The following is a 44,058-nucleotide window of genomic DNA, read 5'->3' as shown; positions in this document are numbered from 1 at the left end:
GGAGCGACGGGCGCCCGTCGGCCGGCTCGACGCCGGGCGTCGCGCACGCCGCCACAGCGGCGGTCGGGTCGCGCGGGTGGCGCGCCGGACACCGCGGCGTGCGCCGGTGGCGGCCTGGTCAGACATGTCGACCCCGTCGAGGAAGTGGGTGAGGCGGCGTCGGCCCGGGCCGCGCGGGGCAAAAATACCACCGGAGGGCGAAGATCCGGTGCCCCTGCGCGCCGTGCCGCTGGCATGCTCGCGTCATGAGCACTCCCCCGCCGCCCCTGGAGCCCCTCGACGAGTCCTGGGATCGGGCCTTGTGCGTCGTGGCCCACCCCGACGACCTGGAGTTCGGCAGCGCGGCCGCGGTCGCCCGCTGGACCGGCCAGGGCAAGACCGTCGCCTACTGCATGGTGACCAGTGGGGAGGCGGGGATCGACGGCATGGCACCCGAGGAGTCACGGCGGGTGCGCGAGGCCGAGCAGGTCGCCTCCGCCGCAGTGGTGGGGGTGCCGGAGGTGACCTTCCTGGGCCTGCCCGACGGCGTCCTCGAGTACGGCGTGCCCTTGCGGGCGGCCATCGCGCGCGAGGTCCGGCGCTTCCGCCCCGACATCGTCGTCACCGGCAACTTCCGCGAGACCTGGGGCGGGCGCAGCCTCAACCAGGCCGACCACGTGGCCGTGGGGCGCGCGGTCGTCGACGCGGTCCGCGACGCGGGCAACCGCTGGATCTTCGCCGACCAGCTCGTCGACGGCCTCGAGCCCTGGGGCGGCGTGCGGGAGGTCTGGGCGGCCGGCTCCCCCGAGAGCACGCACGGGGTGGACACCACCGCGACCTTCGACGCCGGCGTCGCCTCGCTCGAGGCGCACCGCGCCTACATCGACGGCCTCGGCTGGGAGCACTTCGACCCGCAGGAGTTCCTGGAGGGCTTCGCCCGGGAGTCCGGGCAGCGCCTGGGCGTCACCTTCGCCGCGGCCTTCGAGGTGTTCCCGATGGGGTTCGGGGACTACCCCCGGGGGGGGGGCCCCTGAAACGCCGAGCGGGCCCGGCCGCGAGCGGTGCTCGCGGCCGGGCCGTCTCTCTGCGCTCCCCCGGTTGGACTCGAACCAACGACATCCTGATTAACAGTCAAGCGCTCTGCCAGCTGAGCTACAGGGGATCGCGCTGACCATCTCTGGACAGCGCCGCAACTTTAGCAAGGGCGGCGACGCCGTCGAAATCGGGATCGGAAAGGCGCCTCAGCCGAGGTCGACCTCGCCCGACGCCGCGGCCAGCGCGGCCTGCGAGGCGGCGCGGATCTCGGGGTCGTCGGGGTCGATGCCCTCGTCGTACTCGAAGAGCCAGGCGATCTCGCCACGCGAGTGCGGGGCCCGCCGGGCGATCACGCGCACCCCCTGTCGACCACGCAGCGCGACGTGGCGCTGCAGCACGATGCTCGCGGTGACGCGCTCGCGGAGCAGCTCCAGCAGGCGGCCCACCTCGTCGAGGGTGACCCGGTGCTCGGGCCGCTCCTGGCCCCAGCTGCCGACCTCGCGGACGGTGAGCACCGAGGTGTCGGCGTCCCAGTCGGCGGCCTCCACCTGCTCCCACGGGATCCGGCGGTCGCGCAGGTAGAGCGCGTCGCGGGTGCCGCCGATCGCCAGGCCGTCGACGTCGGTGGCCCACGCCAGCAGCTGCTCGCCGCGCTGGACGTCGAGGTCGGGGCGGGTGCGTCGCAGCCTCATTCGCCGTTCGCCATCCGGTCGCGCAGGTGGCGGCGGTGCTGCTCCAGCGCCGCGAGCTCCCCGAACATCTTGTTGTAGTCGGCCGGGTGCTCCACCGGGTTGGTGCGCTGCAGCCGCGACTTCACCGCCGCGATGCGCCGCTGGGCGGTGAGCTCGAGCAGCTTGAAGACGTAGGAGCCGACGTAGGCGGCGTCCGGCTCGCGCATCAGCGGCTCGACGCCGAGCGCGCTGATCGCCGACGACACGGCCGGGTCCTCTGCGGAGTCGCGCAGCTTGGTCGACCAGCCGGGGTCCGAGGAGCCGGCCGCCAGGCCGCCGGCCGCCTCGACCAGCTCCCACACGCCACGGTAGGTCGGGTGCGTGAAGTCGTTGGGGCCGATGTCGGCGGTCGTGCGGCCGATCGCCATCGGGTGCTGGATCACGAGCTTGAGGGTCTCGCGCTCGATCGAGAAGCGCGGGTCGCGCAGGTCGGGCACGGCCGGCCGGGCCGGCGCGGTGGGGGCGGACTCGGGCTGGCGCGGTCCCACCTGCGCGGGCCGCTCGTCGCGGCGCGCGGGCCGGTTGGCGGCCCGACGTACCTCGGTGCGGGCCTCGTCGACGTCGATGCCGATCATGCCGGCGATCTCGCGGGCGAAGGCGTCGACCTTGGACTTGTCGCGGATCGCCGAGACCAGCTTGGCGCTCTCGCGCAGGGCGTCGACGCGGCCGTCGGCGCGGTCGAGGTCGTACTTGCTGACGACGTTGCTCAGCACGAAGCGGTACAGCGGCACCCGGCGCGCGACCAGCTCGCGCACGGCGGCGTCGCCCTTCTTGATGCGCACGTCGCACGGGTCGAGGCCGTCGGGCTCGACGGCGACGTAGGTCTGCGAGACGAAGTTCTGGTCGCCGGCGAACGTCTTCAGCGCGGCGTTCTGACCGGCCTGGTCGCCGTCGAAGGTGAAGATGACCTCGCCGCGGAACTCCTCGTGGTCGTGCAGGAAGCGGCGCAGGACGCGGGTGTGCTCCTCACCGAACGCCGTGCCGCAGGACGCGACCGCCGTGCCGACCCCGGCCAGGTGGCAGGCCATCACGTCGGTGTAGCCCTCGACGACCACCGCCTGCGAGGACCGGGCGATCTCGCGGCGCGCGAGGTCGATGCCGTAGAGCACCTGGCTCTTCTTGTAGAGCGGCGTCTCGGGGGTGTTGAGGTACTTGGCGTCGATCTTGTCCTCGTCGAGGATCCGCCGGGCGCCGAAGCCGATCGTGTCGCCGGTGGCGTCGCGGATCGGCCACAGCAGCCGGCCGCGGAAGCGGTCGTAGGCGGAGCGGCCGATGGCCACCAGCCCCACCAGGGTCATCTCCTCCTGGGTGAAGCCGCGCCCGCGCAGGTGCTTGAGCAGCGCGTCGCCGTCGTTGGGCGCGAACCCCATGCCGAAGTGCTCGGCCACCTGCTGGTCGAAGCCGCGGTCCAGCAGGAACTGCCGGCCCGGTGCTGCCCCGGGCAGCGCGAGCTGCTCGGCGTAGAACTCCTGGGCGACCTTGTTGGCCTCGACCAGCCGCGCGCGCGGCGGGCCCTTGGGCCGCTGGTCGCGCTCGTCGCCGTCCTCGCGGCGCAGCTGCACGCCGACCTTCTCCGCCAGCCGCTCGACGGCCTCGCCGAAGGAGAGCCCGTCGATCTTCATCAGGAAGGTGATGACGTCGCCGCCCTCCTGGCAGCCGAAGCAGTTGCCCGTGAGGATGTTGTCCTCGAGCGTGAAGGCGTGACCGTCCTCGACCTCGGCGCAGAAGACCTCCTCGACCCGGTCCGTCTCCTCCACCGACTGCACGACCCAGCCCAACCGAGCGAAATTCTTCTGGTTCGACTCGAAACGGTCGCGATGTGAGTCGAGTAGGAAGAAGTCGCTGGTCAGGTCGTCGTTGACGAAGTGGATGCGGTGGATCTCCGAGGGCTCGCGCCCCTCGAAACCAGCGCGCAACTGCGTGGTGATGCCGTACGTCGCGATGCCGAGGCGAGTACACAGGAGACGCACGAACTCCAGGTCGCTCTTGTCGGCCGAGTTCAGGATCACCGTCCCATCAGCAGCGACGCAGCCGTCGGCCGCGAAGTAGCCGGCGAGCCAGCCATAGAGATAGGAGACGGACTCGTCCCGCTCGGGCCGTTCCTTGAAGAAGCGCGGGAGGTGGTGCACGAGCAGGTTTCCGTCGTCCCGGACGCTCGTGTGGCTGTGCGGGAACCACTTGAGCATGGCCTCGTCCTTGGGCGGGCAGATCAGCGCCATGCTTCCGGTCCCGGACGGCGTGCCGTCGCCGTAGGTGAATCCGTGAGCGATGCCGAACGGCGAAGGAGTCGTCCTCTGGATGCGTGAGCGAGGGAACTTGGGGACGAGGCGGTCTCCCGCCTTCAAGTTCTTCGTCAGCACCTCGCGGGAGCCACGCTGATCCTTGCCTGAGCGCACGAACCACCGGTGCTCGTCGGTGGCGAACAGCTCCTTGACCTGCCGGTTGCGCGTGAGGGTGATCTTGAGGAGCGGCTGGACGCCGTACGACTTGAAGGGCGCCTCGATCCAGTCGCCGCGCGAGCCCAAGATCCGATGCGTGCCGCCGGCCAGCTCAGAGATCGGACGGGCGCCGTCCCAGGTCAGGACGCGGGTGTCACCGGCAAGGCAGTGGAAGAATCCGCGCGACGGGGTGACGTGGAAGGACGGGGACTTCTCGTCGTGGAAGGGACACAGGCCCTTCATCGAGCCGCCGCCGGCGTTGCGGAGCGTGACGTACGACGACACGATCTCGTCGATGCGAGCCTTCTCGCGCACCTCTGCGATGTCGTCCTCGCGGATCCGGCCTGCCACCCCCCGATCCTACGGGTGGATCAGTAGTCGCCGGACATGACGTTCCACAGGTCCTCGCCGGCGGCGAAGCGGTGGAGCTGGTCGCGGACCAGGCGGTGGGCGCGCGGCCACATGGCGCTGCTCGCGCCGCCGACGTGCGGGGACACCAGCAGACCGGGGGCGTCCCACAGCGGGCTGTCGGCGGGCAGGGGCTCGGTCTCCGCCACGTCGACGGCCGCCGTGACCCGGCCGGTGTGCAGGGCGGCCACCAGGTCGTCGGTGCGGACGACGGCGCCGCGGGCCATGTTGACCAGCAGCGCGCCGTCCTTCATCCGGCCCAGGAAGTCGGCGTCGACGAGCCCGCGGGTCTCGTCGGTCAGCGGGACGATCAGGATCACCACGTCCGCCTCCGGGAGCAGCTCCGGCAGGTCGGCCAGGGCGTGCACGCCCTCGCGCGCCGTGCGGGCGACGCGGCTGACGGTCACCTCGAACGGCGCCAGGCGCGCCTCGATCGCCTGGCCGATGGCGCCGTGGCCCACGAGCAGGACGTGACGGTCGGCGAGCGCCGGGCGCCACTGCGGCGTCCAGGCGTGCCGGTCCTGGCCGCGCACGAAGTCCGGGATGCCGCGCAGCGACGCGAGCACCAGCGCGAGGGTCAGCTCGGCGGTGGACGTGTCGTGGATGCCCCGGCCGTTGCAGAGGGTCACGCCCTCGGGCACCAGCGAGCGGACGTTGTCGACGCCCGCCGAGAGGGTCTGCACGACCTGCAGGGACGTCATCCGGGGCAGGACCTCCCCCACCGCCGGGCCCATCTGGTACGGCGGCACGTAGAACGCCACGTCGGTCACCGAGTCGGGCACGGACTCGGTCGGGTCGACGACCTCGTAGCGCAGGCCGGCGGGCGGGTCGCCCAGGCGCTCGGGGTCGAACGGCAGCCACACGAGGGGGTCGGTCATGATCGGCTCCTGAGTCGGGAGTGCCAGGCGACGGCGCTGGCGTCGGTGAGTGAGGCGACCTGGTCGACGACCACCCGCATCCGGGCGTCGTCGTCGGCCGCCTCGGCCCAGTCGTCGGCGAACGGACGGTCGAGGACGTCGGGGGCGCGGTGGGCCAGGATCGCCACGAGCTCCATCATCAGCTCGCGCTCGAGCGCCATCGCCTCCAGCCGGTCGGGGGCGGTCATCACGTAGTGGGCGGCGACGCCCTTGAGCACGGCCATCTCGAGCAGCGTCTCGTCGGGGACGACCAGCGAGCCCTCGTAGCGCGCGAACGGCCCACCGCCCGACGCCAGCGTCGCGTGCTGCACGGCGCCGCAGAAGCGCCCGATCAGGTCGCTGGTGAGGTTCTTGAGGGCGGCCAGGCTGCGCCGCGTGCCGTCGTACGGCGTGGTCGGCCAGCTGCCCTGGGTGCGCAGCCCGGCCAGCACCCGGTCGAGCTCGGCGTCGCTCGCGGTGGGGAGGTACCACTCGCGGACGGTGTCCCAGACCGCCGGCAGGTCCATCTCCGTGAGGTCGATCCGGCCGGCGACCGTGCCGTCCTCGACGTCGTGGACGGAGTAGGCCACGTCGTCGGCGAGGTCCATGACCTGCGCCTCGAGGCAGCGGCCCGCACCGGCGCCCTCGCGCAGCCAGGCGAACACCGGAAGGTCGTCGGCGTAGACGCCGAACTTGGCGGGATCGGGTCCACCGCCGCGGGTCCAGGGGTACTTCGTGCAGGCGTCGAGGGTGGCGCGGGTGAGGTTGAGACCGACCGAGCGCCCCTCGGCGTCGAAGGTCTTCGACTCCAGCCGGGTCAGGATGCGCAGCGTCTGTGCGTTGCCCTCGAAGCCGCCGCACTCGGCGCTGAGGTCGTCGAGCACCCGCTCGCCGTTGTGGCCGAACGGCGGGTGGCCCAGGTCGTGGGCGAGCGCCGCGGTCTCCGCCAGGTCCGGCGCGCTCCCGAGCGCCCGCGACAGGTCGCGGGCGACCTGCGCCACCTCGAGGCTGTGGGTCAGCCGGTTGCGGGTGAAGTCGTCGGTCTGGGGCCCGACCACCTGGGTCTTGGCCGCCAGCCGCCGCGACGCCGCGGCGTGCACCACCCGCGCGCGGTCGCGCTCGAACGCCGTGCGCACGGGCGCGTCCACCCGCTTGGGCGGCTCGTCGACGACGCGCTGGCGGGCGCTGTCGTCGTACAGGTCGAGGGGATCCATCGGCGCGAGACTAGTCCGCTCCCCCGACCGTCCGGACCGACGGGGCACAGGTCAGGCGGTGCTGCCCGGCTCGAGGCGGCTGCCGGCCGCGAGCGAGACCCCGTCGCCGACCGTGGACCCGCGGCCCACGAGCGTCACCACGTCGGAGTCGTCGGTGCCGGCCACGCCGGCCTCCCCCACGCGGGCGTCCGGGCGGATCTCGCAGTGCGTGTCGACGATCGACCAGTGCACCTGGGCGCCGCCCCGGACGACGGAGTCGCGGAACACCACGCTGTCGTGCACCTCGGCCCCCGCCTCGACGACCACGCCGGGCCCCAGCACGCTGCGGCGTACGACGCCGGCGACCGTGGCCCCCGGGCTGACCAGGCTGTCGACGACGTCGGCGCCGTCGAGCAGCCGCGCCGGTCCGCGCTGCGGCTGACGGGTCAGGATCGGCCAGTCCGCGTGTCCCAGGACGTCCTGGTCGTCGGTCAGGAACTCGTGGTGGGCGCGCAGGTAGAGGTGCGGCTGGCCGAGGTCGCGCCAGTAGCCGTCGAGGGCGTGGGCGTGGGTGCGGCCACGCTCGACCAGGCGCGGCAGCAGGTGGTCGCCGAAGTCCTCGAGCCCCGAGTCACCCGCGTCGCTGTCGGCGCCGAGCTCGCGGTGCAGCTCCTCGAGGACCTGGACGAGCACCACCGGGTCGTAGGCGAACACCTCGGTGGCGATGGTGCCGGTCGTCGGCTCCTCGGGCTTGTAGTCGAAGCCGGTGACCAGCCCGTCGCCGTCGGTCTCCACCGTGGCGTGGTTGGAGGCCTCCTCGACCGGCACCTCGGTCGTGACCACCGTGCACTCGGCGCCGGCGCGGCGGTGGGTCTCGACGACGTCGGCGTAGTCGAGCCGGTAGACGTGGTCGGCGCTCATCACCAGGACCACGTCCGGCGCGAACGTCGCGATCTGGTCGCGGATGCGGAAGAGCTCGTCGGCGTTGCCCTTGGCGAAGCCCTCCTCGTCCAGGCTTCCGGTGCCCTCCTCGGGCATCAGCAGGCGCAGCCCGCCCCGCGAGCGGTCGAGGTCCCAGGGGCGGCCGTTGGCCACCTGCTCCTCCAGCGTGCCCCCCTGGAACTGCACCGACAGCCAGACCTCGTTGACGCCGCTGTGGGTCAGGTTCGACAACGGCAGGTCGACCAGCTGGAAGACACCGAGGAACGGGAGCGCGGGCTTGGCGCGCTCCCGGGTGAGGACGTCCATCCGGCCGCCGGCGCCGCCGGCCTGGATGATGGCGAGGACGCGGTCACGAGGCATGCCGCAGTCTGGCACGGGCGGCCAACCGGGAGGTGCGTCGCCTCCGGAGGCTCAGTAGGCCGCGAAGTTCTGCGTGTAGTACGGCCGCCCTCGACGGTCCCAGGCCACGCCGATGCCGAGGTGGGTGTAGGCGCCGACCAGGTTGGCGCGGTGGCCGGGGCTGTCGATCCAGGCGTCGACGACCCGGTCCCGGGAGTACCCCATGGCGATGTTCTCCGCGGCCCGGCTCCAGCCGTCGGGGTACTGCGCGGCGTAGTCCGGGTTGTGCTCGAACCGACCGGTGTCGGCCATCCGGACCGACCACCGCTGGGCCACGCCGTTCAGCGCGGCCATCGGCTTCAGCGCTGCGAGGCCCTGCGAGTCGCGGTAGGCGTTGGTCTCGCGCAGGATGACCGCGCGGGCCTCGCGGAGGCGGGCGTCACCCGTGCGCCGTACGCCGCGGACGGTGACGACGCGCGACGTGCCGCCCCGCAGCCGCTGCGTGCGCGGCACCTTGACGCGGAACCGGTTGGCGCCGCGGCGCGCCTTCGTCCTGACGGCGTACGTCCGGTCGGCGCGGACCCGGGCCCGCTTGACCAGCACCCAGGAGTCGCCCCGCTTGCGTTGCAGCAGCACCACGGCACGCGCCGACCTCCCGCTCACGCGGCCGGCGACCCGCACCGGATTGCCGACGGCCACGCGGGCGGCCGCGGCGCGAGCGGTGACCTTGGTGGCGGCGGGCGCAACGGCGGCCTCGCTCGGAGAGCTCACGATCGCGGGCGCCACGCCCACTCCCAGGAGCAGGACGAGGGTCGCGAGGCGGCCGAGCACGACGTCAGTAGGTCGTGACGTGCACGTGGTCGTAGTGGTTGGCGGTCGTCGAGCCGCGGTCGGACATGCCGCGCCAGCCCTCTCCGCCGCGCTGCACGGACCAGATCCGCTGGGAGTAGATGAGGTAGCTGACGCCGAGCTCGGAGTAGTACTTCTTCACGAACTCCGCGACCTCGTAGCCCCGGTCGCCGGAGACCATGATGTCGACCGCGATGCCCTGGGCGTGCTCGCCGTCGCCGCGGAACGTGCCGTAGACGCTGATCTCGGGGAACGCCGCGCAGACGGCCGCGTGGACCTTCTTGATGTTCTCGCTGACGCCCGCCGGGACGGTCGTGCCGTTGGTGCAGGCGCCGCCGAGGGAGAACGGCTTCTCGTTCGTGAGGTAGCCGGTGCTGACCCAGCGCGCCTTGCCGTCGACCACGATCTCGTCGCGCCCGTCCATGGTGCGGCCGGTCACGAGGACCTTCTCGCCGGCCTCGATCTCGCCGACCTGCTCGGCCTTGGCGCCGGGGGCGGACCACAGGTCGAGGGTGCTCGCGATCCAGAGCCGCTCCTTGGCGGTGCGGATCGCCTTGAGCGTCGACTCGGTCGACATCGTGACCTTGCTCTTCGCCATCATGCTGGTCAGCTCGCCGCGTCCGGCCCCACGACCGGCTCCGCGGCTGACGTCCTCGCTGCGCTCCGCGGCGCCCGCGCCGATGGAGGAGGCTGCGGCGGTCATGTCCGTGGCGCCACTGCTGCTGGCGGGCTCACCGGCGGCGATCCCGAGGGTCACCGCGGAAGCGGTCGCCAGGACGGCGAGCGGGCCGGCGATGACGACGGCACGGGGCATGCGGCGGGCATTGGTCTCCCGCTTGTGGCGATGATCTGCCACAGCGCTGATCCTTTGCTGTTGCTGACAGGGACGGTGCCCCACCACACGAGGTGGTCGGGCACGAACGACGACTAAAGCACAGTGCGCGGATCGTGTCCCAATCCCCCACCAGAAACCTGTGCGTGTTCCGAGTCACCCACCGGTGGTCTCGGACGCGTCCTCGCGCAGCTCGACGTCGGTGCCGTCGGTGTCGTCCAGCCAGCCCTCGGGAAGGGCCACCCGGCTCTTCGGCGAGCCCTGGCGCCCGCGCGGGGTGCCGAGCTCCTGCACCGGGAACGCCTCGTCGCGGTCCAGGTCGGCGAGCAGCCGGTCCAGGTCGGCCAGCGTGTCGACCATGGCCAGCGAGCGCCGCATGTCGCCGCCGGCGGCGAACCCCTTGAGGTACCAGGACACGTGCTTGCGGAACTCCTTGCAGCCGCGCTCCTCGCCCATGTGGTCGCACAGCAGCTGCGCGTGGCGGCGCATCATGTCGGCGACCTCGCCGAGCGTGGGCAGCGTGGCGACCACCTCGCCCGCGAACGCCGCCGCCAGGTCGCGGAAGAGCCACGGCCGCCCCAGGCACCCGCGACCCACGACGACACCGGCGACCCCGGTCTCCTCGACCATGCGCACCGCGTCGGCGGCCTCCCAGATGTCTCCGTTGCCCAGGACGGGGATGTCGACGTGCTCGACCAGCCGCGCGATCGCGCTCCAGTCGGCCTGCCCGGAGTAGGACTGGGCGACCGTGCGCCCGTGCAGCGCGATGGCCGCACAGCCGGACTCCTGCGCGATGCGACCCGCGTCGAGGTAGGTGAGGTGGTCGTCGTCGATGCCCTTGCGGGTCTTCATCGTGACCGGGACGCCGTACGGCGTGGCGGCGGCGACCGCGTGCTCGAGGATCTCGCCGAGCAGCGCCCGCTTCCACGGCAGGGCTCCCCCACCGCCCTTGCGGGTCACCTTCGGCACGGGGCAGCCGAAGTTGAGGTCGATGTGGGCGACGCCGTACTCGCCGCAGAGGATCTCGGCCGCCTTGCCGACGTAGACGGGGTCTGTGCCGTAGAGCTGGACCGAGCGCGTGGTCTCGAGCTCGTCGAAGACGAGCATCTTCAGCGTCGTCTCGTCGCGCTCGACCAGCCCGCGCGAGGTGATCATCTCGCAGACGTAGAGGCCGGCCCCCTGCTCCGCACAGAGGCGGCGGTAGGCGGCGTTGGTGATGCCGGCCATCGGCGCGAGCACCACCGGCGTCTCGACGCGCAGCGACCCGAGCGTCAACGAGGAGGGCAGGGCGGTCACCCGCCCATTCTCGCGCCGGCGCGGCCGCCGCCCAAACCGCCGGATCCGCCGGGTCGGGCGGTGTGGCGGCGTGCAGCTACGGCCGGGGCTTGCGCTTGACGGGGCGCACCTTCGAGACAGGCCCGGTCCAGGTGATCGGGACGTACTCCTGCGTGGGGCGGAACGAGACCGCCGCCAGCGTGGTGCCGGCGGGCGCGAGGTAGACCAGGCAGGCCTCGTGCGTGGCGCCCGGGGCGAACGCCTTCGGGAACGGGCGGCTCGGGCACGGCTTGAAGCGACCCTTGAAGGTCGAGGCCTCGACGAGCATGTCCTTGGAGTCGACGCCGTACAGCGGGACCTGCCGGCCGCCGAGGTCGGTCTCGCCGGCGTTGGTCAGCGTGGCCCGGACGAAGTAGGGCGTCGTGCGCTTCGTGCTCGCGCCGAGCTGCCAGCCGGCGAACGACGCGCGGAACGTCGTCCGCTCGATCCGCGTGACGCTCACCTCCAGCACGCCGACGGTCTCCTGGCGCGGCTCGTAGGACACCACGGCCTCGTCACCGAGCACGAGGTCGGTGCCCTCGGGCGTCAGCTCGGTGCCCTCGGGGACCCCCTCCTGCTCGGGCTCCTGCGCCGCGGGCGACGCCGACGAGCTGGCGCCGTCCGTGGGCTCCGGGGTCTCCGGGTCGCCTCCGTCGTCCGAGCAGCCGGCGAGCAGAGCCCCGCACAGCAGCAGGCTGGCGAGGGTCCCGGCGCTCTTCACGGCGCCATTGTGCACCCGGCGGCCGCTCAGCAACCGAGGAACCGCTCCCCGAAGTAGGAGGAGATGCGGTCCAGGCCGATCCGCTCCTGCTCCATGGTGTCGCGCGAGCGCACGGTGACCGCGTCGTCCTCGAGGGTGTCGAAGTCGACGGTGACGCAGTACGGCGTCCCGATCTCGTCCTGGCGGCGGTAGCGCTTGCCGATCGCGCCGGCGTCGTCGAAGTCGACGTTCCAGTGCCGGCGCAGCTCGGCGGCGAGGTCGCGCGCCTTGGGCGAGAGGTCGGAGTTGCGGCTCAACGGGAGCACCGCGACCTTGACCGGCGCCAGGCGCGGGTCGAGCCGCAGCACCGTGCGGGTATCGACGCCGCCCTTGGTGTTGGGCGCCTCGTCGACGTCGTAGGCGTCGATGAGGAAGGCCATGAGCGAGCGGGTCAGGCCGGCGGCCGGCTCGATCACGTAGGGCATGTAGCGCTCGCCGCTGGCCTGGTCGAAGTACGACAGGTCCTTGCCGGAGAACGTGCTGTGCTGCGTGAGGTCGTAGTCGGTGCGGTTGGCGATGCCCTCGAGCTCCTCGAAGCCGCGCTGGGAGAAGCCGAAGTTGTACTCGATGTCCACGGTGCGCTTGGCGTAGTGGCTGAGCTTCTCCTGCGGGTGCTCGAAGTGGCGCAGGTTGGCCGGGTCGATGCCGAGGTCGGTGTACCAGGCGGTGCGCTGGTCGATCCAGTACTGGTGGATCTCCTCGTCCTCACCGGGCTTGACGAAGTACTCCATCTCCATCTGCTCGAACTCGCGCGTGCGGAAGATGAAGTTGCCGGGGGTGATCTCGTTGCGGAACGACTTGCCCATCTGGGCGATGCCGAACGGCGGCTTCTGCCGGCTCGTGGTCACGACGTTGGCGAAGTTCAGGAAGATGCCCTGCGCGGTCTCGGGCCGCAGATAGTGCAGCCCGGACTCGTCCTCGATCACGCCGAGGTAGGTCTTGAGCATCATGTTGAAGGGGCGCGGCTCGGTCCAGGCGCCGCGGGTGCCGCAGTTGGGGCACGCCAGCTCCTTGAGGTCGACATCGTCAGGATCGACCGGGTCGCCCTTGGTGCTCTTCTTGGCCGCGTAGTCCTCCTGCATGTGGTCCGCGCGGAAGCGCTTGTGGCAGGACTGGCACTCGGTGAGCGGGTCGCTGAACGTGCCGATGTGGCCGGAGGCCTCCCAGGTGCGGGTCGGCAGGATCACGCTGGAGTCGAGCCCGACGACGTCCTGGCGGGCGGTCACCATCGCCTTCCACCACTGGCGCTTGATGTTCTCCTTCAGCTCCACGCCGAGGGGGCCGTAGTCCCAGGCGGACTTGGTGCCGCCGTAGATCTCGCCGCACGGGTAGACGAACCCGCGGCGCTTGCAGAGGGAGACGACCTGGTCGAGGGTGGTTGCTGGCTTCTGTGCCACGTGGGAGCTCCTGCTCGTGGGCCGACTGGCTGCCGGTCCCGGAGCCGCTCAGCCTATCGACCTGCTCGACTCGATATTGAGCACGGTCCCCGGCTCGACCACCTCGTAGGCGCTGGGCTCGTCCACGGCCCGGCTCAGCAGCGGCACCGCCCCCAGCTTCACGTCGTACGACGACAGCGCCCGGCGGTAGGCCCCGACGTGCTCCCACCGCGTCGTGAGCACCCACAGGGTCGGCTCGTCGAGGTTGCGCCCGATCGTCCCGTCGACGTACCCGGGCCGCGCCGCGAGCAGCGCGTGCGCCCCCTCCAGCTCCCCCCGGAACACCTCGCGCTCGTCGTCGGCCACCCGGAACCTGCTCACCACCAACATCCCCGCAGGCTAGCCCCGGTGGTTGAGGTGCGAGCGCAGCGAGCCCCGAAATCACGCCGACTACGGTGGTTGAGGTGCGAGCGCCAGTGAGCCTCGAAACCACCGCACCGGTGGTCGAGCAGCGAGGAGCGCCAGCGACGAGCGTCCGTCGAGACCCCCGCACCTCTGGCTGCCTCCTCGGGGCCGGACTGGGGTGCCGCGCGCTTAGCCGGTCGCGTCTCCGCCTCAAGGAGCTTCGCCCGCTTCGCGGCGGCCTCCGGCCGTCCTTGACCCGGAGCCTCTCTCGACCGGCTTGACGGCGCACGGGGCGACACGGGCTTCGCCCGCGCCGCCCGCGCAAAGCGCGGCACCCCCCCTGGTGGGGCTGGTGTGACTGGTGGTGCGACAACCGACACTCAGCGTCGGCAGTTGGTCACCACACCGGGCCGGCCGAGCGTGGAGACGTCGGCGTCAGGCGCGAACTGCCGACATAGGCGACCGATAGGCAGGGCCCGCGCTTGTGCGGGCGGCGCGGCGAAGCCGCCGCCGCCCGTGCGCCGCCACAGCAGCCCGGGAGAGGCTCGGAGTCAAGGACGGCGAAGCCGCCGCGAAGCGGGCGAAGCTCCTTGACGCCGAGACCCGGGCTGCTAGCGCGCGGGCCAACACCAGCCCCCGCAAACAGTGTGGTTTCGAGGCTCGCTGGCGCTCGCACCTCAACCACCGTGGGATCAGCTCGGCGTTCGGGTGCAGGGGTCTCGACGGGCGCTCGTCGCTGACGCTCCTCGCTGCTCGACCACCGGTGGCGTGGTTTCAACCACTGGTCCGCCGAGTTGACAATGATTCTCATGTGCTTGAGAATCGTTCTCATGAACCTGCCTCGCCGCCTTGCCTTCCGCTCGTCCGCCCTCCTGGCCGCAGGAGCGCTGGCGCTGAGCGGGTGCGGCGCGCTCAGCGACGACTCGGCGAGCGCCGACGACGGGATCCAGGTGGTCGCCGCCTTCTACCCCCTCCAGTACGTCGCGGAGCGGGTCGCCGGCGACCTGGCCGACGTCGAGAACCTCACCCAGCCCGGTGGCGAGCCGCACGACCTCGAGCTGACGCCGCGCGAGACGGGCGCGATCGTCGACGCCGACCTCGTGGTGTTCGAGACCGGCTTCCAGCCGACCGTCGACGACTCCGTCGAGGCCAACGCGACCGGTGAGGTCGTGGACGTGGCCGACGTGGTGGAGCTGCTCAAGACCGAGGAGCACGAGGACGAGCACGCCGAGGAGGAGGCCGGCCACGAGGGCGAGGAGGAGGGCCACGCCGACGAGGAGGGTCACGATCACGGCGACGTGGACCCGCACTTCTGGCAGGACCCGCTGCGCATGGCCGACCTCGGTGACGCCGTGGCCGCGAAGCTCGGCGAGCTCGATGCCGACAACGCCGACCAGTACACCGCCAACGCTGCTGACCTCCGCAGCGACCTGGAGAAGCTCGACGAGTCCTACCGCTCGACCCTGACGAGCTGCGAGCGCAGCACGGTCGTGGTCAGCCACGACGCGTTCAGCTACCTGACGAAGTACGGTCTCGACATGGAGCCGATCAACGGACTCTCCCCCGACGCGGAGCCGACCCCCGCCGACCGCGCCCGCCTCGAGGACCTGATCCGCGAGGACGGCATCACCACGGTGTTCTCCGAGCGCCTGGCCACCAAGCGCCTGGCGAACGCCGTGGCCGAGGACGCCGGGGTGACGACCGCGGTGCTGGACCCGATCGAGGGCCTCAGCGACGAGACGTCCGACGACGACTACCTGTCCCTGATGAACGCCAACCTCGAGGCGCTGGTGAAGGCCAACGGGTGCCAGTGACACCTCTGCACCTCACGGACGGGGCGGTCGCCATCGGCGGCCGCCCGGTCCTGCGTGGCATCGACCTGCGCGTCGAGTCCGGCGAGTTCGTGGCACTCATGGGCGCCAACGGGTCGGGCAAGACCACCCTGGTCCGCGCCCTGACCGGGCTGCGCCCGCTGACCTCCGGCACGCTCGAGCTCTTCGGCACCGACCTCCGCCACTTCCACGACTGGCAACGGGTCGGCTACGTGCCCCAGCGCCTCGGCGCGGCCACCGGCGTCCCGGCCTCCGTCTGGGAGGTCGTCGCCTCGGGCCGGCTCACCCGCCGACGGCTCCTGCGCCCGCTCTCGCGTGCCGACCGTACGGCGATCAAGGACGCCCTCGAGGTGGTCGACCTCGCAGACCGGGCACGTGACGGCGTCTCGCAGCTCTCCGGAGGCCAGCAGCAGCGGGTGCTGATCGCGCGCGCGCTCGCCGGTGAGCCGGAGCTGCTGTTCCTCGACGAGCCGACCGCCGGCGTCGACCTGCCCAACCAGCTCGCGCTCACCGCCGCGCTCGGCGAGCTCGCCTCCCGGGGCGCCACCATCGTGCTGGTCGCCCACGAGCTGGGCCCGCTCGCCGGGCTCGTCGGGCGCGCCGTGGTCATGCGCGACGGCCGGGTCGCCTACGACGGCGCCCCACTGGCCGACCACCAGGTGCACGACCCGCGCTTCGCCGAGCCGCACCTGCACCACCACCACACCGACGGCCACGCGCTGCGCCACGACCACTCCCCCCACGTCTCCAGCCCGCTGGAGGGAGGCCGCTGATGCTCGACATCTTCTCCTACCCCTTCATGCAGCGAGCCCTGCTCGCCGCCTTCTTCACCGGCCTCGCGGCTCCCGCCGTCGGCACCTACATCGTCCAGCGGCGCCTGGCGCTGCTCGGTGACGGGATCGGTCACGTCGCCGTCACCGGCGTCGCGCTCGGGCTGCTGACCGGCATCGCGCCCACGTGGACGGCGGTCACCGTCGCGGTGCTGGGCGCGGTCCTGATCGAGATCATCCGCGAGCGCGGCCACACCAACGGCGACGTCGCCCTCGCCCTGCTCTTCTACGGCGGACTGGCCGGCGGCGTGCTGCTGACCGGGCTGGGCGGACAGAGCGCCGCGCGCCTGCAGGAGTACCTCTTCGGCTCCATCACCACGATCTCCGTGGGTGACGTGTGGATCACGATGGCTTTCGCCGCGGTGGTCATCCTCGTCGGCGTGGGCCTGGCCCCGCAGCTGTTCGCGGTGGCTCAGGACGAGGAGTTCGCACGGGTCGCCGGGCTCAACGTCCGGGCCTACAACCTGCTGGTCGCCGTGCTCGCCGCCGTCAGCGTCACGATCGCGATGCGCACGGTCGGGCTGCTCCTCGTGTCGGCGCTGATGGTCGTGCCGGTGGCGACCTCCCAGCAGCTCACCCGCTCCTTCCGGACGACCCTAGGCGCGGCGATGGTGCTGGGCATGGTCGCCTCCGTGGGCGGCCTGTCGCTGTCGGCCCTCGCTCCGGCCGGGACCCGCGTGGCTCCCGGCTCCACCATCGTCCTGCTCTCGCTCGCCGGCTTCGTGATCACCTGGCCGCTGGGCGCCTGGCTGCGCCGACGCCACCTGCGGAGCACGCCGTTCCCGGCGCTGCCCCCGGACGGGACCACCACCCCGCACGACGCGGCCGAGCACCCCCACGACCACGGCCCCGACTGCGGGCACGCCGCGATCCCCCACGGCGACCACGTCGACTACGTGCACGACGGCCACCGGCACGCCCCTCACGAGCAGCACTATGACGAGCACTGACCCGGCGCCCTCGGGGCTGCGCCCCACGCGTCAGCGGATCGCGGTGGCCGAGGCGATGGCCTCCTTCGACGACTTCCGCTCCGCCCAGGACATCCACGAGCTGCTCTCGCGACGGGGCGAGCCCGTAGGCCTGGCCACCGTCTACCGCACGCTCCAGCGGATGGTGGAGTCCGGCGAGGTCGACCTGCTGCGCACCGAGGACGGCGAGGCGAGCTACCGCCGCTGCTCCGACACGCACCACCACCACCTCGTCTGCCGCACCTGCGGAGCGACGATCGAGGTCGAGGGTCCTGGCGTGGAGCGCTGGACGCGCGCGATCGCCGAGGAGCACGGTTACGCGCAGGTCAGCCACACCCTCGAGATCTTCGGCACCTGCGCGGCCTGCCGCTAGCGCAGGCCGGAGCGGCCACCGCTCAGGCCGGCTCGGTGTCGTCGACGATCCGGCCGTCCTGGAGGCGCACCACGCGCGCTGCTCGGGCGATGACGTCGTCGTCGTGACTCACGCACACGACCGTGACGCCCCGAGCCACCTCGGCCTCGATGGCGGCACCGATATGCGCGGCGCTCTCCCCGTCGAGGCCCGTCGTGGGCTCGTCGATGAGCAGCAGCTCCGCGCCGCGGGCCAGACCCTGCGCCAGCAGCGCACGCTGCTGCTCGCCGCCGGACAGCGTGCCGAACGAGCGGTGCGCGAGGCCGGTGAGCCCCAGCACCTCCATCGCGGTCGCGACGCGGACCCGGCCGGCAGACCCGACCCGACGCCACAGACCGGCCTCACCCCAGGCCCCGATCGTGACCACCTCCCGCACGGTGACGGGCAGCCGGTCGGGCACGGCGGTGCGCTGCGGCACGAACGCCAGCGCCCCAGTCGCCCTCGTCACCTGCCCGGTCGTCACCGGCCGGACCCCGGCCAGCACCTCGATGAGGGTCGACTTGCCGGCGCCGTTGGCTCCCGTCAGCGCGGTGAGGCGCCCTCGCGAGATCCGCAGGTCCACGTGGCGCAGGGCCTGGTGCTCGCCGTAGGAGACCCCGACGCCCACGAGCCGGGCCATGGAGGACAGGTGCTGGGGGGACGAGGAGAGGTGCACGGAGGCCGTCATGGCACGAGAGTAACTTATTGATTTTGAGAATCACTCTCACTTGTCCTACGTTCGTCGCCATGTCCTGGATGACCGAGCCGTTCGCCCTCGAGTTCTTCCGGCGCGCGCTCCTCGGAGGCGCGTTGGTCGCCGTGCTATGTGGCGTCGTGGGCACCTGGGTGGTGGTGCGGGGCATGGCCTTCCTCGGGGAGGCGCTCGCGCACGGCATGCTCCCGGGCGTCGCGCTGGCGACGGTGGCGGGCTTCCCGGTGCTGCTCGGCGCCGCGGCCAGCGCCGCGGCCATGAGCGTGGCGGTCGGCCTCCTCCAGCGGAGCGGACGGCTCGCGTACGACACCAGCATCGGGCTGCTGTTCGTCGCGATGCTCGCGCTCGGCGTCATCGTGGTCTCCCACTCCGGCAGCTTCGCCACCGATGCCTCCGCGATCCTCTTCGGCGACATCTTGGCCATCTCCTCGACCGACGTGGTGGTGCTCGCCATCGCGACGGGCACCGGCCTCGTCCTCACGGCGCTCTCGCACCGCGCACTCGTAGCCCTCGCCCTCGACGCACGCGTGGCCGGCACCCTCGGACTGCGACCGGCCCTCGCCCAGGCGCTGCTGGTGGGACTGGTGACGCTCACCGTGGTGGTGTCCTACCAAGCGGTCGGGTCGCTCCTGGTCGTCGGCCTCCTGATCGCTCCCGCCGTCGCCGCGTCCGCCTGGACCCGCCGCCTGCCCACGACGATGGCGCTGGCCGCGCTGCTCGGCGTGCTGGCGGTCCTCGTCGGCCTGCTCGTGTCGTGGTTCGCCGAGACCGCCGCCGGGTCCTCCATCGCCATGGCCGCAATCTGCCTGGCGGCCCTCTCCCACGTCCTTCACGGCCTCGGCGGCGCCCTGCGCGGCGCCGGCCGAGGCCCGGCTCCCCGCCTCGCCTGACCTGTTCCTCGAGACCCCAGGAGAACGTCGATGCCCTCCCGCGCCCCCGCGCTCGCCCTCATGGGCCTGATCGTCCCGATCGGGCTCGCCTGCTCCGCACCCGGCCAGGACACCGCCGCCCCACGCGACGAGCCCGCCACCGAGGAGGACCACGGGAAGGTAGCCGGGGCGGCGGAGCTGAGCGAGCCCGCCTACGGACTGACGACCGTCGACCCGTCCGGGGTCGTGCGTCACCTCGACCTGGTCGAGGGGGCGGAGACGGGGATCGCGGACCTCGGGCCCGCCACGAAGGTGCAGACCGACGGCCGCTTCCTCTTCGTCGACGTCGCCGGCGGCGTCGACGTGGTCGACAGCGGCGTGTGGACCTGGGACCACGTCGACCACTTCCACTACTACCGAGCCGAGCCACGCGGGGTCGGCCGCCTCACGGGCGCGGGTCCGTCGAACGTCGCGACCACGACCTCCTCCACGAGCGGGGGCACGGGAGTCTTCTTCACCGAGACCGGTGAGGCGGTCCTCCTCGACACCGCGGCGCTGGCGGACGGTGGGCTCACGGAGCGGTACCGCCTCGAGGTGCCACCGCACGAGGGCCTGCTGGTGCCGGTGGGCGAGCACGCCCTCCTGACCGAGCCGGGTCCGGACGGAACCCCGGACCGTGTGGTGGCCCTCGACCCGGAGGGCGAGCGGCTGCCCGGTGCCGCCCACCGCTGCGAGCGCGCGTCCGGGACGATCACCACCCGCGTCGGCACCGTCGTGGGCTGCGCCGACGGCGCCCTGCTCGCCACCAGCGACGGGGACCGGCTGAAGGTGGAGCGCATCCCCTATCCGGCGGGCCGGCCCGCACCGCGCGCCACGTCGTTCGCCGGGCGCGACGGGCGCCCCACGGTGGCCGCGCTCGCGGGCCGCGACCGCATCTGGCTGCTCGACAACCGGCAACGGGCCTGGCGACTCCTCGACGCTCCGGTGGCCCTCCGACAGGTCACCGCGGTCGACGACGACGACGAGCACGTCCTCGGACTGACCGTCGACGGCAGGGTCGCCGTGATCGACGGCGTCACCGGGGACCTGCTCTCCACGACCCCGCCGCTCGCGGCCGCCTCGCTCGGGTCGGGTGTCGGCGAGCCGGTCCTCGTCGTGGACCAGCAGCGCGCCTACCTCAGCGCCCCCGCGGAGCGGCGTCTCCACGAGATCGACTTCAGGGACGGGGCCCGGGTCGCGCGCACCTTCCCGACGCCGACCTCGCCGCTCTTCACGGCCGGGACCGGACGATGAACGGCATGCGGCGGACTCTCGCCGTCCGCGTCGGCGGCCTGCTGTCCGCGCTCCTCGTCGGCGCCACGCTGGTCGGATGCGACGAGGCCTCCGACGGCCGCCCCGTCATCGTGGTCTCCACCAACATCCTCGGCGACGTCGTGGAGGAGGTCGTGGGGTCCGAGGCCCAGGTCGTCACCCTGATGCGGCCCGACGCCGACCCGCACTCGTTCGAGATCTCGGCCCGCGACGCGGCCCGCCTGCGGTCGGCCGACCTGGTCGTCTCCAACGGCCTCGGGCTGGAGGAGGGGCTCCAGCAGCACCTCGACGCCGCGGACGACGACGGGGTGCCCGGCTTCGTGGCGGGCCAGGCGGTCGACGTGATCGACTACGCCGACGGTGACGCCGCCGGGACGCCCGACCCGCACTTCTGGACCGACCCGGCGCGCATGGTGGACGTGGTCGACGGCCTCGTCGAGGCGCTCGCCGGGCTCGACGGCGTCGACGCCGCGACGGTCCGGGAGCAGGCGACGGCCTACACCGAGCAGCTGCGTGCCGTCGACGCGGCCATGACGAGCGAGTTCGCCGCCGTCCCGGCAGCACGCCGGGCCCTGGTCACCAACCACCACGTCTTCGGCTACCTCGCGGACCGCTACGACTTCCGGATCGTCGGCTCGGTCATCCCCGGCGGCACCACGCTGGCCGCCCCGAGCGCCTCCGACCTGGCCGACCTCGTGTCCGCGGTCGAGGAGACCGGGGTCCGCACCGTCTTCGCGGAGTCCTCCTCCCCCGACCGGCTGGTCCGCGCGCTCGCCGAGGAGGCCGGGATCGAGGTCGACGTGGTCGAGCTCTACACCGAGTCCCTGACCGCCGAGGGCGGCGGCGCCGAGGACTACCTGACCATGATGCGCGTCAACGCCGAGCGCATCGCCGGGGGTCTCCGATGACGGTCTCCCCCACCAGCCGACCGGCTGGACCACCCCCCATGGAAGGACGATCCACGATGCGCACATCCCCGATCCGACGAGGAGGTCTGGCGGCGATCCCGGCGGCCACCCTCCTGCTGCTGGCCGCCTGCTCCTCCGGCGGTGACGACGACACCTCCGCCGACGAGGCCCAGGCGGGCCGTGCGGGCAGCGGCGAGCCCTCGGCCCGCGTCGCGGTCTCCTACGAGGGCGGCGTCGCGGTCCTGGACGGCGAGACCCTCGAGGTCCTCGGCGACCTCGACTCCGAGGAGTTCACCCGGCTCAACCCCGCAGGGGACGGCCGGCACGTCATGGTGACCGTCGCCGACGGGTTCCAGCTCCTCGACACGGGAGCCGGCGAGGACGGCACGGAGCCGCGGATGACGGACACCGTCTACGAGGCAGACACCCCCGGCCACGTCGTTCCGCACGCCGGTCGCACCGTGCTCTACGCCGACGGCACCAGCGACAGCACGATCCTGGAGACCGACGACCTCACGGGCGAGGCCCGGACGGTCCCCGGCACCGAGGCGCACCACGGCGTCTCCCTCGTGCTCGAGGACGGCACCTTCCTGACGACGGTCGGCGACGCCGAGACGCGCTCGGGCGCCGTGGCGCAGGACGCGTCCGGCACGACCGTCGCGGAGTCCGACCAGTGCCCCGGCATCCACGGCGAGGGCACGGCGGCCGGCGAGGTCGTCGTCTTCGGCTGCGAGGACGGCGCCCTGCTCTACGCCGACGGCGGCTTCCAGAAGCTCGCGGCACCCGACCAGCCCTACGGCCGCATGGGCAACGCCTACGTCAGCGAGACCAGCCCGCTCGTCGTCGGCGACTACAAGACCGACCCCGACGCCGAGGGCTACCTGCTCGGAGCGGTGACGGTCATCGACACGACCGACGGGACGCTCGAGGTGGTCGACCTCCCCGACGGCGCGGACTACACCTTCCGCGGCGTCGCCCGCGGGCCGCAGGACCGGGCCTTCGTGCTGGGCACGGACGGCTCCATCCACGTCCTCGCCCCGGAGAGCCGTCGGGTCGTCGACGCGTTCCCGGTCATCGACGCGTGGGAGGGCCCGGCCGAGTGGCAGGACCCGCACCCGTCGCTGAAGGTCCACGACGACGTGGCCTACGTGACCGAGCCTGCCTCGAAGGCCGTGCACGCGGTCGACCTGACGACCGGTGAGGTGCTGCGCACCGCCACGCTCGACGCCGAGCCGAACGAGATGGCCGTCGCGGGCGACTAGCCCGGCCCCGCGGCGGGAGCACCGTCCAGGGGCAGCCGCACCCGGAAGGTGCTCCCCCGCCCGACCTCGCTCTCCACGTCGATCCGGCCGGCGTGGCCCTCCACGATGCTGCGGGTGATGTTGAGCCCGAGACCGACGCCCTGGATCGACTGCTCCTCGGCGTGGCGGGCGCGCCAGAAGCGGGTGAAGAGGCGGTCGCGGTCGGCGGCGTCGATGCCGACCCCGGTGTCGCGCACGGTGATCTCGGCACGGTCGGCGTCGATCCCCAGCTCGACGACCACCTCCCCGCCACGCGGCGTGTACTTGATCGCGTTCGAGACCAGGTTGTCCACGGCCTGGGCGATGCGCTGGGCATCCACCTTGAGGACGAGGTGGGGCGGCGTGCTCACCTCCAGGTGTACGTCGTTCTCGCGCGCGGCCGGCTCGGCCGCCTGCACGGCCTGACGCACGATCTCGGCGAGGTCGGCCTCGCAGCGCTGGAACTGCACGCCGTCCTCGTCGAGCTGGCTGGTGTGCAGCAGGTCGCCGACCAGCCGCTGGAGCCGCTCGGTGTTGCGCACGACGACCTCCAGCTGGGCGCGGGCCTGCGCCGGCAGGTCGTCGCGCTCGAGGAGCAGCTGGGTGTAGCCGTGGATGGACGTGAGCGGGGTCCGCAGCTCGTGGGAGACGGAGCTGACGAACTCGTCCTTGACCGACAACGCCCGCATGAAGTCGGTGACGTCCTTGTAGGCCAGTGCCGCGCCGTCGAAGCGGCCACCGCTGTCGCGCACGACCCGCGCCGACACCGACAGCGCGCGCCGGGTCAGGGGGTCGTCGCCCACCCAGATCCGGACGTCGTCGAACTCCTGGCCCTGCGCCGCCAGCGCGGTGGGCATCTCGTCGGCGCTCACCTCGGTGGTGCCGTCCGCGCTGTAGACGAGCCCGAGCTGGCCGGCCCGACCTGCGTGGCCGCCCGGGTAGGCGAGGCCCATGAAGTCGCCGTGCCGGCGGTTCATGGCCTGGTAGACGCCGTCGTCGTCGAGCAGGACCAGCCCGACGTCGACGCTGTCGACGATGGCCGCGGACACCCGTCGCTGGCGCTCGAGGCGGCTGACGGCGGAGGCGATGGCGAGCGAGGCCGCGATCGCGACCAGCACCGACAGCAGGATGCGGGAGACGTTGGGTCCGTCCCACCCGAAGTAGGCCAGGCTCGGCGCGCCCGCGAGTACCGCCGCGCCCAGGGCGGTCACGACGACGCCGCGCCGCCCGTAGTAGCGGCCGAGGTAGAGGCCCGGCAGCACCATCAGGACGGCGGAGCCGCCTCCCACCGCGTCCAGACGGAACATCCCGATGGTCGCGAGGTCGCAGACCGCGAGGACGGCCGGCGCCCAGGGCGGCAGTCGTCGCCACGGCAGCGCGAGGGCCGCCACCGTCACGACGACGAGCAGCGCGGCGCCCGCTCGCGGCCACGGACCGCTCTCGACGGGTCCGGCGAACCGCAGGACGAGGTCCAGCGCGAACAGGACGGTGCAGACCGACTGGGCCACGGCCGGGCGCGCGAAGACGTCGGGAGACGGCGTCGTCGTCAGGTCGCCGTGATCACCAGCGCTCTCCCCCACCGCCATGCACGACTCCGTTCGCTCGGTCGGGGACAGCCTGGCAGAGAGTGCGAGAGACGGGCCAGCACGAGGCGCGGCGGTCTAGCAGCGCCGGCACCTGGGTGCTCCGCCACGGCGCCGGCTGACCTGGCTCGGCGCCGCCACGAGTGACTACGACGTGAAGTTGGGCTGGGCGCCGCCGTAGCGCCGGTCACGCCCGGCGTAGACCTCGATCGCCTGCCACAGCGCGCGACGGTCGACGTCGGGCCAGAGGACGTCGGTGAAGACCAGCTCGCTGTAGGCCGCCTGCCACAGCATGAAGTTCGACAATCGCTGCTCCCCCGACGTGCGCCAGACCAGGTCGGCGTCGGACTGCTCGGGCACGTAGAGGTAGCGCGCGAACGTCCGCTCGTCGACCTTGTCGGCCTTGAGCCGGCCCGCGGCGACGTCCTGCGCGATGCGTCGGGCGGTGTCGGCGAGCTCGGCGCGCCCGCCGTAGTTGACGCACATCGTCAGCGTGAGCACGTCGTTGTCCTTCGTGAGCTCCTCGGCCACCTGCAGCTCGCGGATCACCGACTTCCACAGCCTGGGGGCCCGACCCGCCCAGCGCACCCGGACACCGAGCTCGTGCATCTCGTCGCGCCGGCGCCGGATCACGTCGCGGTTGAAGCCCATGAGGAACTTGACCTCGTCGGGAGAGCGCGACCAGTTCTCGGTCGAGAAGGCGTAGGCCGACACCGCCTTCACGCCGATCTCGATCGCGCCCTCGACGACGTCGAAGAGCGAGCTCTCGCCCTGCTCGTGGCCCTTCGTGCGGGGCAGCCCGCGCTCCTTGGCCCACCGCCCGTTGCCGTCCATGACGATCGCGACGTGCTTCGGGACCAGGTCCTTGGGGATCGCCGGCGGCCGCGCGCCCGAGGGGTGCGGCGTGGGCTGGCGGACGGCTCGCTTCACGGGGCGACGCTATCGCTCGACGTGCTCCAGCGAGCGCAGGCCTCGTTCCAGGTGCCAGTGCAGGAACGCCGACACCAGGCCGCTCGCCTCGCGCAGCTGGCGCGGCTCGGCCGCCTCGACGACCGGCCAGTCGCCGGCCAGCAGGGCGCTCATCGTCGCGATGACCTGCGGCGACGGGCTGGCCGAGCCCGGCAGCCGGCACGTCGTGCAGAGCATCCCGCCCATCGACGGGTTGAACCAGCGGTGCGGCCCCTCGAGGCCGCAGTGCGCGCAGGCGTCGAACGACGGCGCGTAGCCGGCGACCGCCAGCGAGCGCAGCAGGTAGGAGTCCAGGATCTGGCCGGGCCGGTGGTCCCCCGCCGCCATCGCCCGCAGCCCGCCGACGAGCAGGAGGAACTGCTGGAGCGAGGGCTGCTTCTCCTCCGAGACCAGCCGCTCGGCGGTCTCGAGCATCGCGGTTCCGGCCGTGTAGCGCTCGTAGTCGGCGCCCAGCGCCGAGGAGAACGCCGACTTGGTCTCGGCCTGGGTGATCGTGTCGAGGTTGCGGCCCTCGGCCAGCTGGAGGTCCACGTGGGTGAACGGCTCGAGCCGGGACCCGAACCGTGACGACGTGCGGCGCACGCCCTTGGCGACGGCACGCACGCGTCCGTTGCTCCGGGTGAGGAGGGTGATGATGCGGTCGGCCTCCCCCAGCTTGTGGGTGCGCAGCACGATCGCCTCGTCGCGGTAGAGAGGCATCTGACCAGTGTGCCCCTCAGGTGGCGGCGCGGCGGCTGCGACGCGGCGTCTTCCAGCACGCGAGTGCGAAGTCGGCCGCTTCGGCGTCCAGCCGCTCGGGGTCCCGACGCCACTCCAGGATGCTGCGCGCGCGCACGAAGGTGCCGTTCGGCAGCTCCTCGGCGAGCATCGCGGCGTCGGCCGCGGGGTGGATCGGGTCGGCCGGGTGGCCGACGACCAGGGCCGGCACCCTGATCGCCCGCCGCTGGCGCGACGACGGGGCGATCCGGCCGAAGAACACCCCGTGCACCAGCGCCGCCATCGAGTCGGCGCGCTGGTCGAGGGTGTCCAGCGCGATGCCGGCCCAGAACGGCACGACCCCACGCGGGACCGGACGCGTCAGGCGACGCACGGCGGCGATGGTGAGCGGCAGGAAGCGCGCGGAGAACAGGATCGGGCCGAACGCCAGGATCCCGGCCTCCAACGCGTTGTCGAGCACCGGCATCTCGCAGATGAGGCCGCGGACCCGCTCGGGGGCGCTGACCGCCACCTCCAAGGACACGTTGGCGCCCAGCGAGGTGCCCCCGATGACCGCCTGCGGCGCGCCGAGGTGGTCCAGCAGCGCCACGACCTGCTCTCCGAAGGCCGTCATCGAGTAGACCAGCGGGTCGGCCGGCCGGTCGGACCGTCCGTGACCGAGCAGGTCCAGGGTCACCACGTGCAGTCCCTGCGACGCGAGCGCTCGCGCCAGCGGCTGCTGCATGCGTCGCGGCATCAGCTGGGCGTGCAGCAGCACCACCCAGGCGTCGCCCGCGCCGTACTCGGTGTACTCCAGGCGGTCCCGGCCTTGGTCGCCGTCCAGGAAGAGCTGGCCGATGCGTTCGGAGACGAGCATGGCCGCAATCTAGGGCATGTGCGGGCTCGGGCAGGGGTACCTCCGAGCATGAGTCCCCGTAGCGAAGACCGACCGATCGACCTGGGGGGCGTGCCCGCCGAGGAGGGCATCAATGCCGCCGACGCCGAGGAGCGCCTGGACGTCGACCCCGAGGAGCAGGTCAACCGCGCCGAGCGGCGCGGCGAGGACGACCTCGACCTGATCCCCGGCAAGACCGACGACGACTGAGGTCCCTCAGGACGGCGCCAGCTTCTCCGGGAGCAGCTTGTGGGTGCCGTCGCACCACGGCTTGCGTGCCGACTTGTCGCACCGGCAGAGCGCGGTGACCCGGCGGGTCGTCTCGTGCAGCTCGCCCGACGAGTCCTCGATGACGTGCTTGCCGCGCAGCAGCATCGGACCGCCCGGGCACAGCACGACGTCCGGGTGCTCGTAGGTGGGCACGTCGCTCACGACGCCACCTGCCAGCGCTCGAGGAGCAGCCGGGCCAGCCGGTCCTCGAGGTCGAGGCAGGTGAAGGCCCCGAAGTAGACGTCGTCGGTGACCTCGGGCTCGACCGCGACGAGCTCGCCGCAGATCGCGCGCACGGCCAGCTGCTCGTGCACGGCGTCGGCCTCGACGTGCTCGTCGTAGTAGGCGGACATCTCCGGCGCCATGCCGAGCCGCTGCAGCCCCTGCGACAGCTGGCGCGACGGCAGCGAGCTGGTCGCCTCGAACGCCGCCAGGTGCCCGAGCGCGGCGCCGCGCAGCCGACGATGCAGGCCCATCAGCGACATCGCGTTGTTCTGCTCGAGGATCTCCAGCGGCACGTCGTCGAGGTAGGCGCCGTACTCGGCGCGTAGCCCGATCGCCTCGAGACCGCGGGCGAAGAGGTGCGAGTGCACCCGGTTGGGGTCCCCGGATCCGTACTCGTCGTACTGGAGCTCCATCAAGGCCGCCTTCGACGCGGTGGGCAGCCGCGGCACGACCCACGCGGTGGGGTCGGACTCCTTGAGGTGGTAGACCGACCTCAGGCGCAGCAGGTCGAGCACCTGCTGCTCGTCGGCCTCGGTCTGCACGAAGCGCGCCAGCGAGCGGCCGTCATGGGCGGCGACGAACGCGAACAGGTCCTCACCGAAGTCGTCGTTGCGCTCGTGGTCGCTGCGGTAGGCGTCCCAGCGCGAGCGCAGCCGGCCCTCGAGCTCCACCTCGAGCCCGCGCCGGACGGCGAGCAGCTCGGGGTCCCACTCCGCCGTCTCGTCGACGTCGTCGAAGCCGCGGTAGGCCAGCTCGTAGAGCGCCCACAGCGTCACAGCGGCGTCCTCGGGGCCGTCGGCCCCCGGGTGCGCGCGGGCCACCGGCTCGGCCGGGATCACCCGCATCGACTCGAACACCGCGGCGCTCAGGGGGCCGCGCGGCTTCGGAAGCATCATGGACCGTCGGTACCCGCGCACCGACTCTCCCAATCCGAGCGATGCGCCCGAACCGCCACCCCTCCGGGTGATTCTTCCCCAGCACCCCTTGGGGTGGGCGGCAGCGGAGCGTCCGGCCCCTAACGTCGAAAGCGATGGGGAGCCGCCTCATTTCGGGAAGAGGACGCATGATGATGACTGCCGCACACACCACCATCCGTGGGCCGCGTCGGCTCGACGGAGACCGGGGTCTGACCCGCGCTGAGCGCAGCGAGCGCACGGCCGCGCTCCTCACCGCCGCCGCCGCCGCCACCGACCCCGACGAGAGCAGGTCGATCCTCGACGAGGTGATCGTCATCAACCGTGGCGTGGCCGAGTCGGTGGCCTCGCGCTACTACGACCGCGGCATCGACCGCGACGACCTGCGCCAGGTCGCCTACGAGGGACTGACCAAGGCGGTGCGCCGCTTCGACCCGGCCACCCGCAACGACCTGCTGACCTTCGCCGTCCCCACCATCCGGGGCGAGCTCCTGCGCTACTTCCGCGACCGGGGCTGGACGGTGCGGCCGCCGCGCCGCATCCAGGAGCTCCAGTGGCGTGTCAACCAGGCGATCGAGTCGCTCGAGGGCGAGCTCGGCCGCAGCCCCTCGACCCCCGAGCTCACCGAGCGGCTCGGGATCAGCGAGGCCGAGTACCGCGAGGCGCTCGAGGCCTTCGGGGCCTTTCAGCCCGCCTCGCTCGACCAGCCCGTCGCCGCGGACTCCGCGACCTGCGTCGGCGACCTGCTGCCCGGCGTCGACCGCGAGTCGGCGGCCAGCGAGGCGCGGATGACGTTGGCGCCGGTCGTACGTCGTCTCTCGGAGCGGGACCGGCGGGTGCTGCACCTGCGGTTCTTCGACGACCTCACCCAGGAGGAGATCGGCAAGGACCTGGGCGTGACGCAGATGCAGGTCTCGCGCCTGCTCAGCCGGATCCTCGGGACGCTGCGCAGCGAGATCGGCGACGACCTGGAGCCGTTCAACCACCAGGCCAGCGCCTGACGCGCATGGGGCCCCGGGACGTGGGCACCGGCCAGGCATGACCGACCTGCGAGCCCTCGTCCTGTCCTGCACGCTGAAGCCCTCCCCCGCCGAGTCGAGCGCCACCCTCCTCGGCACCCAGGTGCTGGATGCGCTTGCCCCGCACGGGGTGACCGGCGAGGTGGTGCGGGTGGTCGACCACCAGGTGAGGTTCGGGGTCTCGACCGACGAGGGCGACGGCGACGAGTGGCCGGTGCTGCGCCGCAAGATGCTGGACGCCGACATCCTGGTGATCGCCACCCCGATCTGGATGGGACAGCCCGCATCGGTCTGCAAGATGGTGCTCGAGCGCCTCGACGCCGAGATCAGCGAGACCGACGACCAGGGCCGGATGCTGACCTTCGGCAAGGTGGCCGTCGTCGCGGTCGTCGGCAACGAGGACGGCGCACACCACACGGTGGCCGAGGTGCTGCAGGCGCTCAACGACACGGGCTTCAGCATCCCTGCCAACGCGGGCACCTACTGGGTCGGCGAGGCCATGCACGCCACGGACTACCAGGACCTGGACGAGACCCCCGACAAGACGGCCTCCACCACGAAGACCGCCGCAGCGAACGCCGCCCACCTGGCTCGGCTGCTGAAGAGCGAGGAGTACCCCGCAGCATGAAGACCGGCTACTTCCTCTCCTGCGAGGAGTACACCCCCGCCGAGCTGGTCGAGCAGGCCGTCCTTGCCGAGCGCGCCGGCTTCGAGGCGCTGTGGATCAGCGACCACTTCCACCCGTGGAACGACGAGCAGGGCCAGAGCCCGTTCGTCTGGAGCGTCATCGGTGCGATCTCGCAGGCCACCTCGCTGCCCGTGACCACGGCGGTGACCTGCCCGACCGTTCGTGTCCACCCCGCCGTGATCGCGCAGGCCGCGGCCACGGCGTCGGTGATGCTCGACGGTCGGTTCGTGCTGGGGGTGGGCACCGGTGAGGCGCTCAACGAGCACGTCCTGGGCGACGCCTGGCCGTCGTACGACGTGCGCATGGAGATGCTCGAGGAGGCGGTGGCGCTGATCCGGCGGCTCTGGGAGGGCGACTTCGTGACCACGCGCGGCCGGCACTACGAGGTCAGCAACGCCCGCATCTACACCCGCCCCGCGACTCCGCCGCCGATCTACGTGAGCGGCTTCGGGCCCAAGGCGGTGGCGGACCTCTCGCGCTTCGCGGACGGCTTCATGTCGACCCAGCCGGACGCCGAGATGGTGTCCCGCTTCAAGGACGCCACTGGCGGCAAGCCCGCCCAGGCAGGATGCAAGGTCGCCTGGGCCGACACCCGCGAGGAGGGCGTCGACATCGCCCACCGCCTGTGGCCCAACGCCGCCCTGCCGGGGGAGCTCTCCCAGGTCCTGCCCTCGGTGCGCCACTTCGAGCAGGCCACGACCCTGGTGACCCGCGACGCGATCGCCGAGAGCTCCGTGGCCGGGCCCGACCTCGACGAGCACCTGACGCAGCTGCACGAGTACCGCGACGCCGGGTTCGACGAGGTCTACGTCGCCAACATGGGGCCGCACTACCGCGAGATGATCGAGGCCTACGGCCGCGACGTACTTCCCACGCTGAGGAGCGACCGATGAGCAGCACCGAACGAGTCATGAAGGCCACGCCCGAGCAGGTCTGGGAGGTCCTGAGCGACGGCTGGCTGTACCCCCTCTGGGTCGTGGGGGCGTCGCGGATCCGTGACGTCGACGAGACCTGGCCGGAGGTGGGATCGCAGCTGTACCACTCGGTGGGTGTCTGGCCGGCGCTGATCGACGACTCCACGCAGGTCGAGGAGTGCCGCCCGCTGCGCATGATCAAGCTGCGCGCCCGGGCCTGGCCCACGGGCGAGGCGAGGGTGGTGATCCGCCTGGAGCAGGTCGGCGCCGAGACCCGCGTCGTGATCGAGGAGAACGCTGTCAACGGACCTGCGGTGCTGATGCCCAAGGTCCTGCAGGACCCGCTGCTGGCGTGGCGCAACGTCGAGGCGTTGCGCCGGCTCGCCTACCTGGTCGAGCGTCGGGAGCAGTGACCGCGTGACCCACGACGCGATCGTCGTCGGCGCCGGCCCCAACGGGCTGGTCGCCGCCAACCGGCTCGTCGACGCCGGCTGGTCGGTGCTGGTCCTCGAGGCGCAGCCCGAGGTGGGCGGAGCCGTGCGCAGCGACCGCGAGCTCGACCCTGAGTTCGTGCAGGACACGTTCAGCGCGTTCTACCCGCTGGCCGCGGCCTCGAAGGGCATCGCCTCGTTCGGTCTCGAGGAGCACGGCCTCACCTGGCGGCACGCACCCGCCGTCCTGGGCCACCCCATGCCCGACGGCCGATGGGCGATGCTGCACCGCGACCGCGAGGTGACGGCGCGGCTGATGGAGGAGCAGCACCCGGGCGACGGCCAGGCGTGGCTGGACCTCTGCGAGGTGTGGGACGTCATCGGTGAGCAGCTCGTGACGGCCCTGATCTCTCCCTTCCCGCCCGTGCGCGCCGGCGTCGGCGTGCTGACGCGGCTCCGGAAGGCCGGTGGACTCGACTTCGTGAAGACCCTGCTGACCCCAGCCACCGAGATGGGACGGCGCGGCTTCGACGGACCTTCGGCCGGTCTCCTGCTCGCGGGCAACGCCGGCCACTCCGACCTGCCCCTCGACGCGATGGGCTCCGGCGTGTTCGGCCTGTTGATGACGATGCTGGGCCAGACCGTCGGCTTCCCCGTGCCGGAGGGCGGCGCCGGGATGCTGGCGACCTCGCTGCGCCGCCGGCTGGAGTCGCGCGGTGGCGAGGTCGTGTGCGATGCGGAGGTGCTGGAGGTCCTGGTCGAGGACGGACGAGCGACCGGTGTGGTCACCGCCGACGGTCAGCGCCACGCCGCGCGACGGGCCGTGGTGGCCGACGTCATCGCCTCCCGCCTGTTCGGCGGCCTGGTCGCCGACGAGCACGTCCCGGCCAAGGTCCGCCGTGGCATGAAGGACTTCCAGCTCGACCCCGGCACCGTCAAGGTCGACTGGGCCCTCGACGCGCCGGTGCCGTGGGCGAGCCAGCCGGCGTACGCGCCGGGGACCTTCCACGTCGCCGACTCCGTGGAGCAGATGACGGAGGCGCTCGGACAGGTCGCTGCGGGCGTCATCCCGGCGTCGCCGTTCATGCTCGCCGGGCAGATGACGACCTCGGACCCCACCCGGTCGCCGGCCGGCACCGAGTCGCTGTGGGCCTACACCCACGTGCCCCAGCCGGAGCGCACCGTGCGCGACGGCGGCGAGGAGGTGCGCGGCGTCTGGGACCGGTCGGACTGCGAGCGCTTCGCCGACCGGATGCAGGCGCGCATCGAGCGGCTGGCGCCCGGGTTCGGCTCCACCATCCGCGCCCGACGGGTGCTCGGGCCGCACGAGATGGAGCGGCGCGACGCCAATCTCGTGGGCGGCGCGATCAACGGCGGGACCTCCCAGGTGCACCAGGAGCTCTTCCTGCGCCCGGTGCCGGGCATGCTCGGCCGGCCCGAGACCGGCATCCCGGGGCTCTACCTCGGCTCCGCGTCGGCCCACCCCGGCGGCGGTGTCCACGGCGCACCCGGGATGAACGCCGCCCGGGCGGCGCTCTTCCACTCCCGCGTCGGCCGACTCGACCCCCGGCGGCGCTGACATCCTCCGCCCCCGCTCACCCCGACGGGTTCACCCCGACAGGTCGGTCCTCACCCGAAAGTGCGTACTGACCGCCGTTCGGCGCGGGTACCAGGACGCATGACGACGCTCCACCGCGACGAACGTCGCCCCCGCCTCGACGAGCCGGTCGTGGCCTCGGTCCCCAGCAGCCACGTCTACGTGCGCCACCTCGCGCCCGAGAGTGGCCCGTCGCCCGTGCGCCTGCCCGACCCCGACCCCAGCAGCCCGGAGCGCTCCACCACCGAGACCTGGTGGCCACCGGTGATGCTGGAGCCGGCGTGGGCCGCCACCGCCGACTTCGACGTCTTCCACCTCCAGTTCGGCTTCGACGCCTGCTCGGTCGAGCGGCTGCACGAGCTCACGTCCACGCTGCGCGAGCGCGCGAAGCCGTTCGTCTACACCGTCCACGACCTGCGCAACCCCCACCACGCCGACCGGGAGACCCACGACCGCCAGCTCGACGTGCTGGTCCCGGCCGCGGACGCGCTCGTGACCCTGACGCCGGGCGCCGCCGAGGAGATCCAGCGGCGCTGGGGCCGCACGGCCATCGTCCTGCCGCACCCGCACGTCGTCGACTTCCCGACCATGGCCCGCGCTCTCGACACGCGTGCGCGACGGCACGCGGGCGCCTTCCGGGTCGGTCTGCACGTCAAGAGCCTGCGCGCCAGCATGGACCCGCTCCGCCTGCTCCCCACGCTCGTGGAGACCGTGCGCGCGCTGCCCGGCGCGGTGCTGCAGGTCAACGCCCACCACGACGTCTTCGACGCCAACGGCCTGCGTCACGACGCCGGCCTGGCGGCGTACCTCCGGGAGGGGGCCGACACCGGACTGATTGACCTGCGCGTCCACGACTTCCTCAGCGACGAGGACCTCTACAGCTACCTGGGCTCGCTCGACGTGTCGGTCCTCCCCTACCGCTTCGGGACGCACTCCGGGTGGTTGGAGGCGTGCCGCGACCTCGGGACGACCGTGGTCGCGCCCACGTGCGGCTACTTCGCGGAGCAGGGCCCGGTGCTGAGCTACACCCACGACGAGGCGACGTACGACGCCGACTCGCTCGCGCAGGCGCTGGTCACCGCGCACTCCGAGCGGCCGCGCCTCGGGATCACCATCGACGAGCGCCGCCGCCAGCGCCGCGACGTCGCCGCCGCCCACGACGAGCTCTACCGGTCGCTGCTGCGATGAGCGCAGCGCTGCGGATCTGCCTGATCGCCTCGAGCAGGTTCCCCATCCGGGAGCCGTTCGCCGGTGGACTGGAGGCGCTGACCTTCCACCTCGCGCGCCGGCTCGTGGCGCGCGGCCACGACGTCTCGATCTTCGCGGCCCCGGGGTCGGAGCCCGGCCTGCCCGTGACCGACCTGCCGCTGCAGCCCTTCGTCGCCAGCGAGGCCGCCCGGTCGGACGTCGGGGCGACGCCGGAGCAGTGGCTGGCCGAGCACCACGCGTACCTGAGCCTGATGCTCGACCTGCTGGCCCAGGGCCGCGACCGGTTCGACGTGGTGCACAACAACAGCCTGCACCACCTGCCGATCGCCATGGCCTGGTCGCTGCCCGTCCCCACCGTCACCACGCTGCACACGCCGCCGGTGCCGTGGCTGGAGTCGGCCGTCAAGCTCGACGCCGGGCGCGGCGCGTTCACCGCGGTCAGCGCGTTCACGTCGCGCTCCTGGGCGCACGCGACGCCCAGCACCCCGATCCACAACGGCGTCGACACCGACCAGTGGTCCCCCGGCCCCGGTGGAGGCGCGGCCGTGTGGTCGGGCCGACTGGTCGCCGAGAAGGCTCCGCACCTCGCGATCGACGCAGCGCGCGTCGCGGGCGTCCCGCTGGTGCTGGCCGGCGCGGCTCACGACCCGACCTACTTCGAGACCCAGATCCGCCCCCGTCTCGGACGGGACGTGGAGTACGCCGGCCACCTCACGCAGCACGAGCTCGTCGACCTGCTCGGGGCGGCGGCGGTGGCCGTCGTGACGCCGGCCTGGGACGAGCCCTACGGCCTCGTGGCCGCCGAGGCGATGTCGTGCGGCACGCCGGTCGCGGCCTTCGAGCGCGGCGCGCTGCCCGAGATCGTGGGCGCGAGCGCGGGGCGCCTCGCGCGGCCCGGCGACGTGGGCGACCTCGGGCGCGCCATCGCCGAGGCCGTCGCGCTCGACCGCGCGGCCGTGCGCGAGGCGGCGCTCTCGGAGTTCACGCTGGACCGGATGGTCGACGACTACGAGCGCGTCTACGCCGGGCTCGTCACCGGGGACCTCGCCGCGTGATCGGCTACTACGTCCACCACCACGGCCACGGGCACCGGCACCGGGCGCTCGCCCTGGCCCGGGCGCTGGGTCGGCCGGTGGTCGGGCTCTCCTCGGCCCCGGCACCGCGCGGCTGGCCGGGTCAGTGGGTGCAGCTCCCCCGCGACGACGAGGGCGGTCCGCCGCACGACGAGACCGCCCACGGGCGGCTGCACTGGGTGCCGGCGGGCGACCGAGGGCTCGCACGGCGCTCCGCGGTCGTCTCGCAGTGGATCGCCGAGGCGGCGCCCGACGCGATGGTCGTCGACGTCTCCGTCGAGATGACCCTGCTCGCCCGGCTGCACGGGGTCCGGGTCGTGGGCGTCGTCCCACCGGGTCGTCGCGACGACGCCGCGCACCTGCTGGGCTTCGACGTCAGCGAGATGCTGGTGGGCATGTGGCCCGCCTCCGTGGTCGGCATGCTCCCAGGCGTCCCCGACCGTGTGCGCGAGCGCGTCGTGCCGGTGGGTGCGCTGTCACGGCACCCCGTGGCCGCCGAGCAGCCGCGTGCCCCGGGCCCGCGACGGGTCACCTTCCTCGCCGGCTCTGGCGGGCCGCGACTGCCGGAGGCCCTGCTGGCCTCCGCCCGTCGTCAGACCCCGGACTGGGAGTGGACCGTGCTGGGCGGGCCGGGCACGAGCGGCTGGAGCGACGACCCGCAGCGCGCCATCGAGCAGGCCGACGTCGTCGTCACCCACGCCGGCCAGAACGCCCTCGCCGAGGTCGCCGCCGCGCGCCGCCCTGCCGTGGTCGTGCCCCAGGACCGACCGTTCGACGAGCAGCGGACCAGCGGCACCGTGCTCTCCGAGGGCTGGCCCGCAGTCGTGCTCCCGGAGCTGCCGACCGAGGGCTGGTCCGCGCTGCTCGAGCGCGCCTCGTCGCTCGACGGCCGAGGTTGGCAGCGGTGGTGCGACGGGCGGGCCGCGGAGCGCTTCGCCGGCGTCGTGGAGGACGTCGCCCGGGGCTGGCGGGTGGCCTCGTGAGCGCGACGGCCGTCGTCACGATCGTGCACGGCCGCCGCGACCACCTGGCGCTGCAGGGCCGGTCGCTGGCGCGACAGACGGACCCGGCGGCACACGTCGTCGTCGCCATGGACGACCCTGACCTCGAGGTGCCCGGCGCTCACGTCGTGCACGTGCCGAGGCTCCCGCTCGGCCTGCCCCTGGCAGCCGCGCGCAACGCCGGAGCCGCGGCCGCGCTGGCCGAGGGCGCCGACGTCCTCGTCTTCCTCGACGTCGACTGCCTCGCCGACCCGGCGCTCCTGGCGGCCTACGGCGACGACGTGCGGCAGCAGCCGGGCACGGTCTGGTCGGGCCCCGTCACCTACCTGGACCGTCCGCCGCCCGGCGGCTACGACCTCGACGGGCTAGCCGCCCTCGACGCCCCCCACCCGGCGCGCCCGGCGCCGCAACCTGGCGAGCTGCTCCACGACGCGGACCCGGACCTCTTCTGGTCGCTGTCCTTTGCGTGCCACGCCGACGCCTGGCTGGCCTCCGGCGGCTTCTGCGAGGACTACGTCGGCTACGGCGGCGAGGACACCGACTTCGGCCGCACCCTCGTGGCCCGCGGCCTACGCCTGGGCTGGACCGGCTCCGCCCGGGCCTACCACCAGTGGCACCCGGTCTCCAGCCCGCCGGTCGAGCACGTCGACGACATCGTGCGCAACGCCGCGCTGTTCCACCGCCGCTGGGGAGAGTGGCCGATGGGCGGCTGGCTCGACCAGCTGGAGCAGCAGGGCCTCGTCGTCCGTCGGGACGGAGCGTGGGCGGTGGCCGCCGAGGTGCTCAGCGGCCGGACGCCCTAGAGCTCGCTGTCAGGGACGACGTGGACCGCCGCCTCCTCGGCGGAGGCACCGGCGCCGTCGATGCCTACGTCGTCGCCCACCAGGTCCTTGTCGACGTCCTCGCCGAGCCCCTGGTCGAGGTCGACGAGCCGGCCCGCTCGCACGTCGCCCACCTCGCCGTCGTCGAGGAACTCGTCGGACTCGCTCGGACCGTCGTCGTCACCGGTGCCGTCCTCGGCGTACGGGTCGGGCTCGGGGTCCTCCTGCCGCAGGCGCTGGTCGAGGCTCTCGCCCAGCGCCTCCTCGTACGGCGTGTTGCCGAAGCCCTGCCCGGCCGAGTAGTGCTCCGGAGGCGAGTAGCCGCGGTCGAGGATGTCGTCGACGTCCCCGTCGGCCAGGGAGTCCCCCGGCTGGAGCTGGTCCTCGTCGTCGACGCTGTAGTCGCCGTAGCTCTCGTTGTCGTTGTTGCTCATGGACGCTGAGTATCCACGGTGCCGCGGTTGACCGCGCTGACGACCGCCTTCAGCGAGGCGGTGACGATGTTGGCGTCGACCCCCACGCCCCACAGGACCTCGTCGCCGACCGCGCACTCGACGTACGCCGCCGCGAGGGCGTCGCCGCCCGAGGAGAGGGCGTGCTCGTGGTAGTCGAGCACCCGGACGTCGAAGCTGCCGCCCAGGCCGGCGCGGGGCAGCTCGTTGATCGCGCTGACGAACGCCTCGATGGGGCCGTTGCCGGTGCCCTCGAGGGTGCGCACCTCGCCGTCGACGTAGACGTTGACCGTGAGGGCGTCCTTCTCGCCGGCCGCGGAGCTGGTGTGCACCGAGTCGAGGCGCAGCGGGGCCTCGCGCTCGAGGTACTCGCTGCGGAACACCGACCAGATCTCCTCCGGAGCGACCTCGCCGCCCTCCGCGTCGGTGCGCTGCTGGATGACCCGGCTGAACTCGATCTGGGCCCGCCGCGGCAGGTCCAGCTTGTGCTCCGCCTTGAGGATGTAGGCGACTCCGCCCTTGCCGGACTGGCTGTTGACCCGGATCACGGCCTCGTAGGAGCGGCCCACGTCCTTGGGGTCGATCGGCAGGTACGGCACGGCCCACGGCTGCTGGTCCACAGGCACGCCGGCCGCCGCGGCGTCGCGCTCCATCGCCTCGAAGCCCTTCTTGATGGCGTCCTGGTGGGAGCCGGAGAAGGCGGTGTAGACCAGGTCGCCGCCGTAGGGGTGACGCTCGGCGACCGGCAGCTGGTTGCAGTACTCGACCGTGCGACGGATCTCGTCGATGTCGGAGAAGTCGATCTGAGGGTCGATCCCCTGGCTGAACAGGTTCAGTCCGAGCGTCACCAGGCAGACGTTGCCGGTGCGCTCGCCGTTGCCGAACAGGCAGCCCTCGATGCGGTCGGCGCCGGCGAGGTAGCCCAGCTCGGCCGCCGCGACCGCGGTGCCGCGGTCGTTGTGGGGGTGCAGGGACAGCACGACGTGCTCGCGGTGGGCGAGGTGGCGGTTCATCCACTCGATGGAGTCGGCGTAGACGTTCGGCGTGGCCATCTCGACCGTCGCCGGCAGGTTGATGATGACCGGCTTCTCGGCCGTGGGCTCGAAGACCTCCAGCACGTCGTTGCAGACGCGGACGGCGAACTCCAGCTCGGTGCCGGTGTAGGACTCCGGGCTGTACTCGTAGAGGACCTGCGTCTCGGGGATCGTCTCCTCGTACTTCTTGCACAGGCGGGCGCCCTGGACCGCGATGTCGGCGATGCCGTCCATGTCGAGGCCGAAGACCACGCGGCGCTGCAGCGTCGAGGTGGAGTTGTAGAGGTGGACGATGGCCTGCTTGGCCCCCGCGATCGCCTCGTAGGTGCGCGCGATCAGCTCCTCGCGGGCCTGGGTCAGCACCTGGATCACGACGTCGTCGGGGATCAGGTCCTCGTCGATCAGCTGGCGGACGAAGTCGAAGTCGGTCTGGCTGGCGCTGGGGAAGCCGACCTCGATCTCCTTGTAGCCCATGGCCACCAGGAGCTGGAACATCGTCTTCTTGCGGGCCGGCGACATCGGGTCGATGAGCGCCTGGTTGCCGTCGCGCAGGTCGACCGCGCACCAGCGCGGGGCCTGGGTGATGGTGCGGTCCGGCCAGGTGCGGTCGGAGAGCGCGACGGGGATGAAGGGCTCGTAGCGGCCGACCGGCATCGGGCTCGGCTGCTGGACGTTGCGCTCGGAGTAGGGCTGGGTGTCGCTCATGGTCATGGTCCTCGCGGGTGTGGTGCCGAAGTGGCCGGGCGCACGCACTCACTCCGCAGCGAGGGGGTCCGGCTCTGGCTCAGACCTCGCTGCGGCAGCGAAGGAGAAGCTGGCGCATCATGACGTCACGAACTGTAGCGCACCAGCGGGTCCGCCACCGGACCGGTTCGACGACTGATTATTCCGAGGTGCAACGGGCACCGGGCGGCATGACCCTGCGGCAGAAGATGGCGTTCAGCCATCTCACGATCGAGTTCGACGATCGGGTGCTGACGCCGCGACCGTGGACGGCCATGCAGTCCCAGTGGGCGGCGGAGCTGATCCCCGACGCGCCGGTCGGCCGCGTGCTCGAGCTCTGCGCCGGCGCGGGACACATCGGACTCCTCGCCGTCTCCCTCTCCAACCGTCCCCTCGTCTGCGTCGACCTCAACCCGGCTGCGTGCGAGCTGACGGAGCGCAACGCCGAGGTCGCCGGCATGCGCGACGACGTCGAGGTGCACTGCGGCGACCTGACCCAGGTCGTCCCCTCCGAGCTCTTCGGCGTCGTCATCGCGGACCCGCCCTGGGTGCCCGCCGCGGAGACCGCCCGCTTCCCCGAGGACCCGCTGCTCGCCATCGATGGGGGCGACGACGGCCTGGAGATCGCCCGGCTGTGCCTCGAGGTGGCCGCCGAGCGCGTCGCCGACGGGGGGCACGTGCTGATCCAGCTCGGCACCTCCGAGCAGGCGCACCGGCTCTCCTCCGAGTCGTGCTCGACCCCGCTCCACCTGGTCGAGATCCGCGACGGCGAACGCGGTGTCGTGGCCCGCTTCGACCGCGTCGCCTGACGTATCACCCGTTCGGGTGGGGCCGTTTCAGGCCTTTTCGAGTCCCCTCACCCTCGCGGGTGTGTCGGCGTACGACGCCCGAGGGCCAGTCTCGAAGGACACGGCCGAAGGAGGCTCATGACGATCACGACCCTGGGGCGCACCGTCCCACGAGAGTTCCGGAGCCGCGAGACGGCCCGGCTCTTCGCGACGTTCGCGGACCTCGCCGAGCACGAGCGCGAGGCTGTCATCGAGCAGATCGTGGTGCTCAACATCCAGGTGGCCCACGCCATCGCCCGCCGCTACCAGAACCGCGGCGTCCCGGTCGAGGACCTGGAGCAGGTGGCCTGCCTCGCGCTGGTCCGCGCCGCCCAGCGCTTCGACCACACCATGGACCGCGACTTCCTGTCCTACGCCGTTCCGACGATGACCGGCGAGGTCAAGCGCTACTTCCGCGACCACGGCTGGACCATCCGTCCCCCGAGGCGGATCCAGGAGATCCAGTCCCGCGTCATCGCCGAGCACAAGCAGGGCACCGTGGACGGGCGACCGCCCACGCCGCGGGAGATCGCGGAGCGCCTCGAGCTCGACATCGACGACGTGACGGAGGCGCTCAGCGCCGCCGTCTGCTTCCAGCCCATCTCGATCGACCAGGCCGTCGAGGCCGACAGCATGGACTCGCTGGCCGACTTCCTCACCGTCGACGACCAGGGCCCGCAGGACGCCGCCGAGGCGCGCGCGCTGCTGGCCCCGGTGCTCAAGAAGCTGACCCGCGACGAGGTCCGGCTCCTGGCCATGACCTACGCGCAAGGCATGACCCAGCAGCAGATCGGCGAGGCCATCGGCGTCACGCAGATGACCATCTCGCGCCGGCTGACCCGGATCATCGCCCGGCTGCGCGGCGAGCTCGGCATCGACCTGCGCGCCGTCGCGTAGGCAACACCGCTAGCGCTCCGCGGCCCGGCGCCTCTCCGCGAGGCCCGGGCCCTGGGCGCCGCGGCGCCGGTCGACCCGGTCCAGGGCCGGCTTCGCCGTGATCCCGTGGACCAGCACCGACAGGACGATGGTGAAGCCCACCGTCGACCACAGCCACGGCAGCTCCTCGAACTCCGCCTCACCGGCGGCGTACGCCAGGTAGTACAGCGAGCCGACGCCCCGGACCCCGAAGAAGGCGACCGCCAGCCGGTCCCCGACGTCGAGCCCGCCGGGGCGGTCCTTGTGGCGCAGCCGGATCGAGAGCGACAGCAGCCCGGCGAGCGGCCGGATCACGAAGATCACCGCGACGCCGACGAGCGCACCGGTCCAGGTGAGGTCCCCCAGGAGGCCGCGGGTGGTCGCGATGCCGAGGAAGAGCAGCACCGCCAGCGTGAGCAGGCGCTCCAGGCGCTCGATCACCTCGTGCATCGAGCGGTGGTAGTCGTGCTTGCGCTCGGAGGCCCGCATGGCCATCGCGCAGGTGAACACCGCGAGGAAGCCGTAGCCGCCGACCAGTTCCGCCGCGCCGTACGACGCCAGCAGCGCCGCCAGCGCCAGCAGCGGCTCGCCCTGCTCGGCCAGCCGAAGCGAGGGGCGCGAGGAGCGGAACGCGATCTTGCCGAGCAGCCAGCCTGCGCCCACGCCGACCGCCACCCCGATGGCGATCTTGCCGGCGAGGTACCAGCCCAGCCACTCCCCGGCCTCGGCGAGGCCGAAGCCGCCCGCCGCCACCAGGATGGCGAGGTAGACGAACGGGAAGGCGAGGCCGTCGTTCAGCCCGGCCTCGGACGTCAGCGCGAAGCGCACCTCGTCGAGGCGCTCGCCGGTGTCGCTGTCCTCGTCGGCGAGGCCCTCCTCGAGCTCCTCGAGCTCCTCGGCGAGCATCGGCCCGCCCACCTGGACGTCGGAGGCCAGCACCGGGTCGGTGGGCGAGAGCGCGGCACCGAGCAGGAGCGCGGCGGCGGGCGCGAGCCCGGCGACCTGCCAGCCGAGGAGGGCGATCGCGCCGATGGTGAGGGGCATGGCGATGACGAGCAGCCGCCACGTGGCCGACCAGTGCCCCCACGTGCGCAGCTCCCGCGGGCGCAGCGGCCGGTCGAGCGCCAGGCCGACCCCCATGAGCGCCACCAGGACGGTGAGCTCGGTGACGTGCAGGATCACCTTCTCGTCCTGGATCGGGTCGAGGGCGAACTCCCCGGAGAGCGGGAGCAGCCCGATCAGCAGGCCGATGCCCACGAGCACCATCGGGGCCGAGATCGCCAGCGAGCTGAGGGCCTGGGGCAGGACGACCGCGAGCAGCAGGCAGAGCCCCGCGATGAGGTAGACGAGCGAGTCGGTCATGAGCGGCACCCTCTCCGGACCGACGGCGTCACTCCTCGTCCGCGGAAGCGGGTCCGAAGCCGTGCTGCATCGCCCAGACCACGGCCTGCGACCGTCGCGTCACGCCCATCTTCCGGTATGCGGTCCTGATGTAGGTCTTGACCGAGTTGATGCTGAGGTAGGCGGTGTCCGCGATCTCCTGGTTGGACAGTCCGCGGACGATCAGCGAGACGATCTCGGTCTCTCGGCTGGACAGCTGGGGCGTCGACACCGGCGGGACGCGCAGTCCGTCCGGCGGCGTGGCGCTCTCGGTGGTGCTCACCCTCCAACCCTGTCAGCAGCAGGGAGCCGTCGACGCCAAGGAGGCTCACCCCAACGGGTGGAAAACTCGTGGACACTCCCTCAGGCGATCACCGCGTCGATCGTCTTCTTGAGGGCGCTGGGCTGGGCGGGCGAGCGCGGGGCCTTCTTCTTGGCCTCGATCATGTCGGCCCCCATCTCCTGGAGGACCTTGCGGCCCAGGCCCTCCCGGACCTTCGGGAACCACTCGTCCTCCTCCTCCTCGATGTGGTGGCGGACGTTCTCGATCAGCACCGTGGTCTTCGCGGTGAACCGCTCGGCGTCCGGCTCCATCCCGACGAGCTCCATCACCAGGACGTCGGCGACGTGGTGCTCCTCGTAGGACTCCAGGACGTCGTCCTCGACCTCCGGGAGCAGGTCGCGCACCCGCGGGTACATGATCTCGTTCTCGATGTAGGTGTGCACGGTGAGGAGCTCGATCATCTTCTTCACCAGGCGGCCCTTCTCGGCGTAGGCCTTCTCGCCGGCCTTCTCGAAGGCGGTGAAGGTGCGCAGGATCTCCTTGTGGTCGTTCTTGAGGAGCACGATGGCGTCGGTCGACATGAGCGGGTCCTTCGGGTGGTGGGCAGGTCACTCCAGGTACCCGACGGGGATCGCCGTATGCCGCGATCGGGGCGGCGCGGTCGTGGCACAGTGGGCACATGAAGACGCGACTCGCCTGCCCGTGCGGCACCACGATCACCGGCGCCGACGAGGACGACCTGGTCGAGAAGACCCAGGCGCACCTGGCCGAGGCCCACCCGGGCCGGGAGTACGACCGGGACTCGATCCTCTTCATGGCCACCTGACCGGCGCGTGGCGAGGCTGCTGGTCGTCCACCACTCCCCCACCGCGGCCGTCCGGAAGCTCACGGACGCGGTGGTCGCGGGCACCCAGGACGACGCCATCGAGGGGGTCGAGGTCGTGGTGCGCCACGCGCTCGAGGCGGACGCCGACGCCGTGCTCGCCGCCGACGGCTACCTCCTCGGGACGCCGGCCAACTTCGGCTACATGTCCGGGGCCCTCAAGCACTTCTTCGACACGATCTTCCTCCAGGCGGGCGGGGCGCTCGCCGACGACGGCGCCGCCGCCTCGCCGGGCTCCGGCGGGCGACGGCCCTACGGACTGTGGGTGCACGGTCGCTACGACACGACCGGCGCCGTCCGCTCGGTGCAGTCGATCGTCGGGGCGCTGGGGTGGAGCCAGTCGGCCGCGGTGCTGGAGGTCCTCGGCGACGTCGGGGACGACGACCTCGCGGCGGCGTACGAGCTCGGCGCGACGCTCGCGGCCCTCGTGGGCGGCTGAGGGGTCCATGGGGTCCAGGGGCACGGCGGTAGCATCGGGCCTCGTCCACCGTCTCGCGAGGAAGGCCACGCGTTGTCGCACCGCCCGCGCCGCCACGCGTCCCTGGCCACGATCGGGATCCTGGCCGTCCTGCTGCTCACCGCGTGCGGCGAGGCCGCCCAGGGCGGCGACGCCGACCCCGACCAGGTCGACTCGGTCGACGCACCCGAGCTGGGCGCG

47 protein-coding genes, 1 tRNA gene and 1 pseudogene (1 of these 49 only partly in view) are annotated in these 44,058 nt (G+C 72.5%); 24 read left to right on the top strand and 25 right to left on the bottom strand.

What is annotated here, in order from left to right; translation table 11 throughout:
• The first annotated feature begins 245 nt into the window (after window positions 1-245).
• Complete coding sequence (locus tag IRQ30_RS09995; protein ID WP_193612745.1) at window positions 246-1,013, top strand: PIG-L deacetylase family protein; 768 nt, start codon at window positions 246-248, stop codon at window positions 1,011-1,013.
• Window positions 1,014-1,068: 55 nt separating this feature from the next.
• Here the strand turns inward: IRQ30_RS09995 and IRQ30_RS09990 are convergent.
• From IRQ30_RS09990 to IRQ30_RS09935, 13 genes and pseudogenes are all read right to left on the bottom strand, one after another.
• Window positions 1,069-1,141: transfer RNA gene (locus IRQ30_RS09990), tRNA-Asn, on the bottom strand.
• Between the two features lie 79 nt (window positions 1,142-1,220).
• The gene (locus IRQ30_RS09985; RefSeq protein ID WP_193609199.1) at window positions 1,221-1,706 is read right to left on the bottom strand and encodes a hypothetical protein; all 486 of its coding nucleotides are present in this window, start codon (window positions 1,704-1,706) and stop codon (window positions 1,221-1,223) included.
• Window positions 1,703-3,931 (bottom strand): DNA primase, encoded by a 2,229-nt coding sequence (gene dnaG / locus IRQ30_RS09980; protein WP_227467374.1) that lies wholly within the window; start codon window positions 3,929-3,931, stop codon window positions 1,703-1,705. The genes IRQ30_RS09985 and dnaG overlap by 4 nt, the downstream gene beginning before the upstream one ends.
• Window positions 3,932-4,333: 402 nt before the next feature.
• A pseudogene (locus IRQ30_RS24360) lies at window positions 4,334-4,534 on the bottom strand (CHC2 zinc finger domain-containing protein); the annotation flags it as partial.
• 20 nt (window positions 4,535-4,554) lie between these two features.
• Window positions 4,555-5,469, bottom strand: coding sequence for a 2-hydroxyacid dehydrogenase (locus IRQ30_RS09975; RefSeq protein WP_193612743.1), 915 nt, complete (start codon window positions 5,467-5,469; stop codon window positions 4,555-4,557).
• Entirely contained in the window at window positions 5,466-6,701 is a 1,236-nt protein-coding gene (locus IRQ30_RS09970) for a deoxyguanosinetriphosphate triphosphohydrolase (RefSeq protein WP_193612742.1), read from the bottom strand. Before IRQ30_RS09970 ends, IRQ30_RS09975 begins: the two co-directional genes overlap by 4 nt.
• Before the next feature lie 51 nt (window positions 6,702-6,752).
• Window positions 6,753-7,982 carry a glucose-1-phosphate adenylyltransferase family protein gene (locus tag IRQ30_RS09965; protein WP_193612741.1) on the bottom strand — a complete coding sequence of 410 codons (1,230 nt, stop codon included), beginning with the start codon at window positions 7,980-7,982 and terminating at the stop codon, window positions 6,753-6,755.
• A 51-nt stretch (window positions 7,983-8,033) separates the two neighbouring features.
• The gene (locus IRQ30_RS24185; protein ID WP_193612740.1) at window positions 8,034-8,792 is read right to left on the bottom strand and encodes a CAP domain-containing protein; all 759 of its coding nucleotides are present in this window, start codon (window positions 8,790-8,792) and stop codon (window positions 8,034-8,036) included.
• 4 nt (window positions 8,793-8,796) lie between these two features.
• Complete coding sequence (locus IRQ30_RS09955) at window positions 8,797-9,624, bottom strand: SH3 domain-containing protein (RefSeq protein WP_193612739.1); 828 nt, start codon at window positions 9,622-9,624, stop codon at window positions 8,797-8,799.
• A gap of 174 nt (window positions 9,625-9,798) precedes the next feature.
• Entirely contained in the window at window positions 9,799-10,938 is a 1,140-nt protein-coding gene (gene dusB / locus IRQ30_RS09950; protein WP_193609192.1) for a tRNA dihydrouridine synthase DusB, read from the bottom strand.
• A 76-nt stretch (window positions 10,939-11,014) separates the two neighbouring features.
• The gene (locus tag IRQ30_RS09945; protein WP_193609191.1) at window positions 11,015-11,677 is read right to left on the bottom strand and encodes a hypothetical protein; all 663 of its coding nucleotides are present in this window, start codon (window positions 11,675-11,677) and stop codon (window positions 11,015-11,017) included.
• 26 nt (window positions 11,678-11,703) lie between these two features.
• Window positions 11,704-13,113, bottom strand: coding sequence for a glycine--tRNA ligase (locus IRQ30_RS09940; protein WP_193612738.1), 1,410 nt, complete (start codon window positions 13,111-13,113; stop codon window positions 11,704-11,706).
• A 48-nt stretch (window positions 13,114-13,161) separates the two neighbouring features.
• A complete protein-coding gene (locus IRQ30_RS09935; RefSeq protein ID WP_193612737.1) occupies window positions 13,162-13,482 on the bottom strand; it encodes an antibiotic biosynthesis monooxygenase family protein in 321 nt (106 codons plus the stop codon).
• 845 nt (window positions 13,483-14,327) lie between these two features.
• Here IRQ30_RS09935 and IRQ30_RS09930 point away from each other — a divergent pair.
• The 4 genes from IRQ30_RS09930 to IRQ30_RS09915 are packed head-to-tail and all read left to right on the top strand — an operon-like array spanning window position 14,328 to window position 17,500.
• Window positions 14,328-15,311, top strand: coding sequence for a metal ABC transporter substrate-binding protein (locus IRQ30_RS09930; RefSeq protein ID WP_193612736.1), 984 nt, complete (start codon window positions 14,328-14,330; stop codon window positions 15,309-15,311).
• Window positions 15,302-16,102: a metal ABC transporter ATP-binding protein gene (locus IRQ30_RS09925; protein WP_338089646.1), complete on the top strand. Its 801-nt coding sequence runs from the start codon at window positions 15,302-15,304 to the stop codon at window positions 16,100-16,102. The genes IRQ30_RS09930 and IRQ30_RS09925 overlap by 10 nt, the downstream gene beginning before the upstream one ends.
• Entirely contained in the window at window positions 16,102-17,109 is a 1,008-nt protein-coding gene (locus IRQ30_RS09920; protein ID WP_227464370.1) for a metal ABC transporter permease, read from the top strand. The genes IRQ30_RS09925 and IRQ30_RS09920 overlap by 1 nt, the downstream gene beginning before the upstream one ends.
• Window positions 17,096-17,500, top strand: coding sequence for a Fur family transcriptional regulator (locus tag IRQ30_RS09915; RefSeq protein WP_193612735.1), 405 nt, complete (start codon window positions 17,096-17,098; stop codon window positions 17,498-17,500). Before IRQ30_RS09920 ends, IRQ30_RS09915 begins: the two co-directional genes overlap by 14 nt.
• A 22-nt stretch (window positions 17,501-17,522) precedes the next feature.
• Here the strand turns inward: IRQ30_RS09915 and aztA are convergent, their stop codons facing one another.
• On the bottom strand, window positions 17,523-18,206 hold the full coding sequence (gene aztA, locus IRQ30_RS09910) for a zinc ABC transporter ATP-binding protein AztA (protein ID WP_193612734.1): 684 nt from the start codon (window positions 18,204-18,206) through the stop codon (window positions 17,523-17,525).
• Window positions 18,207-18,265: 59 nt separating this feature from the next.
• On the opposite strand from aztA, the gene aztB reads away from it, so the two are divergent.
• From aztB to aztD, 4 genes are read left to right on the top strand one after another with little or no spacing between them, the layout of a single operon-like run.
• A complete protein-coding gene (gene aztB / locus IRQ30_RS09905) occupies window positions 18,266-19,120 on the top strand; it encodes a zinc ABC transporter permease AztB (protein WP_193612733.1) in 855 nt (284 codons plus the stop codon).
• 30 nt (window positions 19,121-19,150) lie between these two features.
• Window positions 19,151-20,392, top strand: coding sequence for an ABC transporter (locus IRQ30_RS09900; protein ID WP_193612732.1), 1,242 nt, complete (start codon window positions 19,151-19,153; stop codon window positions 20,390-20,392).
• Between the two features lie 5 nt (window positions 20,393-20,397).
• Entirely contained in the window at window positions 20,398-21,318 is a 921-nt protein-coding gene (gene aztC / locus IRQ30_RS09895) for a zinc ABC transporter substrate-binding protein AztC (RefSeq protein ID WP_193612731.1), read from the top strand.
• Between the two features lie 56 nt (window positions 21,319-21,374).
• Complete coding sequence (gene aztD / locus IRQ30_RS09890) at window positions 21,375-22,580, top strand: zinc metallochaperone AztD (protein WP_193612730.1); 1,206 nt, start codon at window positions 21,375-21,377, stop codon at window positions 22,578-22,580.
• On the opposite strand, the gene IRQ30_RS09885 is transcribed toward aztD, so the two are convergent.
• The 4 genes from IRQ30_RS09885 to IRQ30_RS09870 form a co-directional block, all read right to left on the bottom strand.
• A complete protein-coding gene (locus tag IRQ30_RS09885; RefSeq protein ID WP_193612729.1) occupies window positions 22,577-24,184 on the bottom strand; it encodes a sensor histidine kinase in 1,608 nt (535 codons plus the stop codon). The two genes, aztD and IRQ30_RS09885, sit on opposite strands and share 4 nt — an antisense overlap.
• Window positions 24,185-24,328: 144 nt before the next feature.
• A complete protein-coding gene (locus IRQ30_RS09880; protein ID WP_193609181.1) occupies window positions 24,329-25,111 on the bottom strand; it encodes an isoprenyl transferase in 783 nt (260 codons plus the stop codon).
• Between the two features lie 9 nt (window positions 25,112-25,120).
• Window positions 25,121-25,849, bottom strand: a complete 729-nt coding sequence (gene recO, locus IRQ30_RS09875; protein ID WP_193612728.1) for a DNA repair protein RecO — start codon at window positions 25,847-25,849, stop codon at window positions 25,121-25,123.
• Between the two features lie 16 nt (window positions 25,850-25,865).
• Window positions 25,866-26,723, bottom strand: coding sequence for an alpha/beta fold hydrolase (locus tag IRQ30_RS09870; RefSeq protein ID WP_193612727.1), 858 nt, complete (start codon window positions 26,721-26,723; stop codon window positions 25,866-25,868).
• Between the two features lie 48 nt (window positions 26,724-26,771).
• On the opposite strand from IRQ30_RS09870, the gene IRQ30_RS09865 reads away from it, so the two are divergent.
• Window positions 26,772-26,951, top strand: coding sequence for a hypothetical protein (locus IRQ30_RS09865; RefSeq protein ID WP_193612726.1), 180 nt, complete (start codon window positions 26,772-26,774; stop codon window positions 26,949-26,951).
• A 6-nt stretch (window positions 26,952-26,957) separates the two neighbouring features.
• Here IRQ30_RS09865 and IRQ30_RS09860 read toward each other — a convergent pair whose 3' ends face one another.
• The gene (locus tag IRQ30_RS09860; RefSeq protein WP_338087905.1) at window positions 26,958-27,173 is read right to left on the bottom strand and encodes a CDGSH iron-sulfur domain-containing protein; all 216 of its coding nucleotides are present in this window, start codon (window positions 27,171-27,173) and stop codon (window positions 26,958-26,960) included.
• Window positions 27,170-28,132, bottom strand: coding sequence for an iron-containing redox enzyme family protein (locus tag IRQ30_RS09855; protein WP_193612725.1), 963 nt, complete (start codon window positions 28,130-28,132; stop codon window positions 27,170-27,172). Before IRQ30_RS09855 ends, IRQ30_RS09860 begins: the two co-directional genes overlap by 4 nt.
• 173 nt (window positions 28,133-28,305) lie before the next feature.
• Here IRQ30_RS09855 and IRQ30_RS09850 point away from each other — a divergent pair, with 173 nt between their 5' ends.
• The 9 genes from IRQ30_RS09850 (at window position 28,306) to IRQ30_RS09810 (ending at window position 36,885) form a co-directional block, all read left to right on the top strand.
• Window positions 28,306-29,151: a sigma-70 family RNA polymerase sigma factor gene (locus IRQ30_RS09850; protein ID WP_227467322.1), complete on the top strand. Its 846-nt coding sequence runs from the start codon at window positions 28,306-28,308 to the stop codon at window positions 29,149-29,151.
• Between the two features lie 37 nt (window positions 29,152-29,188).
• Window positions 29,189-29,797 carry a flavodoxin family protein gene (locus tag IRQ30_RS09845; RefSeq protein WP_193612723.1) on the top strand — a complete coding sequence of 203 codons (609 nt, stop codon included), beginning with the start codon at window positions 29,189-29,191 and terminating at the stop codon, window positions 29,795-29,797.
• The gene (locus IRQ30_RS09840; RefSeq protein WP_193612722.1) at window positions 29,794-30,750 is read left to right on the top strand and encodes a TIGR03557 family F420-dependent LLM class oxidoreductase; all 957 of its coding nucleotides are present in this window, start codon (window positions 29,794-29,796) and stop codon (window positions 30,748-30,750) included. Before IRQ30_RS09845 ends, IRQ30_RS09840 begins: the two co-directional genes overlap by 4 nt.
• Window positions 30,747-31,184 carry an SRPBCC family protein gene (locus tag IRQ30_RS09835; RefSeq protein WP_193612721.1) on the top strand — a complete coding sequence of 146 codons (438 nt, stop codon included), beginning with the start codon at window positions 30,747-30,749 and terminating at the stop codon, window positions 31,182-31,184. Before IRQ30_RS09840 ends, IRQ30_RS09835 begins: the two co-directional genes overlap by 4 nt.
• A gap of 4 nt (window positions 31,185-31,188) precedes the next feature.
• Window positions 31,189-32,781 (top strand): phytoene desaturase family protein, encoded by a 1,593-nt coding sequence (locus IRQ30_RS09830; protein WP_338089645.1) that lies wholly within the window; start codon window positions 31,189-31,191, stop codon window positions 32,779-32,781.
• A 99-nt stretch (window positions 32,782-32,880) separates the two neighbouring features.
• A complete protein-coding gene (locus tag IRQ30_RS09825) occupies window positions 32,881-33,987 on the top strand; it encodes a glycosyltransferase family protein (protein ID WP_193612720.1) in 1,107 nt (368 codons plus the stop codon).
• Window positions 33,984-35,063, top strand: coding sequence for a glycosyltransferase (locus IRQ30_RS09820; RefSeq protein ID WP_193612719.1), 1,080 nt, complete (start codon window positions 33,984-33,986; stop codon window positions 35,061-35,063). The genes IRQ30_RS09825 and IRQ30_RS09820 overlap by 4 nt, the downstream gene beginning before the upstream one ends.
• A complete protein-coding gene (locus IRQ30_RS24180) occupies window positions 35,060-36,064 on the top strand; it encodes a glycosyltransferase (protein WP_193612718.1) in 1,005 nt (334 codons plus the stop codon). The genes IRQ30_RS09820 and IRQ30_RS24180 overlap by 4 nt, the downstream gene beginning before the upstream one ends.
• A complete protein-coding gene (locus IRQ30_RS09810; RefSeq protein ID WP_193612717.1) occupies window positions 36,061-36,885 on the top strand; it encodes a glycosyltransferase family 2 protein in 825 nt (274 codons plus the stop codon). The genes IRQ30_RS24180 and IRQ30_RS09810 overlap by 4 nt, the downstream gene beginning before the upstream one ends.
• Here the strand turns inward: IRQ30_RS09810 and IRQ30_RS09805 are convergent.
• A complete protein-coding gene (locus tag IRQ30_RS09805; RefSeq protein WP_193612716.1) occupies window positions 36,882-37,337 on the bottom strand; it encodes a DUF5709 domain-containing protein in 456 nt (151 codons plus the stop codon). The two genes, IRQ30_RS09810 and IRQ30_RS09805, sit on opposite strands and share 4 nt — an antisense overlap.
• Window positions 37,334-39,100, bottom strand: a complete 1,767-nt coding sequence (gene leuA / locus IRQ30_RS09800) for a 2-isopropylmalate synthase (protein WP_420827601.1) — start codon at window positions 39,098-39,100, stop codon at window positions 37,334-37,336. Before leuA ends, IRQ30_RS09805 begins: the two co-directional genes overlap by 4 nt.
• A gap of 203 nt (window positions 39,101-39,303) precedes the next feature.
• On the opposite strand from leuA, the gene IRQ30_RS09795 reads away from it, so the two are divergent.
• Window positions 39,304-39,921 (top strand): methyltransferase, encoded by a 618-nt coding sequence (locus IRQ30_RS09795; RefSeq protein ID WP_227467320.1) that lies wholly within the window; start codon window positions 39,304-39,306, stop codon window positions 39,919-39,921.
• Window positions 39,922-40,038: 117 nt separating this feature from the next.
• On the top strand, window positions 40,039-40,836 hold the full coding sequence (locus tag IRQ30_RS09790; RefSeq protein WP_193609166.1) for a sigma-70 family RNA polymerase sigma factor: 798 nt from the start codon (window positions 40,039-40,041) through the stop codon (window positions 40,834-40,836).
• Window positions 40,837-40,845: 9 nt separating this feature from the next.
• On the opposite strand, the gene IRQ30_RS09785 is transcribed toward IRQ30_RS09790, so the two are convergent.
• The 3 genes from IRQ30_RS09785 to IRQ30_RS09775 all read right to left on the bottom strand — a co-directional run bounded on the left by IRQ30_RS09785 (window position 40,846) and on the right by IRQ30_RS09775 (window position 43,098).
• A complete protein-coding gene (locus tag IRQ30_RS09785; protein ID WP_193612714.1) occupies window positions 40,846-42,216 on the bottom strand; it encodes a cation:proton antiporter in 1,371 nt (456 codons plus the stop codon).
• Window positions 42,217-42,244: 28 nt separating this feature from the next.
• Entirely contained in the window at window positions 42,245-42,517 is a 273-nt protein-coding gene (locus tag IRQ30_RS09780) for a LuxR C-terminal-related transcriptional regulator (RefSeq protein WP_193612713.1), read from the bottom strand.
• Between the two features lie 80 nt (window positions 42,518-42,597).
• Entirely contained in the window at window positions 42,598-43,098 is a 501-nt protein-coding gene (locus IRQ30_RS09775) for a hemerythrin domain-containing protein (RefSeq protein WP_193612712.1), read from the bottom strand.
• 98 nt (window positions 43,099-43,196) lie between these two features.
• On the opposite strand from IRQ30_RS09775, the gene IRQ30_RS09770 reads away from it, so the two are divergent.
• From IRQ30_RS09770 to IRQ30_RS09760, 3 genes are all read left to right on the top strand, one after another.
• Complete coding sequence (locus IRQ30_RS09770) at window positions 43,197-43,343, top strand: DUF1059 domain-containing protein (protein WP_193609162.1); 147 nt, start codon at window positions 43,197-43,199, stop codon at window positions 43,341-43,343.
• Between the two features lie 7 nt (window positions 43,344-43,350).
• Window positions 43,351-43,839 carry an NAD(P)H-dependent oxidoreductase gene (locus IRQ30_RS09765; protein ID WP_193612711.1) on the top strand — a complete coding sequence of 163 codons (489 nt, stop codon included), beginning with the start codon at window positions 43,351-43,353 and terminating at the stop codon, window positions 43,837-43,839.
• A 72-nt stretch (window positions 43,840-43,911) separates the two neighbouring features.
• Window positions 43,912-44,058: the beginning of a septum formation family protein gene (locus tag IRQ30_RS09760; RefSeq protein ID WP_193612710.1), read on the top strand. It continues 669 nt past the right edge of the window; 147 of the gene's 816 nt are visible here — the first part of the coding sequence; its start codon is at window positions 43,912-43,914; the stop codon falls past the right edge of the window.

Source organism: Nocardioides lijunqiniae, assembly GCF_015024225.1.
GTDB lineage: Bacteria > Actinomycetota > Actinomycetes > Propionibacteriales > Nocardioidaceae > Nocardioides > Nocardioides lijunqiniae.
This window is presented reverse-complemented; position numbering and strand designations above follow the sequence as displayed.

Coding starts and splice junctions, on each gene's coding strand:
- IRQ30_RS09995 (WP_193612745.1), top strand. CDS start 246: ATGAGCACTCCCCCGCCGCCCCTGGAGCCCCTCGACGAGTCCTGGGAT.
- IRQ30_RS09985 (WP_193609199.1), bottom strand. CDS start 1,706: ATGAGGCTGCGACGCACCCGCCCCGACCTCGACGTCCAGCGCGGCGAG.
- dnaG (WP_227467374.1), bottom strand. CDS start 3,931: ATGCTCAAGTGGTTCCCGCACAGCCACACGAGCGTCCGGGACGACGGA.
- IRQ30_RS09975 (WP_193612743.1), bottom strand. CDS start 5,469: ATGACCGACCCCCTCGTGTGGCTGCCGTTCGACCCCGAGCGCCTGGGC.
- IRQ30_RS09970 (WP_193612742.1), bottom strand. CDS start 6,701: ATGGATCCCCTCGACCTGTACGACGACAGCGCCCGCCAGCGCGTCGTC.
- IRQ30_RS09965 (WP_193612741.1), bottom strand. CDS start 7,982: ATGCCTCGTGACCGCGTCCTCGCCATCATCCAGGCCGGCGGCGCCGGC.
- IRQ30_RS09955 (WP_193612739.1), bottom strand. CDS start 9,624: ATGCCCCGTGCCGTCGTCATCGCCGGCCCGCTCGCCGTCCTGGCGACC.
- IRQ30_RS09935 (WP_193612737.1), bottom strand. CDS start 13,482: ATGTTGGTGGTGAGCAGGTTCCGGGTGGCCGACGACGAGCGCGAGGTG.
- IRQ30_RS09930 (WP_193612736.1), top strand. CDS start 14,328: ATGAACCTGCCTCGCCGCCTTGCCTTCCGCTCGTCCGCCCTCCTGGCC.
- IRQ30_RS09920 (WP_227464370.1), top strand. CDS start 16,102: ATGCTCGACATCTTCTCCTACCCCTTCATGCAGCGAGCCCTGCTCGCC.
- IRQ30_RS09915 (WP_193612735.1), top strand. CDS start 17,096: ATGACGAGCACTGACCCGGCGCCCTCGGGGCTGCGCCCCACGCGTCAG.
- aztA (WP_193612734.1), bottom strand. CDS start 18,206: ATGACGGCCTCCGTGCACCTCTCCTCGTCCCCCCAGCACCTGTCCTCC.
- aztB (WP_193612733.1), top strand. CDS start 18,266: ATGTCCTGGATGACCGAGCCGTTCGCCCTCGAGTTCTTCCGGCGCGCG.
- IRQ30_RS09900 (WP_193612732.1), top strand. CDS start 19,151: ATGCCCTCCCGCGCCCCCGCGCTCGCCCTCATGGGCCTGATCGTCCCG.
- aztC (WP_193612731.1), top strand. CDS start 20,398: ATGCGGCGGACTCTCGCCGTCCGCGTCGGCGGCCTGCTGTCCGCGCTC.
- aztD (WP_193612730.1), top strand. CDS start 21,375: ATGCGCACATCCCCGATCCGACGAGGAGGTCTGGCGGCGATCCCGGCG.
- IRQ30_RS09885 (WP_193612729.1), bottom strand. CDS start 24,184: ATGGCGGTGGGGGAGAGCGCTGGTGATCACGGCGACCTGACGACGACG.
- recO (WP_193612728.1), bottom strand. CDS start 25,849: ATGCCTCTCTACCGCGACGAGGCGATCGTGCTGCGCACCCACAAGCTG.
- IRQ30_RS09870 (WP_193612727.1), bottom strand. CDS start 26,723: ATGCTCGTCTCCGAACGCATCGGCCAGCTCTTCCTGGACGGCGACCAA.
- IRQ30_RS09865 (WP_193612726.1), top strand. CDS start 26,772: ATGAGTCCCCGTAGCGAAGACCGACCGATCGACCTGGGGGGCGTGCCC.
- IRQ30_RS09855 (WP_193612725.1), bottom strand. CDS start 28,132: ATGATGCTTCCGAAGCCGCGCGGCCCCCTGAGCGCCGCGGTGTTCGAG.
- IRQ30_RS09850 (WP_227467322.1), top strand. CDS start 28,306: ATGACTGCCGCACACACCACCATCCGTGGGCCGCGTCGGCTCGACGGA.
- IRQ30_RS09845 (WP_193612723.1), top strand. CDS start 29,189: ATGACCGACCTGCGAGCCCTCGTCCTGTCCTGCACGCTGAAGCCCTCC.
- IRQ30_RS09840 (WP_193612722.1), top strand. CDS start 29,794: ATGAAGACCGGCTACTTCCTCTCCTGCGAGGAGTACACCCCCGCCGAG.
- IRQ30_RS09835 (WP_193612721.1), top strand. CDS start 30,747: ATGAGCAGCACCGAACGAGTCATGAAGGCCACGCCCGAGCAGGTCTGG.
- IRQ30_RS09825 (WP_193612720.1), top strand. CDS start 32,881: ATGACGACGCTCCACCGCGACGAACGTCGCCCCCGCCTCGACGAGCCG.
- IRQ30_RS09820 (WP_193612719.1), top strand. CDS start 33,984: ATGAGCGCAGCGCTGCGGATCTGCCTGATCGCCTCGAGCAGGTTCCCC.
- IRQ30_RS09805 (WP_193612716.1), bottom strand. CDS start 37,337: ATGAGCAACAACGACAACGAGAGCTACGGCGACTACAGCGTCGACGAC.
- leuA (WP_420827601.1), bottom strand. CDS start 39,100: ATGACCATGAGCGACACCCAGCCCTACTCCGAGCGCAACGTCCAGCAG.
- IRQ30_RS09795 (WP_227467320.1), top strand. CDS start 39,304: ATGACCCTGCGGCAGAAGATGGCGTTCAGCCATCTCACGATCGAGTTC.
- IRQ30_RS09790 (WP_193609166.1), top strand. CDS start 40,039: ATGACGATCACGACCCTGGGGCGCACCGTCCCACGAGAGTTCCGGAGC.
- IRQ30_RS09785 (WP_193612714.1), bottom strand. CDS start 42,216: ATGACCGACTCGCTCGTCTACCTCATCGCGGGGCTCTGCCTGCTGCTC.
- IRQ30_RS09775 (WP_193612712.1), bottom strand. CDS start 43,098: ATGTCGACCGACGCCATCGTGCTCCTCAAGAACGACCACAAGGAGATC.
- IRQ30_RS09770 (WP_193609162.1), top strand. CDS start 43,197: ATGAAGACGCGACTCGCCTGCCCGTGCGGCACCACGATCACCGGCGCC.